Here is a 40,416-nt window from a genome sequence, read left to right as displayed (position 1 = left end):
CCATATAGAGAATCTGATAAACGGACATCCGCAGCAGAGTGCGGATGTCCGGTTTCATCTTTTTTACTTTTACGCTGGAGTAAGAATTAATGACGTAATCCAGCTGAAGGGTGTATTCCACAGTACCTTCCACGGTGCGGGAGATAAAGGCCCGCTCCTGTTTGTCAAGATACTGGTATTTGCTCAGCGCCTGGCCCAGCACGATATGGCTGTAACCGCCCTTTTCCAGGATCTCGAGCAGTATATCCAGGATGATTTCCCGGCTGCTGTTTCCGTTAGTCATTGTCTCTGCGTCCTCCAAATAGAATCACGAGACGGAGCAGCTGGAGCACGGAAGCAGCCAGCGCGGCCACGTACGTGAGCGCCGCGGCGCCCAGCACCCTTCTCGTCTGATTTACTTCCTGGCCGCCAAGTATACCGACCTGGTCGAGCAGCGTGATCGCTCTCCTGGAGGCATTGAGCTCCACAGGAAGGGTGATGAGCTGGAAAATAACGGCCAGCGAAAAGAGAATCAGGCCGATATTCACGAGAGGCGATCCCATACCGCCGATCAGCACACCGATAATAATAAGCGGAAATGCCGCCTGGGAGCCGATATTGGCCACCGGAACGATCGCTCCGCGCAGCTTAAGGGGAACGTATCCCACGTTGTCCTGCATGGCATGGCCGCACTCGTGAGCCGCCACGCCGATTGCCGCCACAGAGGTGGAATGGAATACCGACTCCGATAAATTAACGGTCTTCGTCCTCGGATCGTAGTGGTCTGTCAACTGTCCCTTTACGGGACGGACGGTCACATCGTAGATACCCTGGGAGTTTAAGAGGCGCTTTGCCGCGTCCTCCCCTGTCATTCCCGTCATGCTCCTGACCTTTGAATATTTGTTGAATGTGCTGTTCACCTTTGCGGATGCTGCCATAGACAGCACCGCACCTATAATTACAAGAATCCATGTGGGATCAAAATAGTATCCCATTAAGCCGCCATAATACATGAATCAGACGCTCCTTTCGAAAACGGTTCCTTCTGCAATCTGGTATCCGCGCAGAAACGCGCCGGTATCCATACGCTTCTTTCCCTGAAGCTGCAGTTCCTTCACCGCAAGTGTTCCTTTTCCTGTTTTTACATACAGACAGTCTTTTCCTGTTTTCACAACCTGACCGCAGGCTCCCTCGTACTCTTCTTCCAGTGCATCGGCCTCCCAGAGCTTGATCGTCTTTCCTTCCCAGCTCGTGTAAGCACTGGGCCACGGGTTTAATCCACGGATCAGACGCTCGATAGAAGCCGCGTCCTGATTCCAGTCGATATCTCCCATGGATTTCTTAAGCATTCCAAAGTAAGTCATCTTTTCTTCGTCCTGCACAGTCCGCACGGCGGTTCCGTCTTCCAGCTTCTTCAGCGTTTTTATAATCAGACGTCCTCCGATCGCGCTCAGCTTATCGTGGAGACTTCCGCCCGTCTCTTTCTCATCGAGAGCAACGGACTCCTGATCCAGGATATCTCCCGTATCCAGTGTCGGCGCCATCATCATGGTGGTGATTCCGCTGACGGATTCCCCGTTGATCACCGCGAACTGAATCGGAGCGGCGCCGCGGTACTTGGGAAGCAGGGAGGCGTGGATGTTCACACAGCCATATTTGGGAATATCGAGGATGGTCTTTGGAAGAAGCTGGCCGAAGGCCGCCACAACCATGGCGTCAGGCTTCATCTCCTTTAACAGACTGACGAATTCCGGATCCCTCGCCTTCACCGGCTGGTAAACGGGAATCCCATACTCTAAAGCCTTTTCTTTAACGGGAGTCATCTGGACTAATTTCCCACGTCCTTTTGGCTTATCCGGCTGGGTCACCACCGCAATCACATCATGGCCCGCTTCCACCAGCGCCGTTAAGGCCGGTACGGAAAAATCGGGCGTTCCCATAAATACGATCCGCATTTTACTCTTCACCTTCCTCTGTCTCATCCTCTTCCTGGTCCACATCGGTCAGCTCGCCTTCCACCTTGTCGACGAAGAGATCGCCGCTTAAATGGTCGCATTCGTGACAGATGGCACGCGCCAGGAGACCTTCTCCAACCAGTTCGAATTCCTTCATCTCGCAGTCAAACGCCTTTACCTTAACGTGGTCAGGACGGGTAACGACACCGGATTTTCCCGGTACGCTTAAGCAGCCCTCGCTGCCTGTCTGGCTTCCGCTCGTCTCGATGATGACCGGATTGATGAGTACGTACTGGTTCCCGTCCTCTACGTCGATCACCACGATCTGCTTCAGCACGCCTACCTGGGGGGCTGCAAGGCCTACGCCACAGGCTTCGTACATGGTTTCGAACATATCTTCAATTAAATCCTGGAGGCGCGGCGTTAATTCTTTTACCGGCTTGCAGTGTTTTCTTAAAATATCGTCTCCGATTGTTCTTATTTTTCTGATTGCCATTGTTGTTTATCCTCTCATTTTTTAAAGTTTGATTGTGCGTCCCGGGAGTCCGCAGTGCACCACCTCACGTCCGCTACGCTCCCGTTCGGTGACGGGCTTCGCCCTATAAAAAGTGTCACTAAGATATTTTCTTATGTGCGAGCACAACGAAAATATCTTAATGCCACTTTTTGCACTGCTCATGAAAAATCATACTGTACCACAACCCCTTTAAATATCTCTGACTTCTCCTGTTGGAAGCAGTCGATATTATCCCTGATTTTAATTAGTATATCATAATTTTCCTGTTTCAAATATAAAATTTTTCTATATATATCATTAATTTTGTAAACGGAGGCGTCTACTGGCCCTATCATCTGGACTTTTTCCTCGTCTGCCTGGGGCGTTATATGGGCTGCGAGGCGGTCCGCTGCCTCCACCAACGCTGCCTCTGATTTCGATGCCATCTGTACGGTGAACAGCACATTGACCGGCGGATACTTCATCAGACGGCGATAGGCCATCTCCTGATGGTAGAAGGTTTCATAATCCTGCTCTGCGGCCGTGACAATGCTGTAGTGCTCCGGATTGTATGTCTGAATTATGACATCACCATGCCTCGCGTCACGCCCTGCACGGCCTGCGGCCTGGGTGAGCAGCTGAAAGGTCCGCTCGGCAGCCCGGTAATCCGGTGTGTACAGCGATAAATCAGCCGCCAGCACTCCCACCAGGGTGACATCGGGAAAGTCGTGGCCCTTTACGATCATCTGGGTTCCGATCAGAATATCGGCGTCCCCCTCCGCAAAGGCCGACAGGATCTCCTCATGGCCGCCCTTTTTTGAAGTCGTATCGAGATCCATGCGCAAGACCCTGGCCTGCGGAAACATCTTCTTTGTCATCATCTCAATTTTCTGGGTTCCTACTCCGAAATTGGCGATGTATGGAGAACCGCAGCTGGGACATTTATCCGGCATGGGAATCGAATAGCCGCAGTAATGGCACACCAGACGGTTGTCCTTATGAAGCGTCAGCGTCACATCACAGTGGGGACACTTGATGGCCTCTCCGCAGGAACGGCAGGACACAAAGTTGGCATAGCCCCTCCTGTTGATGAACATCATGATCTGTTCCTTTTTCTCCAGACGGTCACCGATCATCTGCTGAAGCCGTCTGCTGAAAATGGACTTATTCCCAGCCTTTAACTCTTCCCGCAGATCCACGACAGCCACATCGGCCAGCCGGCTGTCCGCCTTGGCTCTGGTATGCAGGCTGAACAGCCGGTATTCACCGCGAAGCGCCTTCGTGTACGCCTCCAGAGAGGGCGTCGCCGATCCCAGAACCACGGAAGCGTTCTGCATCTGCGCCCGTTTTACCGCCACCTCCCTCGCATGGTACCGGGGTACTACCTCGCTCTTATAGGCGCCTTCATGCTCTTCATCTATGATAATCAGTCCCAGCCTGGAAAACGGGGTAAACAGCGCGGAGCGCGGACCAATCATAATATCGATATCGCCGCCTCTGGCCCGCTCAAACTGATCGTACCGTTCCCCCGCCGACAATCTGGAATTGATAATGGAAACCCGGTTTCCGAACCGGCCGTAGAATCGCATGACCGTCTGGTAGGTAAGCGCGATCTCGGGAATAAGGACGATAACCTGCTTTCCCTCACTTATGACTCTGGAAATCATCTCCATATAGACCTCGGTCTTGCCGCTTCCAGTAATGCCGTGGATCAGATATGTCTCCCGTTTTCCCGCTTCATAATCCTCGCAGAATGCATCTACAACCGCCTGCTGCTCCCCGTTTAAGTCCACAGCCTTCACTCTGCTGCCCGCGTCCTTTACGGGATTCCGGAAGATTTCCTCCGATTCCAATGCCACATAGCCTTTTTCAATCAACGGCTTTAAGGTTGCCGCCGATAAGTTCATCTGGCCTGACGCCACCTCATACGGGATCAAAGGGTTCTCCTTCAATGCCTTGAAGAGCCGCACTCTCGCCTTATAGCTCTTTTTTTCCGCCTCCGCCGTCACCGCCTCCAGCTGTTCTTCCGGGATCAGGAGGCGCAGGACCTTCTTCTCCTTCGGCTTCACCTTCTGTTTCACCGGGAGCACCGTCTTTAATGCCTGGTTCATGGTGGAACCGTACTGCTCCTTCAGCCACCACGCCAGCATAATCAGCTGCGACTCCGCGGAAACACTGCCTTCCACGATACCGGCGATCTCTTTTATCTTATCCGCATCATAATCCGCGTGGTCCGTGATGCCGACCACATAGCCCTTCCTCAGAGAATTTCCCTTTCCAAACGGAATCTTCACCAAAACGCCTACGGAAATCCGGTCCTCAAGCTGAGGCGGGATTCTGTAATCAAAGGTGCGGTCCACTTTCTCATGAGAAATATCGATGATGATCTGGGCAAATCGTTTTGTCATTGCGTCAACTTCCTGTCTTCTTAATTTTGGCAACAGTTCAGACGGCGAATGTCTGAACCGTTACCACGCTTGTATTGATTCAGCCGTGCGGCAGTCTGCACATCCGAATCGCTGCCGTTTCGAAATGAAATGACCCGACTTTGGCGCATCATATCGAAGCAAGTCGGGTTTGTACGTTACTAATTATAGGATTCTAAGGAAGAAAAGTCAACGCCGGATTACCCTTCCATCTCCCCATAGAAGTCCAGAAGCCGATAAATCCAGGTGTCAAGGCCGGAAAAATGATACCCTGCGCCTTCCGCCTTCTCCGTATTTATGGAAAATCCCGGAAATCCATTGTAAGGAGCTTCTTCCCCCTCTGTGGACAGGACTGCCTTCTTCCCCGTCTTTTCTTCCGTATAGCGGATGATCTCTCCGATGGTGATCGTCCCCGACGCAGCCGCATTCACAGGGCCTTCTAAGGATGAATCGGCCAGAAACGCCAGGAAACGGCCGCATTCCTCCGCGGAAATGAAGCTTACGGGACAGTTTTCATTTTCCACCTGCATGGCAATCCCCTTCGCCGTGTGGACAGCGTAAAACCGGAGACGTTCCGTGTAATCATCCCTTCCAAGAACCACGGGGAAACGCACCATCACGGACTCCTGTTCCGGAAATACCTGCACCAGAGCCGCTTCCGCCTGCCTCTTTCCCGTTCCGTAATCGAATGCACTCCGCCCACCCCAGATGAGCGTTTCCCGGTACGGATCATAATCCGTCTCTCTCGTATTTTCCTTCAGTTCATAAACCGAGATGGAGGAAACCATGATATATCGCCTGCACCGGACTGTCTCAAGCGCAGTTTTTACGTCATTGGAGCAGTAGGCCAGATCATCATATACCACATCGAATTCTCTACCGGAAAATGCAGCGCGCATGGATTCCTCCCGGATGCGGTCCACCCGGATTTCTTCCACCGGGGCGATAAAACGCGGTTTTGCATTTCCCCGGGTCGCCACGGCAACCTCATGCCCCTGTAAAAGCAGTGTATTCACCAGATTAACTCCGAAAAAACGTGTGCCGCCAAGAACCAGTATCTTCATAATTTCATGTTTCCCTTCTTAGCCGCAGATATCCTCGTAAAGGTTATCATAGCGGCGGTGAACCGGCAGCTTTTCTCCGATATTCCACAGAAATCTGCCTTCCAGCGAGTATGCATCTATGTTGTCTTCTTCCCGATCCATAAGGACAAGGACTTCCTCTTCCAGCCGCCGCATATCCAGCGCTTCCCCTTCGATTTCAAACGAAAAAGCGCCGCTGCTATCTCCGTCTTCCATAAATTGCGGCTCCAGCCGGATTCTGGAATGGTCCGGCTCTTTTGCCGGTTCGATGCGGTACAGATATTTGGAATCCGAATACTCCCTCGATTCACTGATCTCAATGATACGGCTGATCTGGTAGTCGTACTCCCAGTGGGGACGCGCAAACCAGCGGTTCAGCAGTTCGATGTACCGCTCGGCGCACTGTGCAAAAAACGCCCAGTCCACAGCCGGCGCCAGCCACTCCAGAGCCTTTCCGAACCACAGTCTGCGGTAGTCATACCGGCAGTGGTACTTCCAGATGGCCTCTTCCTGCTCTGAGACCTTCACTACCCATTCATACGCCTTTTTTTCAATTATCAAAGCCAGAAAACGGTTTTTCGCCGCCTCCGCCTCTTCCTCCAGGATCGTGATGGAGCTGGAGCCCCGGTCGCCGCAGGAAACCATAAAGTATCCGTAGTCCCGGTGGTATCCGCAGGCCTGCCGGTACGGCTCAGACTCAGTGTAAGTCTCCGCCTTTGCCCCGCATCCGGAAGCGTCCAGTTCCTGGTTCAGCAGCTCTAAGAAGGAGGCCCAGATCTTCTGCTCCTCCGAGCGCTCCTTCCTCTGTTTTTTCACGGAAAATGCAGAATCATACAGCAGTTCTGCAAGTGTCTGTTCTTCCATCTCTTCCTTCCCATCCTGTCATTATTATTTCTGCGGTCAGTGAGCCGGACGGGCATGCCGGCATGTCCATCCGGCGGCTGCCGCGGTCAGCAGCCCAGCAGACCCAGCACCGCTTCCGCAGGCATCAGATCGGCAAATCGGCCGGCCCAGATTTTCTCTTCATAAAACCTCACAGTCGCTTCCCCGGACATGAACTCGTTGTCATACGTGGTCGTGGCGCCTGTCGGTATCACCACGCCGTACCCCAGTTCGAAGGCGGCCTTACAGGTGGCATCGATACAGTATTCCGTCTGCATACCCATGAGAATCAGGTCGGTAATCTGTTTTTCCTTTAAATACTCCTCCAGATCAGTCTCCAGGAACGCACTGTTGAAGCTCTTATCAAAAATCCGTTCTCCCGTTTTCGGTTCCACCGCCTCATGAATCTTCCAGCCTTCCGTTCCGCTCTCCAGCTTGTCGCCTGCACCGCCGTCGTGTCTGACATAGATAATTTCAGTTCCGGCCTTCCGCGCGCTATCCGCCAGATTCTCCAGTTCCTGTAAAAACTCCTCTTCCCTGTATGGATGTGCCTCCACCAGTGCTTTCTGTACATCAACAATCAATACGGCCATTTTCCCCATATTATTTTCTCCTTTCCTGTGTCTCTGAATTTATTTCCGCCCAGAAGCTCCATCTCATCCCGCATCGCAGTGAATCCGAAGGCTTCATAAAGCGGCCGTCCCGCAGCAGTGGCTTCCAGCGTGACAGCATCAATCTGTCTCATCTCTGCTTCCGCCGTCAGCAGCTCCAGCACCCTGTACGCGATCCCCCGCCGTCTGTAGTCCGGATGGGTGTACATGTTCATAATATATGCCTTTTTCCCGGAAGGATTATGGTAAGTGGGCATCACCTGGTAAAAGCTGACGGCTCCCGTTCCAACCACCTCTTCCCCGTCAAAGACCAGCCATGCGGCGTGACTGTCTTCCAGAAAACACGTCTCGTAATAGCAGCGTGATTCCAGCTCTGTCCGGGACAGATCCACGTCTTCCTCAAGGCCGTTGGCGGCGCGCAGCACCTCCAGCCGCAGCCTGGTCAGAAGCTCTCTGTCATGGCTTCCTGCCCTTCTGTACAGAAGACTTTCCGTCTTTTCCGCACAGATCATCGTTTTCCCAGCGGCCTGACGCAGATGTTGAAAAAGCAATGGCTGAATCTCCGGATAGGTCCAGTTATCCGGCGGCTTCTCGAAACACTCAATTTTTTCCATCTCAAACGTGGGCGGAAGCTGGTCAAAACGGCTGATCTCCGCAGAAAACAGCATCCCAAAAGATTCCGCCTGCTTCTCTCCGGACTGTGCCTGGTCAGTCACAGAATATACAGAAACCGGAACCATCCGGTACTCCGCGGCTCCCGTTTCCTCGTACAGCTCCCGCACCGCTGCGGCTTCTATCGTCTCTCCCGCTTCCCGGTGTCCGCCGGGGAACTCCCATGTGCTGCGCTCTTTATGCTTGCAGAGTACCCACCGGCCCTGATATTTCGCAGCGATTACTGCAAACTGAAGCAGCTCGTCATCTGCCTTTTTATAAAATGCCACCTGTTTCATATCATGCCGCCTTTTATCAGATTTTTCCTCTGCCAGTTTCCGGTATTACCGTTCCGGCTGTACTCACCGGTTCTCATCAATCGGCCGGCCTAATTTTTTCTCCAGCCGCCATCCGGGGGCCGGACCGTCGTCTCCCCAGTATTCCTCCAGAGATGCGATTTTCTCCCCATCGAACCGGTAAAAGGAGACTGCGTGAAAGGAAGTGCCGTCTTCCGTGCACCAGACTCTGGCGGCGGTAACCGCGGTATCCTCCTTCTGCTCCATACGTTCTATGTTTCCTTCCCAGCGGCCCGGATATTCACAGTTCGCCCGGATATATTCCGAAACTGTAAACTGCTCGTTGGTACAGTACCACCGGATCACGGCATCTTCCCGGAACCACCGCTTCAATCCGGCCTCATTCTGCTTGATCACATCCTGAAAAAATTGTCTGATCACTGCCTCTCTGTCCATATCTATACTCCGTTTTCCGTTGTCTGTTTTTCCAAAAATACAGCGGCCACTTTTCCCAGTTCCATGCTGTTGGAGCCTTTAAAAAGCACCGTATCCCCTTCTCTGAGTTCCGTTTTCAGCCATCCAATCAAGGACTCCCGGTCCATAAACTCGTAGACGCGGATCTCGGGCGCCTGTTCCCTGACGCCGCGCGCGATTTCTCTGGCCAGTTCTCCGAGAACAGCCAGCTTATCGACGGGATTTTCGGCGATATAAGTCCCGATTTCATAGTGGAACCTCGGGGAATCCGGCCCCAGCTCCTTCATATCCGCCAGGACGGCCACCCGGGCTCTCGAACCTTCGATGGAATTTAATACCTCCAGGCCGGCCTTCATGGATACAGGACTGGCATTATAGGTATCATCAATGATCGTCATGCCGCCCACATGGTAAATCTGCTGCCGGTTCTTAAATCCGGTAAATTCCGCCAGCCGCTCTGCGGCGTCTCTCATCGGAATTCCGCAGACGGAGGCCACCGCCAGCGACACCATGGCGTTTGCCACGTTATGGCTTCCCATCACCTTCAAACGGACCGGTACACGCTCTTCCCCGCATACCGCCGTAAATACCGGATAGCCATTTTCCAGATGGACATCGACTGCGCGGTAATGACAGTTTTCTCCGGTTCCGTAGTAGATGGTTTGGAAGCCTTCTCTCGCCGTCGTCTTCTTTAAGAGATCGTCGTCTCCGTTCAGGAACAGAATTCCATTCTCCGTCAGACCGTCCTGAATGCTCAGCTTCTCCCGGTAGATATTTTCCTGGGATCCCAGCTGTTCGATGTGGGTGATTCCGATATTGGTGATAACCGCCATCTGAATCTGGGCGATGTTCGCAATAATCGTCAGTTCTCCCGGTTCACTCATCCCCAGTTCGATCACGCCGATCTCGTCCTGACTGGAGATCTCCGTCATGGTGATCGGAACGCCGACCTGGCTGTTGTGATTCGCCGGAGTCTTGTAGACGCGGTATTTGGCAGACAGGGCGCAGGCCACCATCTCCCTCGTCGTCGTCTTGCCCACACTGCCGGTGATTCCCACCAGAGGAAGATTCAGGCGGCGTCTGTACCAGGCGCCCAGGGCCTGTAATGCCCTCTTTGTATCAGCCACACGGATCCATGGCCGGTTATCATCCATCACGTCGTGTTCACTCGTAAATGTCGCCGCCGCACCGTTATCAAACGCCTGCCCGATAAAGCGGTGGGCATCCACCTTTTCTCCCACCAGGGGAACGAATAAATCATTACCTTTCATGGTCCGGGAATCGATGCTTAAATGGTCAAGCGGCGTATCCGTACTTCCGCAGAGCAGCCTTCCCCCAGTGGCCTCCAGAATTTCCTTAACCGTGATATGTTCCATCTTCCTGTCTTCCTTCCTGTCTTCACTTAGAGTGTGCCTGAATCTGGCATACCCCAGCAAATGCCGGAAGGGATCACCACTTCCGGCATCTTTTTTTCATCACTCTATTCACTTTATTTCATCACTCTATTCGCTTTTTTCCAATTCTGCCGCAATCTCCAGCACCACTTCCCGGTCGGAAAAATGGTGGCGGACGCCGTTCACTTCCTGATAATCCTCGTGTCCCTTGCCGATAACCGCAATCATATCTCCCTGTCTGGCGTGGATCATGCTGTAGGCGATCGCTTCACGCCGGTCCGGAATCTCAATAAAGTCACCGCCGGTCTTTTCGATCGAGGAGCGGATATCCGCGATGATATCCTCAGTCTTCTCAAATCTGGAATTATCAGCCGTCAATATGGAGAAGTCGGCCAGCCTTCCGGCACTGTCGCCCATGGAATACCGTCTGTCCTTCGAGCGGTTTCCTCCGCATCCGAACACGCAGACAAGCCTTGCCGGGTGATACTCACGCAACGTTTCCAAAAGGCTCTCCATGCTGACCGCATTGTGGGCATAGTCCACAATCACCGTGCACTTCTTCGACGCATACACGATCTCCATGCGCCCGTTAACGCTCAGATGCTCCAGCGCATGGCGCACTTTTTCCCTGGGAAGGTCTAAAAAGCTGCATACGCTGATGGCTGCCAGCGCGTTATATACATTGAATCTGCCGGGTATATTCACCCGGGCCTCCAGCGCATACCGCCCCGACACATTGAATTCAAGCCCCACAAATTCCGGCTCGCTCACGTAGTGAATCTGCTTTGCCATGAAATCCGCTTCCTGCTCCAGGCTGAAGGAGGTCAGTTCGCAGGAGGCATCTTTGATAATCTCGTGGTAATGCTCGTCATCCCGGTTCACAATGCCGATCCGGCAGCGGTCCAGCAGCTGTGATTTATAATATAAATATTCATTAAAATCTGCGTGCTCATCCGGTCCGATATGATCCGGAGAAATGTTGGTAAACAGGCCGTAATCAAAACGGATGCCATCCACACGGTGCATCTTGAACGCCTGGGATGATACCTCCATCACCATGTATTCACATCCGGCCTGCGCCATGCGTTCAAAGCTCTCAAAAAGCTGGTAGGATTCCGGCGTCGTGTTCATGGTAGGCGTCACCTCACTGCCGATCACAATACCGGTCGTGCCGATCATGCCCACCTTCTTCCCACAGCTTTCCAGAATCGCCTTTATCATATGGGTCGTTGTCGTCTTCCCTTTCGTCCCTGTCACCCCGATGGTGATCATCTTCTCCTGCGGATAGCCGAACCGGGCGGCGGACAGATGCGCCAGCGCCTCCCTGGAACTATGTACACGGATCGCGGTCACACCGGCAGGAATATCGGCCTGGCGTTCCACCACCAGGACCCTTACCCCCGCCTTCACCACCTCCGGAATAAACTCGTGGGAATCGACCTTCGTTCCCTTTGTGCACACAAACACCACATGCTCCCTGGCTTTCCTGGAATCATAGATGACATCCTCCACTTCGATGTCCAAATCCCCAGAAATTACGTCATATTCCAGCTCTTCAAGCCACTCTCTGAATTTCATAGATCCTCCATCAGAATAATCCGGTGATTACTCCGTCGTTATTTACGTCAATATTATTAGCCGCCGGTACCTTTGGAAGCCCCGGCATGGTCATGATTGCTCCGGTCAGCACTACCACGAAGCCGGCGCCTGCCGATACATAGGCGTCTCTCACATTAATTTCAAAACCGCTTGGACGGCCTAATTTCGTCTGGTCATCCGATAAGGAATACTGGGTCTTCGCCATGCAGACAGGAAGTCCGCCAAATCCCATATCCTCTATCTTTTTTAACGCCTTCGAAGCCGCCGGTGCATAGGATACGCCGTCCGCTCCGTAGATTTCCTTCGCTACGGCTGCGATCTTCTCCTTTAATCCGGCTTCGTCCGGATAGAGCGGTTTGTAATGGCTCTCCTTGTTTTCCAATGTATAGAGCACCTTCTCCGCAAGGGCGATACCGCCTTCTCCGCCCTTTTCCCATACCTCGGAAAGTGCGAACTCGCAGCCTCTGTCCTCACAGAATTTCTTCACGAACTGGTATTCCGCTTCGGTATCCGTGATGAAGGAATTGAGGGTCACGATAACCGGCACATCGTACTTCTGCATGTTTTCGATGTGCTTCTCCAGGTTCACGATTCCTCTTGCAAGAGCCTCTAAATTCTCTTCCTTCAGCTGATCCTTCGGAACGCCTCCGTTATACTTGAGAGCCCTGACCGTAGCCACCAGCACGATGGCATCCGGCTTTAAGCCCGCCATACGGCATTTGATATCCAGGAATTTCTCTGCGCCCAAATCCGCGCCGAAGCCCGCCTCCGTCACGACGATATCGGCCAGCTTTAAGGCCGTCTTCGTGGCGCGCACGCTGTTGCAGCCGTGAGCGATATTGGCAAATGGGCCGCCGTGTACGATCGCTCCGGTGTGCTCCAGGGTCTGGATCAGATTCGGCTTTAAGGCGTCCTTCAGCAGGGCAGCCATGGCGCCCACCGCGTTTAACTGGGCGGCCGTCACCGGCTCTCCCGCATAATTATATGCGACAATAATTCTTCCTAATCGTTCTTTTAAGTCGTTCATATCATCGGCCAGACATAAGATCGCCATGATCTCAGATGCGACGGTGATGACAAAATGGTCTTCCCTCACGAATCCGTCCGCTTTCGCGCCCAGACCCACTACCACGTTTCTTAAGGCGCGGTCGTTCATGTCGAGGCAGCGTTTCCACAGAATCTGACGGGTATCGATTCCCAGAGCATTGCCCTGATGGATGTGATTGTCCAGAAGCGCGGCTAATAAGTTATTCGCCGAGGTGATAGCGTGGAAATCTCCGGTAAAATGAAGGTTTAAGTCCTCCATCGGCACAACCTGGGCGTATCCGCCGCCGGCGGCGCCGCCTTTGATGCCGAAGCACGGTCCTAAGGACGGCTCACGCAGCGCGATGATGGCCTTTTTGTCCATCTTTCCAAACGCTTCGCCCAGTCCGACCGTGGTCGTGGTCTTTCCTTCTCCGGCCGGAGTCGGGTTGATGGCCGTAACCAGAACCAGTTTTCCATCCGGTCTGTCCTTCACCTCTTCCCAGAGCTCATCGGTCAGTTTTGCCTTATACTTGCCGTAAAGTTCCAGATCCTCCTCACTGATTCCGTAGGAAGCCGCTACCTCCTTAATCGGAATCATCGTTGCCTCCTGTGCGATCTCAATATCTGTTTTCATCTGTGAATGTCCTCCTTCTATGTAATTAATAACCCTGTTCCAGCAATTCCTCAAATTCCTCTGCACTCATCAGCACTTTTCTGGGCTTCGTGCCCTCCTCTTCACCGACCACGCCGGCCTCCGCCAGCTGGTCCATAATGCGGGCCGCCCGGTTGAATCCGATTTTGAACATCCTCTGAAGCATTCCGATGGATGCCTTATCCTTTTCAATAATAAATTTACCTGCCTGAACGAAATATTCATCCCGGTCATTTCCGCCGCCCTTTGCGTCGCCGGCCGCCGGTGCTGATGCAATCTGATTCTCCACTTCCGGGTTGTAATTCGCTGTCATTCCCTGTTCTGTCAGGAAATCCACGACTGCGGAGACCTCTGTATCCGATACAAAGGCGCCCTGCACACGCACAGGCTTCGGACAGCCGGATGGATAGAACAGCATATCGCCCTTTCCAAGAAGCTTCTCCGCCCCGTTCATGTCGATGATCGTCCTGGAATCCACGCCGGAAGAAACGGCAAATGCGATTCTGGAAGGCACGTTGGTCTTGATCAGGCCGGTGATGACGTTAACCGACGGACGCTGGGTCGCGATTACCAGATGTATCCCCGCGGCTCGCGCAAGCTGGGCCAGACGGCAGACGGAATCCTCCACCTCGCCCGGTGCAACCATCATCAGATCCGCAAGCTCGTCGATGATGATGATGATCTGCGGCATCTTCTTCGGTTTGTTTTCATCCTCTATATCTTTAATATTCTCAACCTTCGCATTATATCCCTTTAAATCCCGGACATTATACTGGGCAAATTTCTTATAGCGGTCATCCATCTCGGCCACCGCCCAGTTAAGCGCTCCTGAGGCCTTCTTCGGATCCGTGACCACAGGGAGAAGGAGGTGCGGAATACCGTTGTAGACGCTTAACTCCACCACCTTCGGATCCACCATGATCAGCTTGACGTCCTCGGGGTCCGCCTTATAGATAATACTCATGATCAGGGTGTTGATACAGACGGACTTACCGGAACCGGTAGCGCCTGCGATCAGTAAATGGGGCATCTTTCCGATATCGGTTACCACGACCTGGCCGCCGATGTCCTTGCCCACTGCAAAGGCAATCCTGGACGCATGATTCTTAAACTCCTCCGCCTCCAGAATATCCCTTAAGTATACCATGTTGTTCTCTTTGTTCGGCACCTCGATGCCGACCGCCGATTTCCCCGGAATCGGGGCTTCGATACGGATATCCGCGGCCGCCAGACTCAGCTTGATGTCGTCAGCCAGTCCCACGATCCGGCTCACCTTCACGCCCTGCTCCGGATGGAGCTCATACCGCGTGACCGAGGGACCGCAGCTGATATTGGTCACAGTTACGCCCACACCAAAATTCTGCAGTGTCTGCTGCAGCTTGATAGCGGTTTCCCGGTATTCCTTATCAGAGAACGGGCCGGAGCTCTTTCCTTTTTTCAGAAGTGTGACAGGGGGGAAGACGTACTCCTTCTTCACCACTTCCTCCTTCTGTTTGATCTCCTGGACCACGCAAAGATCTCCAGCTTCCTCTTTCTCTTTCTCGGCCTTCTCGGCCTTCTTTTTTTCGACCTTCTTCTGAAGCGCTTCCGTATCGGTCTCGATCACCTTGCCGGAAGCGGTAACGACGCGTTTCGGTTCCTCCGGTATGGAGAAGGTGTCGCTGTAATTAACGCCCTTGTCGTCCTCGTCGGTGGGATACAGCTCTTCCCGGGCGACCTCCATCTCTTCCAGCGTTTTCGTTTCTTTTTTAACAAATAATGTCTCCGACGTTCCGTAATCGTCAGACTCGTCAAATGCCCCGGCGTCACTTTCTGCCGAACGCAGGTGGGCGGTACTCTCCCAAAGGTCTTCCGTCACAAACGGAACGGCGTCATCGGCATCGAACGGAACGGAATCCTCACTGGCAGAATAGACGTGCGGCAGATCCGCATCCACTGCCTGAGCAGCCGTCTGGAACGCGCCGGCTGCTCCCATGTTTTCGCCGCGCTTTCGTTCCTCTGCTGCGGCTTCCGCCTCACCCGGCTTCGGGAAAATGCTGCCGCGGAAAATATCCGCCGGATTCGGCCGTACCTCCGGAGCCGCATTCTTCCTGTTCTCCGTCACTTCCACGGCAGACACTGCGGCAAGCCGCCTTGCGTGGACATCAATGTCCTCTTCCGCCTCCGCGCTGTATGCGGCCTCGTCTTCCATATCATAGTCGTACTCGTCCGGCGCCTCCAGCTTCGTCGCATCTAAATTAACGCCCCGCAGCTTCTGCTCCTCGCGGATTCTCCGCCGTTCCTCCTTGCGTTCCGCATGGATCTCTCTCTGAATATCCATGTTTTCCTTTGCATGGTGGTATGCCTTGCCGCTGCCGCTCTTTACGAGGTTCACAAAGGATTTCTCCGTAATGCATACCGCGGAGATGATAATCAGCACCAGGATCACCAGATAAGCGCCTACGGTTCCGATAATGGAGATCAGGCCTTCCGCCAGAAGGCCGCCGATCAGACCTCCGCCCTTTCCACTGGCCGCGGCTGTCACATAGATATCCATGATCTTTCCGCCGGCGCCCAGCCTTGTCCCAAACAGGAGTTCGCCGAGTCCGCAGAGTGAAATAAGCGCCAGTATCACCGCCGCCAGTTTAAATGTTGCTCTGGGATTTCCCCGGTTGGAGATATAAAAGCACGTTCCGGCAAACATCAGGACCGGCGCCACGTATCCGATTCCTCCGAATATACCCAATTGCAGACTGCGAAGGAAATCTCCCACCACTCCGCACAGATGGAAATTGCTCAAAAAAAGAATGGCCGCAGCCGCAAATGATATGATGATGATAACTTCTGACCGGATAAATTCTGGTTCTGGTTCCGCCGCTTTCCGCCTGCTTGTCGTATTTTTCGGTCTTCCGACCTTCCCGTTAGTACCTTTTTTTGCTGTCGTCTTGGATGTTGTCTTCTTCTTTGTTGTCTCAGGCACAATACTTCCCCCTTTTATCCATTGGTAACAGTATACAAAAAAATCGGGAGAATTGCAACGGCTAACCTTCTACTTCATCCATCATCTCATACAATTTTCTGAGAGCGTCCTTAATTCCGCCCACCTCGTCGATCAGCCCCTCTTTCACCGTTTCCTCGCCTACAAGCACGGTTCCCAAGTCTCTTGTCAGCATCTCCGTGTTTAACATCAGGCGCTTTAACTGGTCGTAAGCGATCGTCGCGTGGCCCGAGACAAAGCTTAAGATCCGGTCCTGAATCATCTCAAAATATTCATACGTCTGGGAGGCTCCGATGACCATGCCAGTCATACGAACCGGATGAACCATCATGGTTCCGGTCGGCACGATAAAGGAGTAATCCGTGCAGACGGCCAGAGGTACGCCGATAGAATGGCTGCCGCCCAGCACGAGGGACACGGTGGGAATACTTAAGGAAGCGATCATCTCCGCAATCGCCAGGCCGGCGTCCACGTCACCGCCCGAGGTATTGAGTATCACCAGGAGACCTTCCACGGAATCATCATCCTCAATTTCTGCCAGCTTTGGAAGGATATGGTCATATTTCGTCGTCTTGCTGTTTCCCGACAGGTTCTCGTGGCCCTCCACCTCCCCGATGATGGAGAGCAGATGAATTTTCCTCTTTTTGGAATTGTCATCCAGGGTCATCTGACCGTACTCTTCCAGCTTTTCGTCCTCTTTCTGTTCGATATCCTTCTCCGTCTTCTTCTCATCGAGGCGGTCTTTTCTCGTATCTCCGGAAGAGGTGTTTTTCTCGTCTGATCCGCCGTTTCCGTTCTGGTTTTCTGCTCTGTTATCCGTTTCGCAGTTTGTTTCACTGTCTCTTTTATATTCTCTCATTCTGATTTCCTCCTGCATGGATGTATTTTCTGCATCATTGTATTTTGGTAGCTTTCTTATGATGTGGAAGGAACCAATATTTTATGCTTTGTACCGGCACAAAAAGAAGCACAGAAATTAGTACAGAAATTGATTATTACACCTCACCGAAAAAGACGCTGTTCCGGATATGTTGTAACTCCGGTACAGCGCCCTTGCATTTTCCTATCGTTCTTTCTGATAGACCATTCCATAATTTAATTGAGGATACCGTGTGGCATGGCGGTTCAATCCTCGTCCCCAATATGTAACCTCACCGTCAAATTCCAGACAAATCACGGTAATTCCAAGAATCCTGTCCTCTTCCTCTCCCGGAAGATCATATAGCCTGATTCTGTACTCATCCTGTTTAAATGCAATTTCCTTTCGATCTGATAAAAAATATGCTTTTTTTAATCTGTTTTGTATTCCGGCAATGTAGATAGTCCGGTCTTTTTCCGGCCAGAAAAAATTCCATACATATGCCTTATTATCGCAATAAGTAAGGTTTGACGTTCCATGATAGATTATCTGTTTTGCATCCGTTCTTCCATATAAAAATCCATGATATTCTTTTACCCATTTTCCTACTGCTTCCAACGGTTCTATGGCTTCTTCCGGTATGGTTCCGTCTGCTTTCGGTCCAATATTCAATAGCAGATTCCCGCTTTCCTTCGTCACCTCATAAAGCATACGCACGATCTGCTGGGCACTGTGGCTGAACGGTAAAACGCGTCCGGAATCTAAATATCCCCAACTGATTCCATTAAACGTCATGCAGGCTTCCCAGTCACGCCCTGCCGGTACAATTCTTCCTTCCGGAGTCTGAAAATCTTCCTCTAAAAGACTTCGGTTATTAATAATGATATCCGGCTGCAAGGAACGGACCATCTGGTTCAGTTCCAGTGAATTCCAGCCTTCAAAGGACTCCATCGGCTGCGCTACATCATACCATAAAATATCGATTTTTCCATAATTGGACATCAGCTCCCGGTTTAACTCCATAATATACTTAGTAAAGCGGATTCTGGCTCCCTGATCAAACGCACAGGCTCCGCCATCCGGGTGATGCCAGTCCATCAGGGACGAATAAAATCCGATCTTTAAATCAAACTCCCTGCATGCCTGGACAAATTCTTCTACAATATCCCGTTTTGGTCCATAATTTACGGAATTAAACGAATTTACCTTAGAATCCCATAAACTGAATCCCTCATGATGTCTGGTGGTCAAAACCATATATTTCATACCGGCCTGCTTAGCAAGCTTTGCCCATTCCCGGCAGCATCCCTCTTGGGGGAGAAAATCATAGGCGAATTTTGCATATTCTTCAATTGGCCAGTTCTCCATCGCCATTGCCCACTCGTGTTTTCCATAAACAGAATAGAGTCCCAGATGAATAAACATGCCAAATCGGGCATCTCTCCACCATTTCATCCGCTCATCTCTGGTTTCAGCTACACATCTTTCATACTCTGTTTTACTCAGTAAATTATTCATGCCTGATCTCCTCTATTTTATTCTATACCTTTCAGCCCTTTATGGCGCCAACCATAATACCGCTGACGAAATGCTTCTGCACAAATGGATAAATGGCAAGCATAGGCAAAGATGCCACTACGATAACAGAATACTTAAGCAGTTCCGTCAGACCCTGGGCCGCTTCGGCCGCCGACGCGTCTGCCAGCATAGACGGATCTACAGTACTGTTTATCAAAATCTCTCTAAGAAACAGTGTAACCGGATACAGCATCTGGTCTTTTAAATAAATCATTGCGTTAAAATACGAATTCCAATGGGTCACACCGTAATATAATACCAGCACAGCCAGAATCGGCTTTGACAGGGGCATCACCACATGGATTAAGTATCTAAAAGGCGCGCAGCCGTCTAAGCAAGCGGCTTCATACAGTTCATCCGGTATGGAGTTCATCATAAAAGTCCGGCACAGAATCATATTCCACGGATTTAATGCGACAGGCAGAATCATAGCCCATCTCGTATTGATAAGCCCAAGGTTCTTAACCAGTAAATACGTAGGAATAATTCCGCCGCTGAAATACATAGTAAATATAATCAGAGCAGCAATTACATTTCTTGCCGGAAATTCTTTCCTTGTAAGAGGATAGGCACAGCACACGGTAACGATGATATTAATCGTAGTTCCTGAAATCATGTAAAAGAAAGAATTGGCAAATCCAATCATGATTTTGGGATTCTTAAATACTGCCTGATATCCTTTTAAGGTTGGATTTACCGGAAGCAGCCATACTTTGCCATTAATAACTGCGTTTGGATCTGAAAACGATGCACTGACAATAAAAATCAGTGGCAGCAGCACAATTACCGTGACCAGCGTCAGGAATATATAGTTACAAATAATAAAAATCTTGTCCTGCAAATCTGCGGTTTTGAATGAGTGCATTTTTCCTTCCATATATAATCCCCCCTTCCTAAAATAAACTGGTATCCGTCAGCTTCTTGGAAATCTGATTCACAATGATTAACAGAACAAAGCTGATTACGGAATTAAAAAGTCCCGCTGCTGTAGCAAAGGAATAATTTGCGTTAGACAGTCCCACTTTATATACAAAAGTAGAGATTAGTTCTGATTTCGGCATGTTGACACTGTTTTGCATCAGATAAGCCTTTTCAAAACCAATATTAATAATATTACCGCAGTTAAAAATAAACATCGTGACTATGGTAGGAAAGATCCCTGGAATATCGACATGGCAGATTCGTTTCAGCCGGTTTGCCCCATCACAGATGGCAGCTTCCTTCAGTTCCATACTCACGCCAGCTAAAGAGGCCAGATAGATGACCGCAGAATACCCCATCGTCTGCCAGATCCCGCTTCCTACAAACAGCCCCCGAAACAAATCTTTATCCCCAAAGAAATTAATAGGTCCAATATTAAAAATTCCAATGATACGGTTGATAATACCAATTCTCATATCTGTTACCTGCATCAGAATACCAACCAAAACAACGGTTGATATAAAGTATGGCGCGTAAGTAATAAGCTGAACAAATTTCTTTATATGCCTGCTTCTGCATTCATTTAGCGAGACCGCCAGAATAATAGGCACCGGAAATGTAAAGATCAGCTGGTAAATACCTAAAATAAAAGTATTTTTAATAACCTTTGTGCTGGACTGCGATGTCAGAAATTGAATTACATATTTAAGGCCGACCCAGTCGCTTCCCAATATCCCTTTGCGCGGACTGAAATCTTCAAATGCTATTATTACGCCAAACATGGGAATATAATTAAATACAAATACCAAAACCAGCGGGATCAATATAATAGCCCAGAACTGCCATGTGGAATTTCTGCGTTTTTTCTTTTTTATCATTTTATTCACACATTTTCCTCCCTGCGATTGGCAAGGGGGCTGTAAGCCAGCCCTCCTGCCGGTTTCGTTTTACCTGTCATACGCAGCCTGGTATACATCCAGAATCGTCTGAAGCCCCATACTGTCAAGCTTGCTGATATAAGAATCCCAGTCAGCATCAATATCCATTTTTCCGGTTATAAAGGCAATTTCACTTTCGGCAATATAGCCCCCCGCCTCTACCAGCGGGACAGAAATCGAATCTTTTTCTTCAGATGTCATATGTAAAATCGGCAGAATATCGTAACCACCTGCCTTTGGAGCATATGGCTCCATTTTATTTTTGGTCTCTTCATACAGCAGTTTTTCAAGTGCTGCCGGATCATATTTATCGAGGGTGGGATCCATGGCCTGCCCAAGACGGAAGGCATTCGATGCATACATCATACCAGTAACCTGCCAGTCATGATTCTGGACTTCTGTCGAATATGGATTCAAGATATCATACATCGCTGGTTCTCCGTTGATGCCTGTCTTTCCCTCCGGTTTCCATACCCAGTCAGTTTCTTCTTCCGAGCCGTATTGTGCAATTAAATCAGTCTTATCTGTATAGAACCAGTCTGCCAGTCTCAGCGCCGCTTCCGGATATTTACATTTGTCAGTAACTACAAAACGGTTTTCGTAGACACTGTCATAACGGTAAAATGGTGTCTGGCGGAGTCCTGTTGGTCCTTCTACCGGCGGAAGCACTTCATAGTGCCTGTATAATTCACTGCTGGCTGAAGAATCAATATAAGCTGCGGAATAGTTTCTGGGGAAGAACAGCACCGGCTCTCCCTCCTGGTTAACTAAAGATTTTAAGGAATCCTCTGAATTAGAGAAATTGCCCTCATAAACAGCGCCCAAATCATAAAGGCTCTTTATATATTTAAGTCCTTCTTTATAAGCCTCCTGAGTTGCTGCCGAAACAATCTTCCCTTCCGGAGATACGACTGCTTTAATCTTACTATTATCGTTATGATCATCATTCGGAGTCAAAATGAACGCATTCATCAGCCAGTTTAGTGTAAGTCCCTTACTCCAGTCTGCAAAGCATACACCTTCCGGTTCTTTCTCTAAATAGGCTTTACATGCCTGATACAGTTCATCCGTGGTGTCTGGCACTTTAATCCCCATTTGATCCAGCTTATATGTATTCGCCCACAGCTTATCCGGATAATACATGTGGTAAGCCTCATTTAACTCTGCAAGGCCGTAAATATGGCCGTCACTCTGTTTGGTCATATCTATATAGTTTTTCATATTAGCCGTGTAATTGGGCATATTCTGCTCAATTAAATCTTCCAGCTGAAGCAAAATACCTTCTTTTACACCGTATTTTACAACATCAGGATTCAGACACATAATAATATCCGGATAGTCTCCTCCAGACATTGCAAGATTGATTTTTTCATTAGAAGTTTCCCAGTCAACCGCTTCGATCTCCAGGTTAATTCCAGTTAAATCTTCTAAGTATTTTGTAAAGTCATTGGTATTATAATCTTTAATCCAGGACTTTGACATAATCATCATTGTAAGCGTAATCGGCTCCTTTACAATTGGATATGTTCCGACTTCGTTTAAAATATCCTTAGAAACTGTGGCAGAGTCTGCCGGCTCTGCAGTCTTGCTCCCACATGCACCAAGTCCCAACACCATGCTGGCTGACAATATAACTGCTGCTGTTTTTTTCCAGATTTTCTTCATGCTTGTTCGCTCCTTGTTTTCTTTATTGATATCCGTATGGCAACCTCTTTTTTACAACTACATGCATTGTTTATTACCAGTAATATAAGTATACGCTTGTCAGTCTGCTTATTCTTGTGATATAATGTCAAAATATGGTACTAAATTCACTTTTTAGTTATATTCACCATGTGTTTAGGAATTAGGAGGTGCAAATGCATTATTATGATTACAATGAGCCCAGGCAGCACGGTACAATTAACTTTCCAATTGAATATTACTACGTCGATGAACGGCATCCCAGGTACCTCATGCCATACCACTGGCACAAAGAATATGAGATTATTCGTATACTAAAAGGGCATTTTACAATTACCATAGACGGAGAAACATGCAGTGCCAACGCCGGGGATCTGATATTTATAAATCAGGGGCTGATTCACGGGGGAATCCCAGAGAATTGTATATATGAATGCATTGTATTTGATCTGCAGTTTCTTTTGATGCACGGAGCTGCCATGACGCAGTATATGACTAAATTAACCGGCTGTTCGATTCTGATACAAAGCCATTTTACCCGATGTGACAAAGATTTGTTCGCCATAGCAGCCCAGCTTTTTGAAGCTGTAGAGAAAAAAGCTCCGGCCTATGAGCTCAATACTGTAGGGGCTCTCTATTTATTTTTAGGTATCATTTTTCAAAAGAACTATTATACCGCCTATACGAAAACGACCAGGCGAAATCTAAAGGAAGCAAATCATATTAAACCGGTTCTGGAATATATTGAAAACCATTACATGGAAAAAATCTCTTTAGAAAAAATGTCAAGGATAGCAGGGATATCACCCAAATACTTCTGTCGCTGTTTTAAGATATTTTTCCATATGACCGCCTCTGATTATTTAAACTACAAACGTGTGGAACAGGCTTGTTATGAATTGACTGTTCTGGACAAATCAGTAACGGAAGTAGGATTTGACTGCGGATTCCATGATACCAGTTACTTTATTCGTATTTTTAAGAAGTATAAAGGAATGACTCCAAATCAACTGAAGCAGAGTATTGGATAAGCTTCCATTATTTTAGCTTTTCATCGGTACAAAAAGAAGCACAGGAAGCGGAACGCATCATCGCGCTCTTCTTCCTGTGCTTCATTTATTCATTCTTTTTCATTTTTTTATAACAGAAGAAGCAGCTCAAGCTTCCGAGAATGCCGGTACAGAGAAACATGACCGCCATCCCGGAGCCGGCTCCATACCCGGTCAGCCGGTGAAGAAACGTCTGAATGCCCCGTCCGTGCGCATAAACGGTTCAAACACGTAGTCTGCCAGAAAACCGCCCAGGAGAATCCCGGTCGGAATCGTCCAGTACTGGATGGCATTTCGCACGGCAAAGATGCGCCCCTGCATATTCTGCGGAATCGTCCGGTAGAGAATTACATTCTGCCCAGCCATAATAAAAGGAATGGGGATGCTGGCCGCTATGCCGGCAATACTCCATACAAGAACATTCTGCCCTGCTCCCATCAGAAAATCGCCCAGCAGAAAGGAGATGCCTCCCGATAAAAAGATCACCCGGACGCTGTCCTTTGGAAGCTTTACGAAGGAGACGATCAGACCGCCCGCCATGCCTCCGATCCCCAGAATCCCGCTGACAATGCCGAGCACGATCTGGTTCTGGCCGCTCCGCGCCAGAATCATGGGAGAAAGGATATTTTCATAGGTCAGCCGTGAAAAGAAGTTCATAAGCGCCATGCTGATCATCAGATACCAAAGCTGTTTCTGTCCGCGGAGAAATTGAAGCCCCTCCCTCCACGATTCCCGAACTGAGATATTCTCTTTCTTTTTCCCTGTCTCCATCCCTCCCGCATTCTCCGGTATCTTGATCCGAAACAACAGGACAGAAAAAGCAAACAAAAAGGTCGCCAGATCAAAGACGATGACACTCTTTAACCCTGCAAAGGAGGATAAGGATGCGGCCATTACCGGGGTCACCACCGTGAGTAAGGATGATGTAAAGGAATTTAAGCCGCTGGCCTGGCTGTACTTTTCCTTCGGAACCAGCATCCCCACCGCCACCGTCTCCGCCGGAAACTGAAATGCGTTCATGAAGCCGGTGATTCCATTGACGATAAAAATGTGCCAGACCGCCAGATTCCCGGAGACCGCAAACGCCGCCACGGTCAGAGAGCAGACCGCCGCAAGGAGGTCCGCGAGAAGCATGATCGTTTTCTTATGGTAACGGTCGATTACCGGCCCGGCAACGATGCTGGCCGCAATATAGGGAAGCCATGTACAAAATGTCATAAGCGACACGGACATGGCGGAACCGGTTCTGCCGTAAGACCAGATGATTAAGGCAAAGGAAGTCATGGAACTCCCCAGCTGTGATACGGACTGACTGAACCAGAAGATGATAAAGTTACGGTATTGTCTGTCTTTCATAGATTCTCTCCTTATAAATTAAAATAAAAGTAACTCATTCCATTTATAAGTGCAGAATCCACTCAGGCGACATCTGTTTCATAAAATCAAGCGGTATTTCTGCCGCTTACAATTCCTTTTATACGCTCTGTGCCAGATTCGCCTGTCATGAAACTCTGCACAGAGCTGCTGCATTCATTCTGATCACTGGTGCCATGGTATTCCCTCCCTTTCAGGTATTGAGCACAAGGAGTTTCCGTGAGTACTCGTACTGCGCGGCAGATCTGCTCCCACAGGCCGCCTGCCCTGCTGTCAGTATACCACATTCCATCTCACCTGTCCCATATTTCTAACCGCGTCTTTATCGGCGGAGTCCAAGAAACATTCCGATCCCGGGAAGTAAAAACAGCGCAGGCGCCGTTACGAGCCGAACAATAAATGAAAAAACAAAGGGCGGGCGGCGGATCCACCCAGACACAGCTCCCGGGGCAGGCAGAAATGCGGGTACCAGATCCTGCACCACGGGTACCAGACACAGAAACGCTGCCGTCAGATACAGGAAAAGGAAGGCCATGGACACCCCTAAAACCGTTCTCCTGATCCAGTTCTGCCTGATCCGGATATCTCCGATGAGGCAGAGCCCGTTCATAAATGCCACAGCCGAAGCAAAAACACATAAGGGTCTCACAAGCAGCACAAATAAATAAACCGGGACCGTGTAGCAGAACCGGTAATACCAGTCCATGATTTTATCTTTGACCATCAGGTGAACCACAAGCCCAGCGAGGGCTATGGCTCCCCACATCAGACAGTTTCTCACACAGCGCTTTCTCTGTGCCCCCTTCTCCTCCCCGCTTTCCTCCAGTCTGGATCGTCCGTATAAGACCATCAGAATATCCGTGTCAAATACCGCGGCAATGGATTCCAGCGTCTCAATATCCGGCTGATTCTTACCTGTCTCCCAGCTGGAGACAGCCTGCCTCGTCACATGCAGCCGCTCAGCCAGCTGTTCCTGTGACAGCGCGCGCTCTTTCCTCAGCTTCTTTATGTTTTTTCCGATCCCGTTCATACGCGCTCCTCCTTCTCCATCTCTAAAAAACATACCACAGACAGCGCCGCACTGTCACGCAACAAATCGTTGCATCCCCCATTTTCAAGCAATTTCCATTGTTGCAAATAAATATTGACCATATGGTCTATTTGTGGTATCGTAATAATAGACCATATGGTCAATATTTATTTGCAGGAGAATGGAATCATGAAACGAGAAGAAAAAAATCAGCAGACCAGACGGCGCATCCTGGAAAGCGCGCTGGCAGAATTTGCCGAGCAGGGCTATGGAGCCAGCTCTGTCAATACCATCAGTAACGGGGAGGGGCTTTCCAAGGGAATTATCTACCACTATTTTCCGACAAAAGATGATTTATACTTAGCCTGTGTGGAAGAGTGCTTCCAGATGCTGACCGGCCACTTACAGAGCCATACGAACATGGAAGGCCAAACCGCCGAAGAGCGGCTGGAGCAGTATTTTCGAGTGAGACTGGACTTTTTTGAACAGAATCCCCAGTACCAGAGGATTTTCTGTGATGCCGTCATTATGCCGCCCGCTCATTTGGAGGCCTCCATTCAGGAGAAAAAAGCCCCGTTCGACCGTTTCAACATCGACAGCTTAAACCGGATGCTGGAGCCGGTATCTCTGCGCTCCGACTTATCGAGGGAAGATGTGGTGGACACCTTCCGTCAGTATCAGGACTATATCAATGCCAGATACCAGATGACCGGATCAGAGAAAATAGATATACGCGACCACGAGGAAAGCTGCCGCAGGGCGCTGCGCATCCTCCTGTACGGCGTTGTAGAGAGAAAGGAGTAATCCAATGGATAGTCAAAAAACAACGAATGCATCTGTTTTGGGAGAAATGAAGCCTTCGAAGGCCATCATCAAGCTGGCGGTGCCCGCCACTCTGGCCCTTTTAGCAAAGGCGGTCTATAATATCGTCGATACCGCCTACATCGGCATGCTGCATTCCGACACGGCTCTGGCCGCCGTCGGTGTGACGCTTCCCCTGCTTCTGATCATGGTTTCGGTGGAGAACATCTTTTCTGCCGGCGCCGCCGTGCTGGCAGGCCGTCAGCTGGGGGCGAAGGACCAGGAGGGGGCCAACACTACGGTGACGACCATCGTCGCCCTGTCGGTAGTTATCGGTATGATTCTCTGCGTCGGCGGACTCCTCTTTATGGAGCCGCTGCTCCGTTCCTTCGGCGCCTCGGACGCGGTTCTGCCCCAGGCCAAGGACTACGCGTTCTGGATGTTTATCGCCGCACTGGCTAATCTGCCGGCCCAAAGCTTGAATTGTGCCGCCAGGGCGGAATCTTCCGTCAAGATTTCTTCCAAAGCCGTCATCACAGGCGCCGCCTTAAATGTGGTTCTGGACCCTGTTTTCATGTTCGACTGGGGCCTGGGTATGGGCGTGCAGGGAGCCTCCCTGGCCACAACGGTCTCTCAGTTTGTCACATTTTTCATCCTGCTGTGGTTCTATTTAGGCGGACGCTCCATCATTAAAATCAAGCCGCACTATTTTAAGCCCGACTTTCACATGATAAAAACGGTCACACTGATCGGAATTCCCTCCGCGGTTATTCAGATCTGTCTCGCAGCGGCCACATCGCTGACCAATATCGCCGCAAAGCCCATGCCGGACGCCGATTTAATCATTGCGGCCTACGGTGTCGTCCAACGGCTGATTCTCATCGGCTGCTACGTCATTATGGGATTTATGCAGGGATATCAGCCGGTCGCTTCCTACGCCTTTGGCGCGAAGAACGAAGACCGTTTTCATGAGTCTGTCCGCTTCTCCCTCACCGCTTCCCTGCTGCTGACAATCGTGGTGGCCGCGGTCTATATCGCTCTGTCACGGCCGTTCATCCGGTTATTTAACAGCAATCCCGCCGTGATCGAATACGGTTCCCGGCTGCTGATATCCCAGGTTGCCTTATATCCGGCGTTTGGACTCTGCTATATGATGACCATCACCTTTCAGACCATCGGCGCCTCAAGGTTCGGCCTATTCCTGTCCATGATCCGCCAGGGTCTCTTTTACGTGCCCTTTATCCTGATTCTGCCGAGGCTTCTGGGCGTGACCGGCATCTATTTTGCCCAGCCCGCGGCCGATGTTCTTACTATATTAATATGTATCCTTTCGATCCGCCCCATGAAACGGACGGCTTCTAGGAATATGAGGGAAACCCGCTGATCACTGCCAAAACAGCTCCGGCTGGGTCCACGTCTCCATGGCGTCGTGAATCATCTTTAAAAACTCGTCTGTATAACCGGGGCCGATATAGCACACTGCTGCTACCTTCTGTCCGTCGGAGACGAAGAGATAATGCATGCTGTCGTTTATCTCGGCCACAAAGGCGGTGTCAAACAGCCCGGAAGATACCGCCTCCGGCTCAGCGCTGCTCCACTGCAGCTGATCCTTCATCATATTTTTAAAGACCGGCTTCACCAGCCTGGAAAAGCGGAGTTCCATATAATCCATACGGAGCATCTGGGCATCCGGTCCCTCCTGGACGATCTGAAACTGTACCGGTGCAACGATGGAAGAATGATAGGTGACCGTTCCGCTTATTGGACTGCTCTCCGGCGAAATCGCCGCAATGGGCGGAACCGGAAGACTGGTATGTACCGCACTCAGTTCCTTATGCCAGGACTTCTGCTCTCCCGCCCACATAAACACGAGGCAGATGCAGATTACCGCGACTGCTGAACAGATCGATCTGGCCCGTCCTCTGCCAGGGCGTGTTTGACCATTGTGTTCTGGCAGATGTACGTTACATTTTGTCCCCTTTAAATATCTCCGGATCTGTATGTAATCGGACATTCTCCATAAGATATTTATTCCAAACAGAAAGATCAACAGGGCGCAGAAAAGGAAGGGTGTCGCCATGGTGGTCGCATACCAGAAACCAAATCGGCCCAGAATCATCCAGCTCCAGAAAGCCGTCAGTACGCCATCCGCAGCGCATGTCATAAGACAGCCATGGCCCGTTTTCTTCAGGGATGAATCACCGGCGCTTCGTATTTCCCCGGAAATCTCCGGACTTACAGCCATCTCCCTGACAGCCGCAAATATTATAAACTTCCGCCACACATCACCGGCCGCTTCCCAGCCTGCCAGACGGTACTGCTCCGTCAGCTCCTTTTCATACTCATCCCGGTACTGGTCACAAGGCTCCAGCTTATAGACCAGGCTTCCCGGCTCTTTCCTTTGAAAATTTGCAAAATAATACCCGGTCTTCCTGACAAACAGCCCCTGGCCGGCCAGCTCCGAAAACCAGGCCTCCAGACCGGCGCTGTCGTAAGGACTGACCGGCATCAATTTTCTGATTGTTCTTTTTCGTTTTTCCATCTTTCATCTCCCTGCCCGCACTGGCGTGCGTCCGGTCATTCTCCCGAAATTCCTCTCTATGACTCCAGAGGTCCCCTCTCAAAACTGAGATACCTCGTTCCCTGAAAGGTCAGCCTGCCCATATCGCCTTCCGCCAGCATCCCGTACTCCGTTCCCGATACGCCCAGTTCCATGCGGTCGCCGCTCTCGACCTGGAACGTTGCATAATAAGACGTAAAATTTGTATAAGTATCCATCGTGTTCTGATTGCTGTGCCGGTGTGAAACCTCCTGACGCTTAGAAGTCACCATCGCTTCCACAGTCAATACCGGAGAGTGGTTATTAGAATTCCACTGCGAAATCCCTCGAATCAGGGTAACTACGATCATTACTGCCACGATCAAAAATATAACTCCGAATAAAATCGGAAATAACTGCGTAAATCCTCCGTAAAAGCCAAAATCACTGTACATGGCGCCGCTCCTTTTCCTTGTGGCTGTTACCACTTTTTTCTTTCTATTATAGTATATTGTCAGAATCTTTTCCTTTCTTTTTCCTTAATATTATTGATTCATTTTTATTTCTAAAAATTAAGGCCGTATAACGCACACATTTGTATGGTTAATACAAACACACCTTGTTGCAATCACAATATTTTAATTGTGATTGCAACAAGGTATTGACTTTGATACTTTTCCATGGTAAACTACTGAACAATATAAAAACGGTCACTTCAGTAATGCCAATGGTGGCAGCGTGGAGATCACTTCGCGCTGCTTTTCTGCAAATTTATGCAGTCCGTGACTGAATCTAAAGGAAAAGGAGAGAATATCGCATGAATAACTTCTTCATCGCACAGACATTTGGTAAATCCTCAAACTATACGGATATTCCAAATCATTTATTCAAGGAACACAACGTAAAAAAGGGTCTCCGCAACGAGGATGGCACCGGAGTCAGGGTCGGCTTGACGCGTGTATCCGACGTTGTCGGCTATGAGATTCAGGATGGAAAAAAGGTCAATGTACCCGGTAAGCTTTTCTACCGCGGAATCGAAATCGGCGATCTGGTAAAGGGAAAAGGAAATGCACGGTACGGCTTTGAAGAAACCACATTTCTTCTGTTATTCGGATACCTTCCCTCCAAGAAGGAACTGAACGAGTTTTCCGGAATTCTCCGTCATTTTTATCCGCTTCCCGATGAGTTTCTGGAGAAGAATCTGCTTCGTTCCCCTTCCCGCAATTTAATGAACAGTCTGCAGCAGAGTATCCTTTCTCTCTATAATTATGATGAAGATCCCGACAACGTGGACCCGTACCAGACGTTATTAAAGGGAATCAGCATTCTGGCTAAGCTTCCTTCCATGGCTGCCTACGCTTATCAGAGCAAGATTCACTACTATGACAGAGAAAGCCTGATCATCCACTATCCTAAGGAGGAATACTCTATTGCGGAGAACATCCTCTACATGCTGCGCCGCGACGGAACCTTCACCGAGCAGGAGGCAGACTTACTCGACGTCATGCTGATGATTCACGCCGATCACGGCGGCGGAAACAACTCTACCTTTACAAATGTCGTCATCTCCTCCACAGGAACCGACATCTACTCCTCGATCTCCGCGTCCATCGGCTCCTTAAAGGGACCGAAGCACGGCGGCGCCAATATCCGCTGCAGCGAGATGATCTCCGCCATCGAAAAGGAAATCGGCTTAAAGGCCACCGATGCACAGATCAAGCAGGTGATTAAGCGGATTCTTGACAAAGAATTTTATGATAATACCGGCCTCGTGTACGGTCTCGGCCATGCCGTCTACACAGTTTCCGACCCGCGAGCCGACTTATTAAAAACCTGCTGCGAGAAGCTGGCAAAGCAGAAAAAACGTGAGGATGAATACGAATTCCTGACAAGATTTGAAAAAGTTGCCAAAGAAACTCTCGCCGGAAACGGAAAAACTCTCTCAAACAATGTGGACTTCTACAGCGGATTCGCTTATAATATGTTACAGATACCGGAAGATATGTACACGCCGCTCTTCGTCTGCGCACGTATGGCAGGCTGGCTGGCGCACAATATCGAGAATAAGATGTATGATGGAAAGATCATGCGTCCGGCGTTCAAATACGTTGGTGAAGCAACACCTTACAAGAAGAGAGAGGAAAGATAGCATATGGTTAAATTGTATGATGGAGGCGCTTTCCTGGTAAACGGTACGGAACTGGTGCCGGAACAGGAAGCCGAAAAGCTTGTCGCTCTGACAGGAAAGAACGTAACTAAAGAAGAGGCGAAAAAGGGCACGATTGCCTATTCGATCCTGAAGGAACATAACACTGCGGACAATATGGAACATTTGAAGCTGCGCTTCGATTCCATGGCATCCCATGACATTACGTTTGTCGGAATTATTCAGACCGCAAGGGCGTCAGGCCTCACCGAGTTTCCGATTCCCTATGTCATGACAAACTGCCACAACTCCCTGTGTGCGGTAGGCGGTACCATCAATGAAGACGACCACATTTTCGGACTGTCAGCCGCGAAGAAATACGGCGGAATCTTCGTACCGCCTCACATTGCAGTCATTCACCAGTATATGCGTGAAATGATGGCAGGCTGCGGACGCATGATTCTCGGATCCGACAGCCATACCCGTTACGGAGCCCTGGGGACCATGGCGGTAGGCGAAGGCGGCGGCGAGCTGGTAAAGCAGCTGCTTCGTGATACATATGACGTCACCTATCCGGGCGTCGTAGCGATATATCTGACAGGAAAACCGGGGCCGGGCGTCGGCCCGCACGACGTGGCACTGGCCATCGTAGGCGCCGTATTTAAAAACGGTTACGTGAAAAACAAAGTTATGGAATTCGTAGGCCCTGGTATCTCCTCCATGGATACCGATTATCGGAATGGAGTCGATGTCATGACCACGGAGACTACCTGTCTCTCCTCCATCTGGAAAACAGACGAGGACACGAGGGACTACTTAAAGATGCATGGCAGAGAGGATGCTTATAAAGAGCTGACCCCGGCGGATGTCGCCTATTATGACGGCGTCGTATCCATCGATTTAAGCACCGTTAAGCCAATGATCGCTCTTCCATTCCATCCGAGCAACACCTATGAGATCGACGAACTGAATGCAAACCTGGGCGATATTTTAAGAACTGTGGAAAAGGAAGCCGACCATATTCTCGGCAATCCGAATGTTCACTTATCCCTGACCGATAAGATCGTGGACGGGAAGCTCCTGGTACAGCAGGGCGTCATCGCAGGCTGCGCAGGCGGAAACTATTCCAATGTCATGACGGCCGCTCATATCCTGTCCGGCAAGGACTGCGGAAACGATATCTTCAACCTGTCCGTTTATCCGTCCTCACAGCCGGTATACATGGATCTGGTAAAGAAGGGAGCCGTTACAGAGCTGATGGCTGCCGGCGCTACCATCCGTACAGCATTCTGCGGACCGTGCTTCGGCGCAGGCGATACTCCGGCGAACAACACACTGAGCATCCGCCATACCACGAGAAACTTCCCGAACCGTGAAGGTTCCAAGCCGGGCAACGGCCAGATCTCCTGCGTCGCCTTAATGGATGCCCGCTCGATCGCTGCCACCGCGGCAAACGGAGGCTACTTAACCTCGGCGGAAACCATTGCTGACAGTTATGAAGTACCTGCTTATGAATTCGACAGCACCTCCTATGAGAGAAGAGTTTATCAGGGTTATGGAAAGGCAGATCCGGAGGCAGAACTGATCTACGGACCGAATATCAAAGACTGGCCAGCCATGAGCGCCCTGACTGATAATATTATCCTGAGAGTCTGCTCTAAGATCATGGACCCTGTCACCACGACGGATGAACTGATTCCTTCCGGAGAGACCTCATCCTACCGCTCTAACCCGCTGGGTCTGGCAGAGTTCACGCTTTCCAGACGCGATCCGGAGTATGTCGGCCGTTCCAAGAAGGTCAATGAACTGGAGGCGGTTCGCAAGACCGGCGCCTGTCCGTTAAAACCGGATCCGGAGATGGAAGCAGCGTTCAATGCCCTTCGTATTTATTTGGATCAGCCGGAATTAAGAGCCAGGGCAACCGAGATCGGAAGCATGATTTACGCAGTAAAACCTGGCGACGGCTCCGCACGTGAGCAGGCGGCCAGCTGCCAGAGAGTTCTCGGCGGCCTCGCCAATATCGCAAACGAATACGCTACCAAGCGCTACCGCTCCAATGTGATTAACTGGGGCATGCTGCCATTCCTTCTGGATGAGGAGCCGTCCTTCGACATCGGTGATTTCATCTACGTTCCGGGTGTCCGCGCCGCCTTAGAAGGCGATATGCAGCATATACCGGCCTATGTCATTAAGAATGAAGAGGGCAATCCGATTCACGAGATCAATCTCCATATTGCGGAGATGACCAGCGAGGAAAAAGAGATCGTAAAAGCCGGCTGTCTGATTAACTATAATCGCAACCGCCACAGCGAGAATTAGATTCCTTAAACAGACCTGTAAAAAAGCTTTTATTAACACAGCTTCCGGCTGGAACTTGTTAATAAAAGCTTTTCTTTTATCCCTGTTTCTCAATAATCTGCGTAGTTTATTTCCTTACATATCTTGTCAGTCTGCCATTTCCAACTTTTTCAATTAAGCTTTTATCAAGCATTTCTTTTACCATGTTAATTGCATGCGTAGTTCCACTACCTAAAACTGTTTCAACATCAGAACGTGTAATTTCTTTTTTATATTCAAACAACTGAAGGATTGGCAAATACTTTGCATCTTCCATACTTAAATTCCGTGCATGTACATTGGGAAGAATCACTTGAAAAGCACCTTCCACACTTTCAAATGCAGGTTGTTCAGACTTCCCCTTATAGCAGCTTATAATCTTGCTGATTCCCGTACCATACGCTTCAATTAATTTCATTCTATAAAATAAATTTGCCAGCTTTTCATTTCTTGACTGGGAGGCGCCGAGCATAGCCGCTTCCAATGACAAACCGGGCACCAATCCACCTAAAGATATAAATTCCAGCCGGTCAGAATACAAATTAATAAAGGTGCTTCCACTAAAAGAATAATCTCTATGGACAATTGCATTCAATAATGCTTCCCGAACAGCATCTTCCGGATAATCTCTTTCGTCCGTACGCAGTAAATCATGGAAACTGGCCATTGTTCCATTATAAAAATCGATGGTTTTGTATACCTCTGCCAACTGTTCAAAAAGCGAGCCCGTAAATTCTTTCCTGTCTTTAAAGACCAATTTGTCTGTACCCTGAAAAACAGCAAATTTTATAGAATGCCTGCACTGATCCGAAACAAGCAGGCCCATATTTGTGAAAATACCATCAGGCGAAAGAATTCCCAGATTCTTCATCTGCACCCCTGTAAACTCCAGTTTTCTTCTCTCCATCTCCTTACTTAAACTGTTGAACGTCAACTCCTGAATTAATGAGCGGTTTGTTTCAAATGAATCGCCATCCGTCATCTTTATCATCATACGAATCGCATCTTCCGATGCCGGAGCGGAAGTTGTACCGCTTCTGACATATACACCGGTCGGTTTCAATCCTTTGTCAGAAAGATAATATGGTTTTTTCGTGCCTGAATCCACTGTCACTTTTATATACGATTTGTTTTCGTCTTTTAACAGTTCAATGCTTGTAAACATAGAGATATCTGGTCTGATACTATCTCTTATTGAATTTGCAATTTGCTGTATTACAAAATCAGCATGATCAACGCCAACAATCGTTCCATTGTCCTGCACACCAATATAGATCGTTCCGCCATTTGTATTTGCAAAAGAAACAATTTCTTTCTTCAAATCAGTAGTATAGATTTCTTTTAACTCAATAATTTCGCTTTCATACAATTCCATATTATCACTCTTTCTATCACGTTCTATCACCATTCTAACACAACAAGTGATAGAATGCAAGATACCTTTTCTTTCAGCCACAAATCCCTGTTTCTCAATAATCCGCAACCCACAGTTGCAGGGCCTGCCACCACAGGGTGTTTGCATTCTTCCCCATACTCCTGTATGATTATACGTAGCAGTGAAAGGAGGAACCACATGAATTTCAACGAAAAACTACAGCACCTGCGCGCCAGCCGAAAGCTTTCCCAGGAAGAGCTGGCCGGCCGCCTGGACGTCTCCCGTCAGGCCGTGACCAAATGGGAAAACGGCCAGGCATTTCCCGATTTTCCCAACCTGGTCCGTCTCAGTGAACTCTTCGGCGTTTCCATTGACCGCCTCGTCAGGCAGGAGGAGGAATGCGCCCCAGCCCTTTTAGACCCGGACCCTGCGTCTGAAAAGGCGCTTCGCCGCTTTCTTATGCGGGCCAAACAGCGTACCTACGCCTCCGGCCAGAACACTGCGCCACCGTCACGCCCCCAGTCTCACGATTTCCGATACTCCGAGCAGGATTATCTCTACATTGACACCTATCTGGGAAGCCGGAATTTTACGGGTGAGGAAGCTGTGTGGATCAGAGACACTCCCGTCTGGGCGCTCAATTACTATGGCGTATCGCTGGACGAGACCTTTTACAGCGCCTTCTTAAAGGAAGCTCTGTCACAGGTTCCGGCTGAACTTCCCCTCCGCGGCCCGGAATACTTCCGGAATGAGGATTTTACCTATGTCTGCCGTACACATGGTGCCCTCAGCCAGTTTCAGGGGGAAGAGGCCATCTACTGCCGGGAGGTCAGAATCTATACGTGTCTCTTCCACGGAGGCAGACTTTCCTGAGTCAATTCACCGGCTTTTCATGGACAAAAAAGTTCTGTTTTATCTTATAATACAAATCCTTCATACGAAAAAAGCATGCGCAGAACCCCCTCTATGGCTCTGCGCATGCTCTTTTATATAGGGATTAATCTCCCAGTATATTTCTGATTCTCACCGGTGTTCTGTAGTTCCATGTCGAGATCTTAATACCGCTTCTCCGGCTGGCCGCGTTGACGATCTGGCCGTTGCCAATATAGATTCCCACATGATTGATAGTTCCTTTACTGTTCGCATAGAATACGAGATCTCCCGGACGCATCTCGCTGGACTTCACTGCTTTTCCCATATTCGCCTGCGCACCGGAATAGTGCGGAAGGCTGATGCCAAAATGACCGAATACGGAGAGTGTAAATCCGGAACAGTCCGCCCCCTTGGTCAGGCTGGTGCCGCCCCATACGTAGGGATTGCCCAGGAACTGCAGTGCGTAGTTTACAATCTGAGTCCTGAGAGAAGCCGCCGCGTTGGCCTTTTCCTCCAGCGGTGAGAACTTGATCGCCTCAGGCAGCGCATATCTTACATCGACGTAATCCGATGCCACATAAGCGTTGCTGTCCTCCTCCAGCTCGATCTCTACCCAGCCGTCAATCTGTTTCAATACCGGATACTTCTCGTTATTCGAGATCTGGGTCCAGATCTTGGAATCGGTGGACGGTTCGGACCGGGCGTTCAGCATGTCCGTGTTCACGATAGCCATCAGCTCAGCGACCTTAAGCGCCTCATCCTTGGCTGCCTGTCCGGTCAGAATATAATCGGATTTCACGTAGCCGGTGATCTTACCGGACTGGATCTTGTACCAGCCGTTGTCCGTCGTCTCAAGAATGTTGCCCGCCGCCTTGCTCGGCATCTTGGCAATTACCTTGCCGTCCTCGCTGGGCTCTTCCCTGACGTTTAAGTAGTTATCTACATCCGAGATACCGATGTTCTTGTACATATTGAAGATCATGGCCTTCAGATCCAGTTTCCTGGCCTCGTTTAACGCATACTCCAGCTTGACGTAATCAGCCGACATATAGCCGGACGGAATCTGAACCCAGCCATCGACCTGATCGATGACCTCGTATCGCTCGTTTATAAGGCCCTGTCCCACGACATCCGACGTGGTATTGGCCTCTTTTCTGATATTTAAGTTGTCAACCTGCACGATCGCCCGCAGTGTCACGAGCTCATAGGCTTTCGCCTTCGCCTCATCACCTGTCAGGACATACTGGGAATCAATATATCCCTCGATGCCGCCGGAAGAAACCTTATACCAGCCCTCCTGGGTACTGTCTAATATCTCACAGGCACTGTCTCCCATCAGCTTTCCGACAATATCCGCCGAGGTATTCGGTTCTTTTCTCACATTCAAATATCCGGAAACCTGAACAATTCCCAGATTCTGGTAGGAATCGACAACCGCCTTTTTTTCCTCTTCCGTCTTCTTTGCCTGTGCTTCTGCCTCAGACTCCTCGGCTTCCTTCGCGGCAATCTTCAGCTGTCCCGGGTCTTCCGCCTGGCTCTCTGTCTCTGTCGCTGCGGTCGTCTTTTCCGCCCCTGCCGATACACGCTTTGCTATGGCCTTCCCGGCAAACAGGAGGATTACAACCACCACAACCGCTATCACTGCCAGAATGATGTATCTCTCAAAATCATTCTTATTACGCTTCTTTCTGGCTTTGTTCAAATGAACGATGTAATCTTTTTTGTCACTTTTATCGCTTTTGTTTTCCATTGTGTAATATTCACTCCATCATCGTTTTTGGCTTGAAACAGTCAAGTCAGACTACGAGCCTATCCGCCTTAGTATAGCATAATTTGTCGGTAATTGCGATATAGAAAGAATAAATAATTATTAAGATTATGTAACGATTCTGTGACACAAATATGTATACGATGCTACTTTGCCAGGATCATGCGGTCATTTGCAAACTCTTCGCCGCTTGCTTCCTCGAATTTCTTTAAGAGGTCTTCCACCTCCAGGTTCCTCTTCTCTTCCCCGGAAATATCATAGATAATGCGGCCTTCATGCATCATGATGAGGCGGTTGCCGATGGAGATGGCATCCTTCATGTTATGAGTGATCATCAGAGTCGTCAGATTCTGCTCTTCCACGATCTCCTGTGTGATCTCCAGCACTTTTTTCGCCGTCTTCGGATCCAGGGCCGCGGTGTGCTCGTCAAGCAGAAGCAGCTTCGGTTTCTGAAGCGTCGCCATCAGAAGCGTCAGCGCCTGTCTCTGACCGCCTGACAACAGACCTACCTTGTTGGTCATGCGGGTCTGGAGTCCCAGCCCCAGCTTCAATAAGGCATCGTGGTAGAAATCCTTCTCGTTGGCCTTGATTCCCCAGCCCAGGCCGCGCGTCTTGCCCCGCCGGAATGCGAGAGCCATGTTCTCCTGAATCTCCATGCCGGCCGCCGTTCCCATCATGGGATCCTGGAAGACTCTGCCGATGTAGCGGGCGCGCTTATACTCCGGTTCCCTGGAAATGTTGACGCCGTCGATCTCGATCTTGCCGGAGTCGATAGGGTATACCCCCGCAATCATGTTGAGCATCGTGGATTTCCCCGCGCCGTTGCCGCCGATAACCGTCACAAAATCACCTTCGTCCAGATGAAGGTTAATGCCGTTTAACGCTTTTTTCTCGTTGATCGTATTCTTATTAAAAGTCTTTCTGACATTCTGAATATCCAGCATAATTATTCTCCCCCTTCCGTGTAAGCCTTCTTAAGCCGCCATTTTCTCACCACGACAGGGACACAGAGGGCAACCGCCACGATCACCGCGGAAAGCAGCTTCATATCGTTGGCATTCATACCCATCCTCAGTACCACCGCGCGGATGACGAAGTAAATGACAGAGCCTACCACAGCCGAGGTCAGCTTGCTGCCGAAGGAGCGAAGGCGTCCCATAAGCACATCGCCGATAACGATGGCCGCCAGGCCGATGACGATAGCGCCGGTTCCCATGCCGATGTCCGCATACTTCTGGCTCTGGCATACGAGTCCGCCGGATAAGCCTACAAGACCGTTGCTGATAGTCAGTGCCAGCAGCTTGGTCCAGTTCGTATTCACGCCCTGCGCCCGGATCATGGCTTCGTTGTTGCCGGTCGCACGCATGGCGCTTCCGATCTCCGTACCGAAGAACCAGTACAGAAAGGCGATCATCACGATCGCAACTCCGACTCCCAGGAGAAGGGAAGCGACCTGTTTATTGATCCCTGTCCATCCGATGATCCTGGAGAAAATCGTGTCGGTCTTTAACAGAGGCACATTGCTCTTGCCGCCCATGATCCGCAGATTGATGGACCACAGTCCGATCTGCGTCAAAATTCCCGCGAGAATCGCCGGTATCTCAAACACTGTATGTAAGAATCCTGTCACCGCTCCTGCCACCATGCCGGCTGCTGCCGCTACAATCAGTGCGGCCCAGGGATCCATCCCCCTGTTCAATACCATGACGGCGCAGACACAGCCGCCCAAGGCAAAGCTTCCATCCACCGTCAAATCTGCAATGTCCAAAAGCTTGTAGGTGATGTAGACACCCAGTACCATAATTCCCCATAAGACTCCCTGTACTACCGCATCCTGAAGGGATACCAGTAAACCGTTCATTCAACCATTCCTCCGCATCTTTATCTTTCTGGCATTACCTTAAGCGTCTGTAATAACGCTCATAAATGCCTTACATAAAGAATACACTTCCGCATTCTTTATGTAAAGCATTTATGTAGAAACAGACAGATGCCTGCCGCTGCTGGCATCTGCCTGTTCATAAATATTCTTTTATTTGAGACCGGAAACGTCGATCCCAAGTGCTGCCGCCGTATCTTCGTTTACAGTCAGATTGCACTTGTCTGCCGGCAGGTATTCGATGGGCATCTGAGAGATATCTGCGCCTTCTGTCAGGATTCTGACAGCCTGCTGGCCGGTTAAGTAACCAAGCTGGAAGTAGTCGATTCCGTATGTAGCCAGGCCGCCTGCGTTCACCATGCCCTCTTCTCCGCAGATAACCGGGATTCCGTTGTCGCTCGCTACCATAGCTACCGTCGCCATCCCCGCAGCGATGGTGTTGTCTGTAGGAGCGTAGATCGCATCCACATTTCCTACCATGGAGGTAACTACAGTCTGAAGTTCATTGGAGTTCGATACCGTATAATCAACGGCCTTCATGCCCTTCGCCTCAATAGCTTCTCTCGCCATCTTCGCCTGAATCTCGGAATTGGACTCTGCTGAGCAGTAAAGTACGCCAATGGTCTGTGCATCCGGAAGAATCTGCTTTAATAAATCGACCTGCTCCTTTACGGGAGTCAAATCGGAAGTACCGCTGACATTACCACCCGGAACATCGTTGCTCTCTACTAAATCAGACGCTGCCGGGTCAGTAACCGCCGTAAGG

34 protein-coding genes are annotated in these 40,416 nt (G+C 49.9%); 6 read left to right on the top strand and 28 right to left on the bottom strand.

The window, feature by feature from the left end; all coding sequences use genetic code 11:
* From ACLTD4_RS16235 to ACLTD4_RS16145, 19 genes are all read right to left on the bottom strand, one after another.
* Window positions 1-283: transcription antitermination factor NusB (locus ACLTD4_RS16235; protein WP_412331421.1), on the bottom strand; the 283-nt coding region annotated here is incomplete at its 3' end.
* Window positions 276-992: a zinc metallopeptidase gene (locus tag ACLTD4_RS16230; protein WP_117620637.1), complete on the bottom strand. Its 717-nt coding sequence runs from the start codon at window positions 990-992 to the stop codon at window positions 276-278. The genes ACLTD4_RS16230 and ACLTD4_RS16235, both read right to left, overlap by 8 nt.
* Before the next feature lie 3 nt (window positions 993-995).
* Window positions 996-1,934 (bottom strand): methionyl-tRNA formyltransferase, encoded by a 939-nt coding sequence (fmt, locus tag ACLTD4_RS16225; protein ID WP_055652854.1) that lies wholly within the window; start codon window positions 1,932-1,934, stop codon window positions 996-998.
* Between the two features lies 1 nt (window position 1,935).
* The gene (gene def / locus ACLTD4_RS16220; RefSeq protein ID WP_025529292.1) at window positions 1,936-2,430 is read right to left on the bottom strand and encodes a peptide deformylase; all 495 of its coding nucleotides are present in this window, start codon (window positions 2,428-2,430) and stop codon (window positions 1,936-1,938) included.
* 179 nt (window positions 2,431-2,609) lie between these two features.
* Window positions 2,610-4,838 (bottom strand): primosomal protein N', encoded by a 2,229-nt coding sequence (gene priA, locus ACLTD4_RS16215; protein ID WP_412331420.1) that lies wholly within the window; start codon window positions 4,836-4,838, stop codon window positions 2,610-2,612.
* A 218-nt stretch (window positions 4,839-5,056) separates the two neighbouring features.
* A complete protein-coding gene (locus ACLTD4_RS16210) occupies window positions 5,057-5,920 on the bottom strand; it encodes an NAD-dependent epimerase/dehydratase family protein (RefSeq protein ID WP_412331419.1) in 864 nt (287 codons plus the stop codon).
* A gap of 18 nt (window positions 5,921-5,938) precedes the next feature.
* On the bottom strand, window positions 5,939-6,802 hold the full coding sequence (locus ACLTD4_RS16205) for a cytosolic protein (protein WP_117620635.1): 864 nt from the start codon (window positions 6,800-6,802) through the stop codon (window positions 5,939-5,941).
* Window positions 6,803-6,888: 86 nt separating this feature from the next.
* Window positions 6,889-7,422 carry a cysteine hydrolase family protein gene (locus ACLTD4_RS16200; protein WP_117620634.1) on the bottom strand — a complete coding sequence of 178 codons (534 nt, stop codon included), beginning with the start codon at window positions 7,420-7,422 and terminating at the stop codon, window positions 6,889-6,891.
* Window positions 7,401-8,381 carry a GNAT family N-acetyltransferase gene (locus ACLTD4_RS16195; protein ID WP_117620633.1) on the bottom strand — a complete coding sequence of 327 codons (981 nt, stop codon included), beginning with the start codon at window positions 8,379-8,381 and terminating at the stop codon, window positions 7,401-7,403. Before ACLTD4_RS16195 ends, ACLTD4_RS16200 begins: the two co-directional genes overlap by 22 nt.
* Before the next feature lie 63 nt (window positions 8,382-8,444).
* A complete protein-coding gene (locus tag ACLTD4_RS16190) occupies window positions 8,445-8,834 on the bottom strand; it encodes a nuclear transport factor 2 family protein (protein WP_055652859.1) in 390 nt (129 codons plus the stop codon).
* Between the two features lie 2 nt (window positions 8,835-8,836).
* Window positions 8,837-10,228 (bottom strand): UDP-N-acetylmuramoyl-tripeptide--D-alanyl-D-alanine ligase, encoded by a 1,392-nt coding sequence (locus ACLTD4_RS16185; protein WP_117620632.1) that lies wholly within the window; start codon window positions 10,226-10,228, stop codon window positions 8,837-8,839.
* A 126-nt stretch (window positions 10,229-10,354) separates the two neighbouring features.
* Entirely contained in the window at window positions 10,355-11,824 is a 1,470-nt protein-coding gene (locus tag ACLTD4_RS16180; RefSeq protein WP_117620631.1) for a UDP-N-acetylmuramoyl-L-alanyl-D-glutamate--2,6-diaminopimelate ligase, read from the bottom strand.
* A 10-nt stretch (window positions 11,825-11,834) separates the two neighbouring features.
* Entirely contained in the window at window positions 11,835-13,505 is a 1,671-nt protein-coding gene (locus tag ACLTD4_RS16175; protein ID WP_055652862.1) for a formate--tetrahydrofolate ligase, read from the bottom strand.
* Between the two features lie 25 nt (window positions 13,506-13,530).
* Window positions 13,531-16,482, bottom strand: coding sequence for a DNA translocase FtsK 4TM domain-containing protein (locus tag ACLTD4_RS16170; protein WP_412331418.1), 2,952 nt, complete (start codon window positions 16,480-16,482; stop codon window positions 13,531-13,533).
* Between the two features lie 61 nt (window positions 16,483-16,543).
* Complete coding sequence (locus ACLTD4_RS16165; protein ID WP_055652864.1) at window positions 16,544-17,359, bottom strand: ClpP family protease; 816 nt, start codon at window positions 17,357-17,359, stop codon at window positions 16,544-16,546.
* A 204-nt stretch (window positions 17,360-17,563) separates the two neighbouring features.
* The gene (locus ACLTD4_RS16160) at window positions 17,564-18,877 is read right to left on the bottom strand and encodes an alpha-L-fucosidase (protein ID WP_117620629.1); all 1,314 of its coding nucleotides are present in this window, start codon (window positions 18,875-18,877) and stop codon (window positions 17,564-17,566) included.
* A 31-nt stretch (window positions 18,878-18,908) separates the two neighbouring features.
* Entirely contained in the window at window positions 18,909-19,814 is a 906-nt protein-coding gene (locus ACLTD4_RS16155; protein ID WP_117620628.1) for a carbohydrate ABC transporter permease, read from the bottom strand.
* 16 nt (window positions 19,815-19,830) lie between these two features.
* Window positions 19,831-20,736: an ABC transporter permease gene (locus ACLTD4_RS16150; protein ID WP_181988559.1), complete on the bottom strand. Its 906-nt coding sequence runs from the start codon at window positions 20,734-20,736 to the stop codon at window positions 19,831-19,833.
* A gap of 69 nt (window positions 20,737-20,805) precedes the next feature.
* Window positions 20,806-22,461, bottom strand: a complete 1,656-nt coding sequence (locus tag ACLTD4_RS16145) for an extracellular solute-binding protein (protein ID WP_117620626.1) — start codon at window positions 22,459-22,461, stop codon at window positions 20,806-20,808.
* A gap of 194 nt (window positions 22,462-22,655) precedes the next feature.
* On the opposite strand from ACLTD4_RS16145, the gene ACLTD4_RS16140 reads away from it, so the two are divergent.
* Window positions 22,656-23,510 (top strand): AraC family transcriptional regulator, encoded by an 855-nt coding sequence (locus ACLTD4_RS16140; protein ID WP_117620625.1) that lies wholly within the window; start codon window positions 22,656-22,658, stop codon window positions 23,508-23,510.
* A 192-nt stretch (window positions 23,511-23,702) separates the two neighbouring features.
* Here ACLTD4_RS16140 and ACLTD4_RS16135 read toward each other — a convergent pair whose 3' ends face one another.
* Both ACLTD4_RS16135 and ACLTD4_RS16130 read right to left on the bottom strand, forming a co-directional pair.
* Window positions 23,703-24,884, bottom strand: coding sequence for an MFS transporter (locus tag ACLTD4_RS16135; RefSeq protein ID WP_243008199.1), 1,182 nt, complete (start codon window positions 24,882-24,884; stop codon window positions 23,703-23,705).
* A gap of 340 nt (window positions 24,885-25,224) precedes the next feature.
* A complete protein-coding gene (locus ACLTD4_RS16130) occupies window positions 25,225-25,932 on the bottom strand; it encodes a helix-turn-helix transcriptional regulator (protein WP_181988548.1) in 708 nt (235 codons plus the stop codon).
* A 189-nt stretch (window positions 25,933-26,121) separates the two neighbouring features.
* On the opposite strand from ACLTD4_RS16130, the gene ACLTD4_RS16125 reads away from it, so the two are divergent.
* Window positions 26,122-26,736, top strand: coding sequence for a TetR/AcrR family transcriptional regulator (locus ACLTD4_RS16125; RefSeq protein ID WP_117620622.1), 615 nt, complete (start codon window positions 26,122-26,124; stop codon window positions 26,734-26,736).
* A 4-nt stretch (window positions 26,737-26,740) separates the two neighbouring features.
* The gene (locus ACLTD4_RS16120; RefSeq protein WP_117620621.1) at window positions 26,741-28,117 is read left to right on the top strand and encodes an MATE family efflux transporter; all 1,377 of its coding nucleotides are present in this window, start codon (window positions 26,741-26,743) and stop codon (window positions 28,115-28,117) included.
* Here ACLTD4_RS16120 and ACLTD4_RS16115 read toward each other — a convergent pair whose 3' ends face one another.
* Both ACLTD4_RS16115 and ACLTD4_RS16110 read right to left on the bottom strand, forming a co-directional pair.
* Window positions 28,118-29,275 (bottom strand): DUF2812 domain-containing protein, encoded by a 1,158-nt coding sequence (locus ACLTD4_RS16115; RefSeq protein ID WP_117620620.1) that lies wholly within the window; start codon window positions 29,273-29,275, stop codon window positions 28,118-28,120.
* Between the two features lie 56 nt (window positions 29,276-29,331).
* Window positions 29,332-29,727: a DUF2500 domain-containing protein gene (locus ACLTD4_RS16110; protein ID WP_002603919.1), complete on the bottom strand. Its 396-nt coding sequence runs from the start codon at window positions 29,725-29,727 to the stop codon at window positions 29,332-29,334.
* A gap of 362 nt (window positions 29,728-30,089) precedes the next feature.
* Between ACLTD4_RS16110 and ACLTD4_RS16105 the strand changes: the two genes are divergently transcribed.
* Complete coding sequence (locus ACLTD4_RS16105) at window positions 30,090-31,421, top strand: citrate synthase (protein WP_055652869.1); 1,332 nt, start codon at window positions 30,090-30,092, stop codon at window positions 31,419-31,421.
* A 3-nt stretch (window positions 31,422-31,424) separates the two neighbouring features.
* Complete coding sequence (locus ACLTD4_RS16100) at window positions 31,425-33,737, top strand: hydratase (RefSeq protein WP_117620619.1); 2,313 nt, start codon at window positions 31,425-31,427, stop codon at window positions 33,735-33,737.
* Window positions 33,738-33,843: 106 nt separating this feature from the next.
* On the opposite strand, the gene ACLTD4_RS16095 is transcribed toward ACLTD4_RS16100, so the two are convergent.
* Window positions 33,844-35,211: an RNA-binding domain-containing protein gene (locus ACLTD4_RS16095; protein WP_320995615.1), complete on the bottom strand. Its 1,368-nt coding sequence runs from the start codon at window positions 35,209-35,211 to the stop codon at window positions 33,844-33,846.
* A gap of 117 nt (window positions 35,212-35,328) precedes the next feature.
* Here ACLTD4_RS16095 and ACLTD4_RS16090 point away from each other — a divergent pair, with 117 nt between their 5' ends.
* Window positions 35,329-36,003: a DUF5680 domain-containing protein gene (locus tag ACLTD4_RS16090; RefSeq protein WP_117620617.1), complete on the top strand. Its 675-nt coding sequence runs from the start codon at window positions 35,329-35,331 to the stop codon at window positions 36,001-36,003.
* 124 nt (window positions 36,004-36,127) lie between these two features.
* On the opposite strand, the gene ACLTD4_RS16085 is transcribed toward ACLTD4_RS16090, so the two are convergent.
* The 4 genes from ACLTD4_RS16085 to ACLTD4_RS16070 form a co-directional block, all read right to left on the bottom strand.
* Window positions 36,128-37,753, bottom strand: a complete 1,626-nt coding sequence (locus ACLTD4_RS16085) for an SH3 domain-containing protein (RefSeq protein WP_055652873.1) — start codon at window positions 37,751-37,753, stop codon at window positions 36,128-36,130.
* Window positions 37,754-37,917: 164 nt separating this feature from the next.
* Window positions 37,918-38,715: an ABC transporter ATP-binding protein gene (locus ACLTD4_RS16080; RefSeq protein WP_029466354.1), complete on the bottom strand. Its 798-nt coding sequence runs from the start codon at window positions 38,713-38,715 to the stop codon at window positions 37,918-37,920.
* 2 nt (window positions 38,716-38,717) lie between these two features.
* Entirely contained in the window at window positions 38,718-39,632 is a 915-nt protein-coding gene (locus ACLTD4_RS16075; RefSeq protein WP_002603913.1) for an ABC transporter permease, read from the bottom strand.
* A gap of 171 nt (window positions 39,633-39,803) precedes the next feature.
* Window positions 39,804-40,416: ABC transporter substrate binding protein (locus ACLTD4_RS16070; protein WP_412331417.1), on the bottom strand; the 613-nt coding region annotated here is incomplete at its 5' end.

It is taken from the genome of Hungatella sp., assembly GCF_046966825.1.
Note: the sequence above shows the minus strand (reverse complement) of the source record. Positions and strands in the feature narration are given on the sequence as shown.

Coding starts and splice junctions, on each gene's coding strand:
- def (WP_025529292.1), bottom strand. CDS start 2,430: ATGGCAATCAGAAAAATAAGAACAATCGGAGACGATATTTTAAGAAAA.
- ACLTD4_RS16195 (WP_117620633.1), bottom strand. CDS start 8,381: ATGAAACAGGTGGCATTTTATAAAAAGGCAGATGACGAGCTGCTTCAG.
- ACLTD4_RS16080 (WP_029466354.1), bottom strand. CDS start 38,715: ATGCTGGATATTCAGAATGTCAGAAAGACTTTTAATAAGAATACGATC.
- ACLTD4_RS16210 (WP_412331419.1), bottom strand. CDS start 5,920: ATGAAGATACTGGTTCTTGGCGGCACACGTTTTTTCGGAGTTAATCTG.
- ACLTD4_RS16190 (WP_055652859.1), bottom strand. CDS start 8,834: ATGGACAGAGAGGCAGTGATCAGACAATTTTTTCAGGATGTGATCAAG.
- ACLTD4_RS16200 (WP_117620634.1), bottom strand. CDS start 7,422: ATGGGGAAAATGGCCGTATTGATTGTTGATGTACAGAAAGCACTGGTG.
- ACLTD4_RS16145 (WP_117620626.1), bottom strand. CDS start 22,461: ATGAAGAAAATCTGGAAAAAAACAGCAGCAGTTATATTGTCAGCCAGC.
- ACLTD4_RS16160 (WP_117620629.1), bottom strand. CDS start 18,877: ATGAATAATTTACTGAGTAAAACAGAGTATGAAAGATGTGTAGCTGAA.
- ACLTD4_RS16125 (WP_117620622.1), top strand. CDS start 26,122: ATGAAACGAGAAGAAAAAAATCAGCAGACCAGACGGCGCATCCTGGAA.
- ACLTD4_RS16130 (WP_181988548.1), bottom strand. CDS start 25,932: ATGAACGGGATCGGAAAAAACATAAAGAAGCTGAGGAAAGAGCGCGCG.
- ACLTD4_RS16185 (WP_117620632.1), bottom strand. CDS start 10,228: ATGGAACATATCACGGTTAAGGAAATTCTGGAGGCCACTGGGGGAAGG.
- ACLTD4_RS16120 (WP_117620621.1), top strand. CDS start 26,741: ATGGATAGTCAAAAAACAACGAATGCATCTGTTTTGGGAGAAATGAAG.
- ACLTD4_RS16205 (WP_117620635.1), bottom strand. CDS start 6,802: ATGGAAGAACAGACACTTGCAGAACTGCTGTATGATTCTGCATTTTCC.
- ACLTD4_RS16090 (WP_117620617.1), top strand. CDS start 35,329: ATGAATTTCAACGAAAAACTACAGCACCTGCGCGCCAGCCGAAAGCTT.
- ACLTD4_RS16115 (WP_117620620.1), bottom strand. CDS start 29,275: ATGGAAAAACGAAAAAGAACAATCAGAAAATTGATGCCGGTCAGTCCT.
- ACLTD4_RS16100 (WP_117620619.1), top strand. CDS start 31,425: ATGGTTAAATTGTATGATGGAGGCGCTTTCCTGGTAAACGGTACGGAA.
- ACLTD4_RS16140 (WP_117620625.1), top strand. CDS start 22,656: ATGCATTATTATGATTACAATGAGCCCAGGCAGCACGGTACAATTAAC.
- fmt (WP_055652854.1), bottom strand. CDS start 1,934: ATGCGGATCGTATTTATGGGAACGCCCGATTTTTCCGTACCGGCCTTA.
- ACLTD4_RS16175 (WP_055652862.1), bottom strand. CDS start 13,505: ATGAAAACAGATATTGAGATCGCACAGGAGGCAACGATGATTCCGATT.
- ACLTD4_RS16150 (WP_181988559.1), bottom strand. CDS start 20,736: ATGATAAAAAAGAAAAAACGCAGAAATTCCACATGGCAGTTCTGGGCT.
- ACLTD4_RS16110 (WP_002603919.1), bottom strand. CDS start 29,727: ATGTACAGTGATTTTGGCTTTTACGGAGGATTTACGCAGTTATTTCCG.
- ACLTD4_RS16165 (WP_055652864.1), bottom strand. CDS start 17,359: ATGAGAGAATATAAAAGAGACAGTGAAACAAACTGCGAAACGGATAAC.
- ACLTD4_RS16230 (WP_117620637.1), bottom strand. CDS start 992: ATGTATTATGGCGGCTTAATGGGATACTATTTTGATCCCACATGGATT.
- priA (WP_412331420.1), bottom strand. CDS start 4,838: ATGACAAAACGATTTGCCCAGATCATCATCGATATTTCTCATGAGAAA.
- ACLTD4_RS16085 (WP_055652873.1), bottom strand. CDS start 37,753: ATGGAAAACAAAAGCGATAAAAGTGACAAAAAAGATTACATCGTTCAT.
- ACLTD4_RS16105 (WP_055652869.1), top strand. CDS start 30,090: ATGAATAACTTCTTCATCGCACAGACATTTGGTAAATCCTCAAACTAT.
- ACLTD4_RS16075 (WP_002603913.1), bottom strand. CDS start 39,632: ATGAACGGTTTACTGGTATCCCTTCAGGATGCGGTAGTACAGGGAGTC.
- ACLTD4_RS16135 (WP_243008199.1), bottom strand. CDS start 24,884: ATGAAAGACAGACAATACCGTAACTTTATCATCTTCTGGTTCAGTCAG.
- ACLTD4_RS16155 (WP_117620628.1), bottom strand. CDS start 19,814: ATGGAAGGAAAAATGCACTCATTCAAAACCGCAGATTTGCAGGACAAG.
- ACLTD4_RS16180 (WP_117620631.1), bottom strand. CDS start 11,824: ATGAAATTCAGAGAGTGGCTTGAAGAGCTGGAATATGACGTAATTTCT.